The organism is Solibacillus sp. FSL W8-0474 (assembly GCF_038004065.1).
In the GTDB taxonomy this organism is placed as follows: domain Bacteria; phylum Bacillota; class Bacilli; order Bacillales_A; family Planococcaceae; genus Solibacillus; species Solibacillus faecavium.
In genome coordinates this window covers 458185-515855 of sequence record NZ_JBBOQJ010000001.1, presented here as the reverse complement: position 1 = coordinate 515855, position 57671 = coordinate 458185, and the positions used below count along the sequence as shown (strand labels likewise).

Sequence of the window (57671 nt, the reverse complement as noted above, 5' to 3'; positions counted from 1 at the left end):
CTGTTGCTAAATGTTCTCTACGTGTTGTGCTAACCGTTCCACTTAGTAATTCTTTCTTTAAATCCTCTTTCTCCATAAGCCATTGCTCTAATAATTTGTAATTGAAATCTTTCAAATCGCTTCTATACATACTACAGACCCCCTTTTTATTTAATAAACCCAGCCAATCTTTTCAGCAAATCGTTCTAATAAATACTTTTTCATCTTTAAAATCTGATGGCGTTTTTTTCCTAGCTCATCCGCAATATCTTCTGGATAGGCACGTTCCACAAAGTACATATCAATTAATGTTCGATAATCTTCACTTTCCGTTTCGTAAATGGCTTTCATAGCGTTCACAAGCTTTAAACGGTCATTTACATACATTTCGCCATTTTCCGCTTGTTTTGCTTCCTCTTCTAGTTCATTACGCTTGAACCAGTACCGCTCCAATATTTGAATATCGTAATCTTCTAAAAATTTCACTGTCATTTCAGCGACCACCTTTTTAATTTATTTGTAAAACCGTTTGCCGACTTTAAAAACCCAATTTAATGCTTCATGGCTTTGCGGCAAAATCCCAGCTGCTAACATGCCACCTTTAAAGGCTCCGTTTGTTATATACACACCTATTTCTCTTTCAAAATAATGCTTCAATCCATAGCTTGTTAATGAAGGATTGTAAGATTGAATTAAATATGGCTTTACTCGCTCATTGATCCATTGTTGTAATAGCTCTTTATAACGCTGCTCTAACTGTTCATATTGATCTGGCTGATTAATCGGTAATAAAGCTAGTTCTGCATTTTTCATTGGTTCACCTCACATATATTCATCGTGAAAATTCTCTACACTGTGCCTGCCTTTTAACTTGATAACAAACACATAGGATAGATTTTTCTCGAATTTTGTAACGTTTGAAGTAATGTCGATTATTTCAATATTGCGTTCATTGAAATATTGAATTGTATAGTTCAAGTGTAGGGAAGCAGATTTTTCGTTCTCGTATGTCAGTACAATTAATGTGTAATTGTTCATTTACTCGCCAACCTTTCGTATTCATCACTCAATAATTTGTAAAGAAAAATGACTTGTTTTTGTTAAAAATACAGCTGTTCTTAAACGCTCAATTTTACATCAATTTTTAGTAAGATGATGGGCATCAAACCCTTGATATTACAGGACTTCTGATGACGTTTATGGCTATTCTATGTTGTTTAAAATCTCTAAGAAACATTCGCCCCATAAACGTCATCTAATCCTCATACTTTTCAATACCGTATTTTTCAGAAATTGCCGGTAAAAATACCTTCTGTTTGTTTTCGTTTTGAGTGTATACATAGCGTATAATGGTATTTCGTATAGACTTTTCGGAAAGCTCTGTTCTCTCGTCACCATCTATTTGTGAGTGTCTAATTTTGGCTACTAGCTCAATCGAAAGCGGTCTAATCGTTGTGAGCCGTTCTATCTTTGTACGACTATGAAAAGAGTGAAACAACTTCAAAGCTTCTTTCACATCACTTTCCTGGACCTTTAACTTTTTAGGAAAGTCGTATTTCATCATTTTTTTAAAGTCTGCTGATGGATAAGTTTTACCTTCAATTTTCAGTAATTCCCGATACACTTTTTTGGTGACGCTTGTTTTTTTGCTACTTTCAAACGCTGCGATTTCCACCAATGAAACAATATCGTTATAAAACACATGCGTATCGGCTACTTTTTTAATGTTCATCCCAATCTGTCTACAAGTTTCATAGTCTGCTATCGGACATAATCGTTTCATAGCATTAAACTGTGTAGGATGGACCATCATTTTAAATAATTGAATTTCTTCTTCGTTATTTCGTACAAAACATTTGTGCATTCCTTCATCGAAATACTGACTAAAGGCTTCACGTAGCTCCGAATCATCGGCTTTTTTAAGCTCCTGTTCTTCCTTTATTTCTTCCAGCAATGTACTAAAATCTTGATTGTTCTTTTCTGCTTCATCGTTCACATTGACCATCGCACTACATTTCACACCTAATTGGCGCTCTACTTCTTTTACAAAGGCATTTCGGAAAGTGCTGTAGTATTGTTCTGAACGCTTCATACTGTTATATCTGACATACATTGGATTGAATTCAATTACTGCTTCATCATCGGTGGATCTATAAAAGATTCCGTTATGATTTTCGACTTTTGATGTTGTGAATGTTTTTAAATTTTCATCTGTAAATTCTTCATTCAAGTAATCTACATAACTTTGAACAATTCTCTTTTTCTGTTGATAATCCGTTTCGATATAAAACTTTTTATCATCGGCATAATCTTTGTTAGGCTCTCGCATGTATAAGCAAAAATAACGGTATTGCTGTCTGAAACGGTTTGATATTTGTTTAATAGTAGAAGTATTGAAAAAAGGCGAACTCTTGTCTGAAACAACCAAACAACTCCAATTGAGTGTATTGTTAATGCTTAAACCTGTTGAAAGTACACTGGTAGTCAATACAACTTGTACATCATCCGAAATCGTTTCTGTTTCTGCGATACTTCTGTACGTTTCACTCTTTTTACTGTCACTTGTTACGACTTGAACGGTTATGCCTTGCTTTCTAAGCCGTTTCGCAATGCTCTGTATGCGATCTTTGTTATTAATGAACGCTAATACCTTTGTTTGTTTTAACAAGGCATTGAACACTGGAAGAAGCATAACATCGGCTAAATTCGCATCGGTTTCGATTTGTTCAATCATTTCAGTTTTACCGTTTTTCACTAACGGAACAGATTTTGCAACTTTCCTTGTGTGATACGTGAAAACTCTAAAATCCATAGCCGGTGATTTTGTATTGCCTGTTTCAATTTTTATAAGTGCATCGTAACTATCCTTAAAAGCGAAATCGGCTGTACCTGTTAATGCAATTAATGAGGTAGCCACTTTTGTTAGTTCCTGAAGCTTGTCGATTGCTCTAAACCGATAACCATAAGAACCGATAAATTCATGTATTTCATCTATTGCTATGATGAATTCCGGTTTATTGCCGTTGTAGTCAATACCATGCGTTAGGTAAGCTATTAACTTGTCCACCTTGTCATATGTGGAAATGAATAGTCGTTCCCCTTTGACTGCTGCTGTCGTTACGCTATGAAATGCGTTAGTCGTTTCACCTGTTAAACAAGGCACATTGTACTTTTTGGCAATCTGTTCACTTAAGATGATTGTTGGCGCTGTAAAGATATAATAGGAATATTCTTCACTCGCCAACTCTTGAAATGCTGTCATGAATGAGCTTGTTTTCCTTGAACCTGTTGGACTATCTACAATAAGCTTCTGTTTACGTTGTATAAGTTCTTTCGCAATATCTGGATTAAGATACTTCTTAACCTTTATGCGCTCCTGTGGAATCGTTTCAAGCGTTTCCTGTTGAGCGTGTTTGTACTTATGTCTACGTTTATAGCCGTGGTGTTCAGCATGGCGAACAATACTCCCAATATTTACATGACCATCTGGGCGTAAACTGTTCCAGTAACGCTCATTCTCTTCTGGACCACTAATAATGCAGTAAAGTGTATAACCTTCATCCTCGGTTAACTCACCCTTGACTACTTCGTTCTTCAACGCATAAACGATTTGTATCCATTTCTTTAAGGTTTCCTCACCTTCTCCGGAAGGAATGTAGCCGATCGCTTCGCACATTTCTTTCAATTCCTCATACGTCATTGGATTGTATAAGTTATAATTCATTTGTTTAGCTCGGCTATTACGTTGCTTTTCAAGTCTTTCTAACTTCGCTTGTGCTTTTATTCGCGCCTTTGGAAGCCATTCAGATATTTTTATTTTTGTGTGAAGATTATTCAATTCGTAACCTTTTAAACCTGGCCTAACAATCTGTGTAACGTTTTTCGCTACAACATCGACTGGTAAACTTTTTGACTTTAAGTAATCCATTAAGTACTCAATCAAAATATTAAAATCTTGTTGCTGCCGAATCGGTTCATCTAATTGAAAGAGTAACCTGTACCGATTCCCCTTAATGCCATGACTGAATGTATAGAATAAACCTGTGCAAATATCGTTTAATTCTTCTAGCACTTGTAATGGTTCTGTTATTTCTAAATCATCATCAATATCAATGGCGATTAAACTACTTGACACAAAACGAAAGCGATTATCTGAATCTATTTCGTAATTTGCTAATATCGCGCAATGACCACTGGATAAAGCTTCAATTATTTCTAACGTTGTATAAAGTGTTGCATGTCCTAAACGTTTAAAATCGTTTGTAATCTTGCCCATTTCAATCTGTTTAGGCTGTTGAAAGAATTTTTTACCGTGAATAGCGGTGTAATGTTTTGGTGATTCAATCGGAACTGCTTCATATTCAATTGTTTCGATTGCAACCAATTACATCACCACCCTTCAAAGCCATTTTCTATGTTGTGTTTTTACTGCATGCCCTGCCAAGCATTTAGTTATTTTTTGTTACCATTCTGTTTTTAGAATTTCTGTAATTGCTTCCATTGTAGGTTTGTAGAAGTACCAACGTTTACGGCTCTTTTTAACTTCGTGTAATCGAACACGTGGATCTTGTAAAAATTCATCCTCTATAAATCGCTCACTCATTGATAACTTTTTAGCTAAACCTTTAACATCAATCAGAAGTAAGGAATCATCCACGATTTCATTCACTCGTTTTTCAAGTTGATCTTTGATTAACTTTTCATCAACTTCAATTTTTATTGCTGCCATTTGATTCATGATTTCAACACCTCATTATTTTGAATAGTATTTCCGTCAATCATGTTTAAATTAAAAAGCTGTAATTCTCGATTGATTTTGAGAAACAACTTAAAGCTAGGTAGGTATCTATTATTTTCTATATCTGACAGATAACTTCTAGAAATATCTAATTTTTCAGCCAAATCTTTTTGCTTCATACATTTTTCTATTCGTCTATCTTTAATCATTTTGCCTACTTCTTCGTTAAGCATATTTTCACCTCATTCTACATAAGAACTCTAACTGAATTTATTGTATGGTATTTCCGTAACTAATTCAAGCATAAATTACTTATTTATCCGTCATTTTACTATATTTACTTATTTAACCGTCATATTTCACTTAGATTACTTGTATCTCCGACATATAAAACGTATTATTTATAAAGAGGAGTGTGAACATATGGTTACTGTAGGGGAAAAAATTAAGGAATACAGAAAGAGTGTAAAAATAAACCAAACTAAGTTGGCCGAAAAAGCTGAAATTTCAAGAACATATTTAAGTGATGTTGAAAATAATCGTTATAAACCGAGTATTTCATTATTAAGAAAAATTTCCGAAGCTCTGGCTGGTGCCGGTGGTGTAATAAAAATAGGTAATACTACACATATAAATAATACTGCTTCATTAGACTCGGTTATTTATAACTCATTAATGGAAGCTGCAGGATATATAAAAGAAGCTGATTTTTTAAAAACTCAATTAAATGCTTTGGAAAATGAACACATGATTTTAAATACTGAATATCAAATGATTCAACATGAATTAAGTAGAAGCGATTTAAGCGATACGGTAAGAACCAATTTAAGCGAAAAACTTAACAAAATAGAGACCGAATTACACAAGTTATCTGTTGTAATGAATTCTCTCAAAATGAATAAGGAATTAAATAAAAATTTTAGTGGATGGGATGTTTTAGAAGATATTCCAATGGATGACGTACAGGATTACTTAAAAAAAGTTGGGTTTAAAATTACTGAAACCATCCAGCCAAAAATAGATCTAGAAACTATATTGAATTCAACTCAAGAAATAACATTCAATGGTAAAACATTGAATGATAAAGAAAAGCAAAAAGTATTGCAGGTTCTACACATTACATTAGAAAATTAATTTACATTCGTCCCTATAAACATGCCCTGCCAAGCGCTGAAGGGAATGTAAAAAGTGCAATATAAAAAATCAAACAAAGAAAAAGACGTATATTCTTATGTAACTTCAAAAGGCGAAAAATTGTGGATGTATCGTTATAAGTATTATGACAATGTAGGAAAACGTAAAGAGAAGAAAAAAAGTGGATTTAAAACAGAAAAAGAAGCGATAAAAGCCCTTCTGGAAGTAAAGGCTGCTACGCTTCGTGGTGAAACAAAATCTATTGAAAATGATAACATGACCGTAGGAGAATGGCTCGATATTTGGTTTGAAATGAATAAAAGAAAGTGGAAACCTGCAACTGCCACTCAAAGAGAATCGTTTATTCGACTTCAATTAAAACCACTTATTGGCCATGTAAAGTTAAATAAACTCGATAAACTAACTTATCAAAGGCTTTTTCTAGATCAAGTAGTCGATAAATATAAACCTTCTACAATACGCACTTTCCACGTCATTATGAGAACTGCCATTAATGCAGCCATTGAAGAAGAAATTCTATTAAGAAACAAACTCGCCGGGGCTGTGCTACCAACTAAAAGAGAAGGAATCAATGATAATAATTTTTTATCTCCTGACCAGTTGAATGTATTTTTAAAAACTGTGGAAGTAAATGAGGACATTACACATTCTACGCTTTTCCATTTACTGGCCTATACCGGTATGCGAAAGGGTGAAGCACTAGGTCTCCAGTGGAATAATATTGATTTCGATAATCGTACAATTGAAATTATCAAACATCGCGGATCGCATGGAATAGGTTCTACAAAGACAAAAAATAGTGAGCGAACAATTAAAGTAGATGAAATAGTCATTTCCCAATTAAAGACTTATCAAAAGGCTTTAAAACAACTTCTTTTGAAGTTTGGTCAAAAACTAACACCATCAACATTTATTTTTCTTTCATTATCATCTGGTGAGCCTTTATCGCCTACAGGATTAAACGCTAATTTTAATCGAATGGTAGCATTGGCAAAACTGCCTAAAACAACTGTGCATGGTTTACGCCATTCACACGCTACAATTCTTTTAAATAATGGTATTCCAGTAAAAGCGATTGCTGAACGTTTAGGGAACACACCGGAAATGATTCATACAGTTTATGGACATGTTTTAAAGGAACTTGAAGATAAGACTGTTAATGTATTTAGTACCTCTTTACAACAAAGTGGGGCAACAAGTGGGGCTAATTCATAGCTTCACCCCACTTCTCCCCCTGGTATTACTGACTTTCTAAGCCCTCTACTATTTCACCCAGCCTAAAATCATTTCGCGAATTAATTTTGCTGCTGTGTTTACTGTTATTTCTGAATGATCGTATATCGGTGCTACTTCCACAAGATCAAAGCCGACCACATTTACTTCAGAGTGCGCGATTTCATGAATCGATGCCAAAAGTTCTTTTGGTGTAATACCACCTGCATCTACAGTGCCTGTTCCTGGTGCATGTGCCGGGTCCAATACGTCAATATCAATTGTCACGTAAATATTGCGCCCTTTTAACGTTGGCAGGATTTGCTTTAAAGGCTCGAATACTTCGAATAATGAAATGTGCATCCCATTTTCCTTTGCCCACTGCAATTCTTCCTTTAAACCTGAACGAATCCCGAATGAATAGACATTTTCAGGTCCGATTGTATCAGCTATTTTACGAATTGGCGTTGCGTGTGAATACTGTTCACCTTCATAATCGGTACGTAAATCAGTATGCGCATCAAAATGAATAATTGCTAAATCATCATACTTTTCGTATACCGCCTCCATTACTGGCAATGATACTAAGTGTTCGCCACCCATACCAACTGGAACTTTGTTGTCTGCCAATACTTGGCGAACAAATGTCTTAATTTCCGCTAAAGATTTTTCCGGATTACCGAATGGCAATGGAATGTCTCCTGCGTCAAAAAATGGAACATCCGCTAATTCGCGATCCAAGTAAAAACTGTATTCTTCCAAACCGACTGACACTTCACGGATTCTAGCTGGCCCAAAACGTTGACCTGGACGATAGCTTACTGTCCAATCCATTGGCATGCCGTAAAGAACTGCCTTACTTTCTTCGTAATTTTGATGGCTTTTAATAAACATATTGCCAGCATAAGTTTCATCAAATCTCATTTACGATCACCTACATCCTTCTCTATTTTAAATTATCAATTATAAATCAATTTGTTCTCAATTTCGTATGCATAGCGACCGGTGATTTTGCTCATACTAAATCTAACAAATGAAACTTTTGATCGCTATTTTCGTATAATTAAGTACAACTGACAAAATTCGACATTATGAATACGTATAGTCATAGCAGTATTAATGCTTATTTCCATTTAATGTGCTACGACAAAAGTATAGTTGTTTTCATTGAAAGTGCAATAGAATTTTTATAACTTTTCCTAAATGACTGAAAATTTATTGCTTACTATAAAAAAGAAATGAGGTGGAAAAACTTGAAAAGACAGCAATATAAAAAACGAAAAAGTCGTAAAAGATTTATAAAAAAAGTAGGACTCGTTACTATTGCCCTTTTATGTTTTTTCGCTGTAACGTTCCTTTCATTGCGTATATATGCACAAGTTGCTGGAGCACCACCACTTACTGTTCCGAAAGCTTCGATCTTTTTGGATAGCAACAATAATAAAATTGGTGATTATTTTACCGAGGAGCGTCGCTATTGGACAGAATTGGATGATATTTCACCTTATTTAATTGACGCTACTGTAGCCGTGGAAGATAAAGACTTCTTTGACCATAGTGGTTTTGACTATTCCCGAATTGCCGGTGCCGTTTTAGCAGATATTAAAGCGGGAGGTAAGGTCCAAGGAGCTAGTACACTTACTCAGCAATATGCGCGTAACCTTTATTTAACACATGAAAAAACATGGACCCGAAAAATAAATGAAGCCTTATTTGCCTATCGTTTAGAGTTATTTTACTCCAAAGAAGAAATTTTAGAAGGCTATTTAAATACGGTTTACTACGGACATGGAATGTATGGTGTAGAAGCAGCGAGCCGTTATTTTTATGACAAATCAGCAAAGGATTTAACATTAGCCGAAGCTTCTATGCTTGCCGGTGTTCCAAAAGGGCCGACGTATTATTCGCCACTAAATGATTTAAAAAAGGCGACAAATCGTCAGCAAGTTATTTTACGATTAATGGCTGATCAAGGAAAGATTACAGAAGATGAAAAAACACGTGCTACGTCTGAACAAGTTGTACTAAAAAGTGATCAATGGATTGCGTCAAAGTCGATAGCACCTTACTTTTTGGATGCTGTTAGGGAAGAAGCGACTGACATATTAAAATCCAAAAACCTTAGTATTAATGAAGGTGGATGGACGATTCAAACAACATTGAACCAGGCGCATCAGCGTGCAGCCGAAAATGCAATTAAAACGAATATGCCTAATAGTGATTTACAGGTTGGTTTTGTTAGTATGGATGCACATACTGGTTATGTAACAGCGCTTGTAGGAGGACGTGATTATAGTATAAGCCCCTTTAATCGGGTCTCATTGGGAAATCGTCAACCCGGCTCCGCCATCAAGCCGATTTTATACGCAGCTGCCCTGGAAAAGGACTTTCACCCAATGTCGTTTTTAGATGTTAGTGAGACAACATTCACTTATGATAGTGGACGAGCAACTTATACACCACAAAACGTCAATAATAAATTTGCAGATCATGCCATTTCCTTAGCCCAAGCATTGGCTATTTCCGACAATATTTATGCTGTAAAAACATTGGAAGGAATCGGCTACCGTTCCTTCCGGGATATTCAAAAACGCTTTGGACTTCAATATTCTGAAAAAGATATCCCTTCCATTGCTTTGGGAACCGCTGAAAATTCGCTGTATGATTTAACAAATGCATATAACATACTTGCAGCTGGTGGAGAAAAGAGAAAACCGGTTACCGTATTATCGATTACTGATGCAAAAGGGAAAGTTGTTTATAAATATAAAAAACCGGAGAAAGAACAAGTAATTTCTGAACAGGATGCTTTTGTTCTCACACAAATGATGACAGGAATATTCGATCCTGTATTTAGTGATTACTCTCCTGCAACCGGTCTATCTTTACGCTCTAGAATGTCCCACACGTATGCAGCAAAATCGGGGACGACAAATAGTGATCAATGGATGATTGGCTTTACACCTAGCTTAACTGCCGGTGTATGGAATGGCTATGACCAAGGGAAAACACTATCTGTGCAGGCAGATATGGCAGCTTCCAAACAAGTGTGGATCGATTTTATGGAAACCGCCCTTGATGGAAAAGCAAACGAAACTTTTAAAATGCCAAGTGGCGTCGAGCCTGTTACGGTTGATATTCTAAGTGGTAATTTAGCCGATGCCTCCTGTCCGAACCAACGTGTCGTTTATATGAAAACAGCAGATATCCCAACGGAATCATGTGGAACATTCGATTTCTTCGATACCGATACATGGGGTAATTTCTTTGAAACATTACCATTTGAAGCATTCAAAGGTTTTTGGGACTAAAAATTAAAAAAGCTCTTTCGTTTCCGGTTCTAGTCCGTAAAACGAAAGAGCTTTTCTATTGTGGTTAACGAAAGGATGAGAATCATGGGGCATTCGGCTTGGGAAAGTTCAAATGCCGCTTAATACTCATCACTATTCATTTTCCACGTGTCCTAGCCTACTACTTTGCAAGCTTTAAAATCAGTTTACTTTCTTTTGGAAGCAGTTTCAACCACCGATTAGGATGTTCTTGAAATGTCACATATTGTTCACCGGATGAATTCATTTTCCCAAAAAAATAATTGACTGATTATCAATTTATTTGTGTCTTATATTTACCCTATAAGTCATTTTACGCTAAATCATTTGCTAATTTTTCATCGCTATTGTTCCACATTTCTTCATTGTGGCTTTTCAGGAAGTCTGCCAATATTTTTTTTGATGGTGCATCCATATGATCAACGATTATATGGCGCTTCATAGATTTATCCATTCTGTTTACATGATCCGCCAATATTTTATAGCCGCGGCGTTTTTCACGGTTTACAACCATTTCACATGCAGTTACGCCTGCAAAGTAGGCACCGGATTCCTTATGGTCAATCGTCACCCATACTAACCAGTAATTTTTACCACCTGCTGAGTCTTCACGGTTCGTTGTAAATTTAATACCACGCTCTACTTCACTTTTTGCATGCATTGCACCTATATCAACAATCGCCGTTCCTTCTGCGACATCGACAATGACTGGCGACACATTTTCTAGAGAAAGTGAGCCAATGCCAAAACCTTTATGTCCATCGGTTGGATCATTTTTAATAATCGTAAAACCCATTTTTGGTTTAGAATTTTCTTCATTTGCCATTGTAAATACCTCCAAATACGCTAATATAAATACTATACACTATATTTTAACTAGGAGGCGACTATATGCCAATCGTTACAATTAAAATGGTTGAGGGGCGTACAGAAGAACAAAAGCGAGCGCTTGTAGAAGAAGTGACACAAGCTGTTTCAAAAACAGTTGACGCACCAGTAGAAAATGTATCCATTATCATCGAAGAAATGTCTAAAAACCACTTTGCAAAAGGTGGCGTGCGATACAGCGACAATTAATTTGTCCTATATTTCAGCTGACTACGCAGTACACAATGAAAATTGCAGTGCAAATGGGACTGGGTCATAATCTAAAAATGATGGGCCTGGGACAAAACCCGCCTCAAAATCAAAAGCAGTTCAAATTTTACGATTAGTAAAATTTGAACTGCTTTCTTATTGTGTCTACTTCGTAGCCGTTGTTCTCCGTTACGGCGGACGCTTTCCTGGGGGCACGGCTCGAGCCTGTAGTCTCTCCCACGTACTTGTCCCCTGGGAGTCGCCGCCTTCACTCCGAACAACTAATTTCCCTTCTATATCAAGTAAATCTCTGCATAATTTCTGGCATGAAAAAAGGACACTCTCTGTTAAAATTTAAGTATCCTACCACCAAATTTCAAACGAAAGAAGTGTCCCTATATTTAAAGATTAAAACATGAATCAACTTATTTTACCGCTAGATTTAGAAGTAAAGTTACATAAGCCGTCAGCTACACTCGCCCTCCATTCCAATCAATATAAGACCCTTTTCCTTATCCACTTCTGCCTTAGTCTCTTTTTTATATATGCTCAATTAGTTTCTGTATTTCCTGACGTAATGTTTCCGGAATGTTCTCGTCATCGAATAACTCTTCCGGATAGTAAACTTTATGGTCCACTTTTATGCGGCCGGCAATTGCTTCAACTATTTGACTTTCCTCTGATAGCTCACACTGTTCACCGTCTCGCATAAGTAAATATATTGGCTTTTTTGTCCCTTCAATTCCTGGTCGATAAAAGTCATATGGCAAATCGGATGTGGAATCATGGACTAAATAATAATCCGGGTCCATACCCGCCTCTAAAAATAGACGGCGCAGCTCTGCATATACTTCAGGTTGCTTAAAAGGGTTGAGATTTGTATATTGGAACAGTTTCCGATTCACGAATCTTCTACATAAATCCCGTAAAATTGGATCTTCTTCTTTCATCCAAAATTGGAAGTATGCGAGCATAATACTTTCATCTAATGCTATATAATCTTCCAGCGTGACATCACCTTTGAAAAAAGCAATAAAAGGCGTTGGCTCATATTTAAAGACATAATTACTCGCACATAACACTTTTACCCGCTTTAAAATATTATTGAGTACAACTTCTGCACTGCGTGATACAGGGTGGAAGTAAATTTGCAAATACATTTGGTAACGGCTCATAATATAATGTTCTACTGCATGCATTCCACTTTCTTTTATAACTACGCCATTTTCACGGGGGCGCATAACACGCATAATACGTTCCATATCAAAATGACCGTAGCTAACGCCTGTATAATAGGCATCACGCTGTAAATAATCCATTCGATCGGCGTCAATTTGACTTGAAATTAAGCTGACAACCAATTCGTTCGGATATGTTTTTTCTATTACTTGGGCGACTTTCTCAGGGAAGTCCTCTGAAACCCTGCGCAGTACCGCATTTACTTCTGTCTCCCCTAGTAAAATTTGACGCGTAAAATATTCATGATCTGTCTCAAACACATTTTCAAAGGCATGGGAAAACGGGCCGTGCCCTAAATCATGCAAGAGCGCTGCACATAATACGAGTAATCTCTCAGATTCGTCCCATTCTTTTCTTCCTCTGAATACGTCATCTACAATACGGCGTACAATTTCGTACACTCCTAATGAGTGATTAAAACGGCTATGCTCCGCTCCGTGGAATACTAAATATGTGGTACCTAGCTGTTTAATACGGCGCAGTCTTTGAAATTCTCTTGTTTTTATTAAATCCCAAATCACTTGATCCCTAACATGAATATAACGATGGACAGGGTCTTTAAAAACTTTTTCCTCTTGCAGTTTTATTTTTGCATATGTCGTCAACATAGCCGACCTCCTTATCCCTTTTCCTTATTATAAGTGAGTTCTCAGTGAAAAAGAAATGAATCCATTAGGCAAAAGCATTATTGTCTTTAATTAAATTCTTTATAGATCATTTTCATCTGCAAAACCCTTATAAACGCGAAAAGGACCTATTCTGAAAATTATTTCAGGACAGGTCCCCTACGTCGTTACTTTTTTAGTTTGTCTAGTACCTTTACCATTAACTCCTCTTCAGTTAATGCGGCAACTGGACGATTATTTACAAATGTAAATGTTTTTTTGCGGCCTGGACCACAGTATGAATGACAGCCAATTTCAATCGTTGCTTCTGGATCAATTTCTTTTAATTTTGGAATTAACGTCTTTAAATTAACGGCCTGACATTCATCGCAAACGTGAAATAAGTTTGCCATAGTGTCAACACCTTTCTATTAGCTATTTTAACCTATTCTTTATTGTATCGCATATTGCTTATTCCATTCAAGTATATACTAGCAATTCCGTCAAAGGTCTGATAGGAATATATTTCTCATTATTCTATCAACAATTTACGATATATTGAATAAATGTTTTCCCCTTTGGACATGATAGATTTACAACAACAAAACTATGAAATGATTAGGGGGAGTTTTAAATGACAAAAACAAGACAAGATGCGTGGGTAAAAGAGAATGATGAGTTATTGGCAGAAGCTGTTTTGCGCCATGTTAAAGAAGGAAGCACACAGCTTAATGCTTTTGAAGAGGCTGGTGATCTATTGAACAGAACAGCTGCAGCGTGTGGTTTCCGCTGGAATGCAGTAGTAAGACGTATTTACGAGGAAGATTTGGCACAGGCGAAAAAGGAACGAAAAGAGCGTATGCGTATGATGAATACGGCAACAAAGCGCAGAACAACGCCTTTATACTTAATGCCTTCAAATGAAAATCAGCCGACTTCCATTCCACTATCGGCATTATCATTGGATATCGTTATTGCATATTTAGTAAAGTTGCAACATACGAATTCAAATGAGCAAGATTTAGTAAAGTGGCGTAAATTAACATCACTGTTAACAGAACAAAAGACTCAGCTTGAACAGCAATTGGCTGCACTTCAAAAAGAAAATAAAGCGATTAAAGAAGATTACGAGCAATTTGTATCTATTATGAATCGCGCTAGAAGACTTGTGGCACTAGAAGATTCAGAGCCGAATGCACCGACATTCAAAATGGAGCGAAACGGCAACTTAATTTCACAGTCATCATTAAATGATTCAGGCGAAGCGCTATATTAGCACCTCGCCTTTTTTTATTTATTTAACATTGATTCATTGCGCTTTAATACGCGCTGTAAATAATATTCATATAGTTCTATTTCAGTTTGCTGCAATGGTTGTTCATTTAACTGTCCATTCCATTGGGCTAATAATTTACGGAGGCGCTCATTCACTTGGGATACAGTGATGTCTTGTCCTGTCAGTTGCTGTAATGAAGCCATAACGTCCGGTTTAATGTCCGGATATTGAAATTTCGTTTCCTCACCTTTTAGACCTGCCTCATAAAATTGCTTAATCAGCTCTGCCCGCTCACTTCCGCTACCTTCTACACATAAGTAGATTTGTACAGCAATTCCGTTTTTCATACGGCGCTGTGATATTCCGGCAAACTTTTTACCATCGATACTTAAATCATATGAACCTGGACAATACGAGCCGACAATTTCATATGCTTCTATTTTAGTTGCTATTTCTGGAAAAAGCTGTCGAATCAAATCAACCATCATTTCAAAGGCATTGTTAATACTAAGCGGTTTGTCCTCCCCTATGACAATGGAAATGTTCAACACTCCCCCGTCTAGTACAACAGCTAACCCTCCTGAATTCCGGACAATCGGTTCATGACCGTGAAAATTTAATGTTTGCATGCCTTCTTCTATATACGGTAATCGGTGATCCTGAATGCCTAACACTACTGAATCATAATGCACCCATGTACGAATTGTGGCATCTGACATGTGCTGTCCAACGAGATGGCAAAGTGTGTCATCCATCGCAAATGACTCTAAAGGTGAGCGTTTATTTGCACTAATCGATTGATCAATTAAACGCCACTTCGTTTGTTTTAAAATTTCGTTCATACATATACTCCTAGCTTAATTTCTCTTCACTTTAGCATACCTCAATTCAAAGTGATGTCAAATTGGTGAAAATATCGATTATGCGAGGTTGAAATGATTTTTTTTTATTGATTTATGCTACACTAACTGTGAATCATTTTCATTTACAAGGAGTGTTTAAGCACATGAATGAAGCAGCAATTACTTTAGATGGCTGGTATGCATTACATGATTTCCGTTCGATTGATTGGGCATCATGGAAATTAGTTTCAGCTGAAGAACGCGAAGCCGCTACGAAAGAATTTATCGCATTTTTAGAAGAATTAAATAAAGATACAGGTTCGAATGCTTTCTACTCTATTATTGGTCAAAAAGCAGATTTCATGATGATGACATTACGCGAAACACCGGAAGAATTAAACGAAATCGAAACAAAATTTGCTAAATTAGCAATTGCGGATTTCACTATTCCAACCTATTCTTATGTTTCGGTTGTAGAATTATCAAATTATCTAGCTGGGAAGTCGGATGAAGATCCATACCAAAACCCACATGTACGTGCGCGTTTATATCCTGAATTGCCGAAGTCAAAATACGTTTGCTTCTATCCAATGGATAAAAAGCGCGATGGTAATGACAATTGGTACATGCTTTCTATGGAAGATCGTAAAAAACTGATGTATGACCACGGGATGATCGGCCGCAGCTATGCAGGTAAAATCAAACAAATCATTACAGGTTCTGTCGGTTTAGACGATCATGAGTGGGGCGTTACATTATTCTCTGATGACATGCTTCAATTTAAAAAAATCGTTTACGAAATGCGCTTTGATGAAGTATCAGCCCGCTATGGCGAGTTCGGTGAGTTCCTAGTAGGTAACTTATTAGACAACGAAAAACTAGAAAAATTATTAGCGATTTAATACTCATATACCCGTTCAACCTCTTGATATTTGGTTTATCCATTCATTCAAGTTGCTGGACGGGCTTTATTTATGAATCAAGTTAACGAAGAAAATTTTTATTAAACACTTTTCTCTCGTTATTCGTCAATCGTCCACACTTATTCTCCACTCCCCTATATATAATCGACACTTTTATGATACACATTCGCCACCTTCTCCCAAAAAAGGAAAAAGGCGAGTCGATTAATTCGACTCACCTTCAGTAGGATCATCCTGTAATTTTAAAATAATAATAATGGTATTAATGAACAAACCCGTTACGATGAGAAGGATTAGTAAATACCAATGAATCGGTTGTTCATAGAATATCGCAACTGCATAGGACAAAAATGCACTAATTATTATCCCTAACCATATTCCTATTTTCATGAGGTTCCACTCCCGCGATTTTCATTAACAATGGGCAACAATCTTCTATTTATGTAATTTATAGTACCCATTTCATTAAAATTTATTACATCTCCCTAAATAAATTACTCTATAGTATGTCAGGTATTCAAAAAATAACACTGTATCGGTGTTCAACTTTTTTTTTATGCATATACTAAAACGAAAAAGGAGGTTACTTAGAACGCCTATAGTTCAAACAAAAGATAATCTTCCTGTTCGATTAAGATGCTACAAAAGGTTATTCGGTTGACCTGCCTAGTAGTATGGACAATAGCGTAGTAGTCACATATTGAAGTTGAGTGTTATGTGTATCGGCAACTGCCAATTGTCTAGCGGTAAACTAAATTTATTTAATGAAAGGATGCAAAATTGACTTATTACTGGACGTCTCCAATGCAACAAATGAACCCTTCGGCGGTTACAATGCCTTCGACTATGCAGGGGGTAGGCTTTCCACGAGAGGAATCCTATATTGAGAATATTCTTCGGTTAAATCGTGGGAAACCAGGTACATTTTATTTTTCATTTGATAATGCGGTAGCTGGCAGCAATACGCGTGCTGTTCGCGGTGTGGTCGAAGCAGCAGGACGCGACCATGTTATTTTACGTGATTTAAAGAATAACCATCGCTTCTTGTTCCCGATGATTTACTTTGATTATGCGGAATTTGATGAGGAATTAAGCTACTTTACTCAAACACCTTAATAGGCGGTAAGTCTTTTAAAGTGCATAAAAAAGCAAGGTGCCTTCACAAAGCACCTTGCTTTTTATATTTACACTTTAAATTGCTGTATTTCCTGCTGTAGGTTTTGGGCATTGTCACTTAATGTAGCTGCTACTGCATTGACTTGCTGCATCGTTGCCGTTTGTTCTTCCACGGCAGCTGCTATCATTTCAAGGTGGCTGCTCGATTCGTTTGAGCCATTGGCAATTTCATTTACCGAAGCAGTTACTTGTTCTGCACTTGCCGAAAGCTGTTCCGATGTAGCTGAAATTTCTTCTATTTGCATAGACATTTCGGTTACTGCTTCCACAATCGATGTAAAGGATTGACCTGCATTTGTAATGATATTCACTCCGTCGTTTACAGATATTAAAGAGTCCGATACAGCACGCTCGACATTTTCTGTATCTGCTTTAATTTCAAGTGTTAAGTTGACGATTGAATTAGCTGAGTTTTTCGATTGCTCTGCCAGCTTACGTACTTCATCTGCTACAACTGCAAATCCTTTTCCATGTTCCCCTGCCCGCGCCGCTTCAATTGCAGCATTTAATGCAAGCAGATTCGTTTGATCTGTAATTGCCGTAATAATTTGCGAGATATTATTGATTTCCTCTGTTTGTTGTGCAAGCTTTTGCACTAAATCATTAACTGAATTTGTGGATGAACTAATAATTTTCATTTGCTGTTGTGCATCATGAATAATTTGACCACCATTTCTCGCTGTTTGTGTCGCTTCAACAGAATTGCCATGTAATTTTTGAGTCGCTTCTGCAATTCGCTGTACTCCGGCTGCTGTCTCTTCCATTGCACGAGCACTTTCGTTCGAAGCATGTGCAGAAATTTGAGATCTTTCTGCTGTATGACTAACACGTGTCGTCACATCTTCTGTTGTTGCCGTGATTTCCTCTGTACTCGCTGAAAGTTCTTGTGCAGCAGCACTTACTTGCTCTGAATTCATTTGCATATTTTTAATAAGGTTGGCTAGATTGCTTTTCATCAAATTAAAGGATTTGCCTAGCTCACCAATTTCGTCAGTTGTTTTCACAACAAAATCCTGCTGTGATAAGTCTCCTGAAGCAATAATATTCGCTTCTTTTACGATATTCTTTAATGGTGATGTAATTGTTTTACGAATAAATAACATCACGAGTACAGCTATAAATATACTAATTGCCAAGGCAATGCTTGCAACCGTTTGAGAAAAGGCAATTGAATTGTCGGCCTTTGTAGTAATCTCATCAAGCTGCTGTTCCTGATATTCGACAATCTGATTTGTTACATCAAACATGCCATTACTTGCCACATGAAGCTTCGTATTAATAAATCCATTTGCCAGTGTTTGATCCCCGCGATTATATGCATCAACCATATCAAGGTAACCATTGTTAAAATCATCGCGGAACTTCTTTACTTGCTCCATATATTCCGTCATCGCACCACCTACAACCATTGATTCCAAATAATCAATTTCCGTGTCCAATAATTCATTGTATTGCTTAAAGTTATCGAAAGATTCCTCTTTGCCGTCCAACACGATGGCACGTGCATACATCCCTTGCATCCCTATATTCAGGCGGATTTGATCGACCGTACGGATTTGCTCAACACGATGATCAAGTGCTTCATCCATATCGTCCTGAATTTTATTTAAACTAATAAAGTTAAGAACTACAGTAATCGTAATTAAGACAATCATTAAAATGAAAGCAGAATTCAACTTTTTCCCAACACTCATTTTCATATCCCTTCCTTCTGTCAATCATTCTCTAGAAAGTCCAATGCAGCCTGTCCTAATACTTTCGCGGCAATCAGCATGGCTCTTTCATCAAAATTAAATTTGGCATGATGATGTGGGTAAACGGCTTCCCACTGCGGATCTTTGGCTCCTGTAAAGAAAAATGTGCCTGGAATATGCTGCATATAATAGCCATAATCCTCCCCAATCATAAATGGTGGACACTCAGTAACCTTTTCCACTCCACTCGTTTGCTCCGCTACTTTCGCTATAAACTTTGTCTGTTCTTCATGGTTAACAACAGGTGGATACCCATCGAAATATTCATAACTATAGGTAGCGTGCATCCCTAAACATGTTGCTTTTAACAATAATTCAATTTCTTCTTTTATTTGCCTGCGGACCTGTTCATCTAGAGCACGTACAGTCCCTTGTATTTTCACTGTATCGGCGATGACATTAAACGGATTGATAGCTTCAAACTGACCAATTGTCACAACCCCCGATTGAAGCGGTGCGATCCGGCGGGAAGTAATGGTCTGTACTTGCGTAACAAAGTGGGCTCCGACGACTATTGCATCCACTGAATGCTGTGGCTCTGCGCCATGTCCACCCTTACCTTGAATCACAATTTCAAATCGGTCTGCTGCCGCCATAATTGCCCCATCTTTTACAAGTACTTCGCCTAATGGGGTTGGTGCCCATAAATGTGTCCCAAAAATAACGTCCACACCGTCTAGGCAGCCATCTTCAATCATGGCCAATGCACCACCAGGAGCTAACTCCTCTGCATGCTGATGAATAAAAACAATATTACCGGACAATTGTTCCCGCATGCCCACCAGTACTTTTGCTAAAACGAGCAATGTTGCAGTATGACCGTCGTGACCACACGCATGCATTACCCCATCGTTTCTAGATTTATAAGGCACATCATTTAATTCCTGAATAGCCAATGCATCAAAATCCGCACGTAAAGCGACCGTTTTTCCTGGCTTGGCACCTCTTAGTGTGGCTACAACTCCACGTCCTCCTACATATTCGCGTACTTCTAATCCAAGCTCACGATGAAAATTCGCAATGTATGCAGGTGTATGTACTTCCTCATGCGATACTTCCGGATGCTCATGTAAATAGCGACGTATAATCACCATTTCTTCAAAATGATCTTCCAGCTTTAATAATAATTGGTTCATTTTCCTTACCCCTTTACTAACCTACTTTATAACTATACAATAAATTCAAACAATTTAGATAAAAGATTTATTTTTCCTAGTAAAATAATAAAAAAAGCATATACTACCATTTTTAGGAGTATACGCCTTCTATCTATCTATGACTTTTTTACTATTGAAATTATAACCATTATCCAACCAATTAAAAATAAGACGCCACCGATTGGAGTAATTGCCCCCAATATTCCGATTCCTGTTAAAGCTAATACCATTAGACTTCCTGCAAAAATGACGATTCCTGCATTAAAACAAATCATTGCTATTTTTAGTTGCTTTACTTCACCTAAAATAGCCTTTGACATTAATATACCTACTAATATAAGTGCTGTTGCATGGAACATTTGATATTGTATGGCTGTATCCCATATTCCCGTACTGTAGTCATCTAGCATATCTTCCAATGCATGTGCTGCGAATGCGCCTAATGCAACTGCTAAAAAGCCATGAATCGCTCCTGATATAATTGAACCTTTCATTATCTTACCTCTTTCTTTTATATGTTCAACGCCCTATTTAGTAATAACAATTAAAAATCAAAAAGTGAATCCCCATTTGCATCCTCTTCCTCGAGCTTTTGCGATGGAATTGCAACAGGCTGTGTATATACCGGTGAGGAAACAGTCGTACTGACAAGATTTGTAGCCGGGAGCTTTGTAGAGTTTATTTTTTCATCCAATACGACATCACATAATGCACGAATAGCCGTGAGCTTTTCACGAGCCAGTTGCTCCGTTGTCGCATGAGTAGCTTCTGCGGTCAACTTTTCAATTTGTTTGATGATTGTTTCATACGTGATCATCTCCCATTTTTCCCTCCTCTATTTTTCGGCACAAACTTTAAGCAATCCATTCCCGATGACTGTTTTACAACAAGAGATGGTAGCTGCTTCGTTTTAAAACCGTAAGCCGTGCACCCGCGCGGATTATTTTGATCCCATGTCACACGGAAAAAATGACATTTAAAGCAATCAACTTTCATTTGCCGCTCCCTCTCTTTCTATCATTACTTTACCATGCTTCACAGTAAAAGTTTAGATTGTTTAGAACCATTCTCATTTAAACACCAATTTATAGGCTTTTCACCTATCGACTGAAGCGCTTCATTTGTTTTTGAGTAGGGTCTGCTTCCAAAAAATCCACGATGGGCACTTAATGGACTTGGATGAGGTGCTTGGAGAATAATATGCTTATCGGAAATTCGTTCAATTAAAATCCGTTTACTTTGAGCCGGCTTTCCCCATAATAAAAAGACGATTGGTTGAACACGCTCTGCAAGTTTTTCGATAACTGTATCAGTAAACTGTTCCCATCCTTGTCCTTTATGAGAATTCGCTTTTCCTGCCTGGACAGTTAATACAGTATTCAACAATAAAACACCTTGCTTTGCCCAGGATGTTAAGTCTCCATGATCAGGTATTTCGCAGCCCATATCCTGCTGTAACTCTTTCATCATATTTCTTAAGCTTGGTGGCAATTTTTGCCCTTGTTCGACTGAAAAGCTAAGTCCATGCGCCTGATTGGGACCATGATATGGATCTTGTCCTAAAATGACTACTTTAACCGCATCATAATCTGTCAGCCTAAAGGCATTTAAAATATGTTCTTTTTTTGGATAAACAGTTTCCAACTCATACTGCGTGGATAAAAAACTTTGCAAGTTTTTATAATAAGATTGCTGTTCTTGTGCGGCCAATATTTCCTTCCAACTATTTGTTAATTGTTCAATCATAGTTTCACCTCATCTCAAACGGTATTGAAATTCATAAAGAAGTTCAAGTAATTTCTTCTGACCTTAAAGTTTTTTCTTTTTCTGACTATTTTTATATAGTCAGATAAGCGCTATACTAAGCATAATTATTATTCGAATATTCACTTTAAGGAGATATATTTTATGACACTTAAAAAAACTTTAACAATTGCAGGTTCTGATACTTCCGCAGGTGCAGGGATGCAAGCAGATTTAAAAGCTTTCCAGGAACATGGCACTTACGGAATGGTCGCATTAACAGTAGTCGTGACAATGGATCCTAAAACTTGGAGCCATACTGTGACACCATTGCCGACAGACCTTTTGCAAAAACAAATCGATACAGCCCTTTCTACAGGAGTAGATGCAATTAAAACAGGGATGCTTTCTACAGAAGAGATTATACAAATGGCTTCACAGGCTATTCAATCTTCAGGAACGAATAAAGTAGTTATCGATCCAGTAATGGTATGTAAAGGCGATGACGAAGTTTTAAATCCTGGCAATACAACAGCTATGGTTAACTATCTATTACCTCATGCTACAGTTGTTACACCTAACCTCTTTGAAGCAGGTCAACTGGCTGGAACAGGTACACCAAAATCAATTGAGGAAATGCAGGCTGCCGCAGTAAAAATACATGAGCTTGGGGCAAAAAATGTTGTCATTAAAGGCGGAAAAGCATTAGTTCATGATAAAGCGGTTGATTTATTTTATAATGGACAGGAATTCAAGTTACTTGAATCTGAAAAAGTCACTTCAACTTACAATCACGGGGCAGGCTGTACATTTGCAGCAAGTATTTGTGCCAACTTAGCAAATGGTCTCTCTGTTGAAGAATCGGTAATAGAAGCGAAGGAATTCGTTTCGGCTGCAATTAAACATGGGTGGGCTTTAAACGACCATGTCGGTCCAGTTATGCATGGTGCTAAACCCCGTTTTGGTGCACCGGTAGTAACGGTTACAACGATCCCAAACTACATTAACGCATAAAATATACTGAGTCACACAGGAATTCGCTTCTTGTGTGACTTTTTCTTTTCATACTCCACAAAATTTGACTATACTATTAACAGATAGATTCGAAAGGAGTTAATAAGAGTGATGAAGGAAGTAAATACTAACGAGCTCCAGGAATTACTTAATTCTTTTGCGAACAAAGACGTTTTTATTCATCTAGAAACTACGAATGGCTCTTATGCAACACACTATAATGAAAGCTTTTTCAATGCAGGAGCATTTATCCGCAATGTACAATTACGTTATGAATTAGGGAAAGTTGTAGGAGACGCTCCACACCGTGTTGGCTTGAAAATGCCACATGGTTGGGTATATGCACAAGGAATTACACATTTTGAATTAGATGATCAAGGTCGCTTATTAATGGCTGGAATTGATAATACAGGAAAGCTTGCGATTGCGTTGGAAATTAGCGAATCGCCATTTGCTTATTAAGGAGGTTGCTTACATGACATTACAAGAAGAACGCCATGTTTTGGTCGTTTACCCTCACCCCGATGATGAAGCCTTTTCGGTTGCAGGTACATTACGCTTATATCACAATATGGGAGTTCCTGTTACATATGCTTGTTTAACATTAGGGGAAATGGGCCGGAATCTAGGAAATCCTCCGTTCGCCACTCGTGAATCATTACCGGAAATACGTAGAAAAGAACTGATGGCTGCTTGTGAGGCGATGGGTATAGAAGATTTACGTATGATGGGTTTACGTGATAAAACGGTGGAATTTGAAGATGATGAAAAGATGATCAAACTCGTAACCGATTTAATTGTGGAACTTAATCCTTCTTTAATCTTCACATTTTTACCTGGTTTTGCAGTGCACCCTGACCATGAAGCAACTGGTCGTGCAGTAGTAGAGGCCGTTCGTCGGATTGATAAGCAATATCGTCCCCGTATTTTAGCATGTGCTTTTGCCAACGATACAGTCGAGAAAAATGGAGAGCCCCATGTAACAATTGATATCCAATCTGTTAAAGAAGACAAATTAAAGGCGCTAAAAGCCCATATTTCTCAAACTGGCTGGATGTTGCAGGAAACAGCAAAACGTGTCGACGAAGGTGAAGTTTTATCGGACAGCTGGTTAAATACTGAAAAATTTTATAATGTTACATTTAACGATTAAAAGTCTTATTCTTCGTATGTCCAATTGGAAAGAAGCTGAGACAAACATCGAAATGAAAAGCGCTGCAAGTTTGGAATTCAACCAAAATTTGCAAGCGCTTATTTTTTTCTCTCTATTAAAGCCAGCTTTTTCCTACATATAAAACTTCTTGGGTGTCATACTAAAATATGCATTTTTTTATAAGCTCCGCCATTCCATAACTGGCTGGGATAAAAATAATGAATCAATTCAATTTGGTTTTCAAATCTTTTACATAGGGTAAAGATAAAGCCTTCCTACTCAACATATATTTCTGAAAATTTAATCTTTACGCAAAACAGTAGACAAATGAATATTCAAGATTTATAGTGTATAAATATTCAACTAACAAATTAAAGAGGTTATATATATGACAAAGAAATTTTCTTTTTATACGTGGTTTCTTTTTATAGCATTTTCTGTGCTTGGTGTGTTTATCTTTATTACTCCGATTGGAACAGACGATGGCATAAAAGTACCGATTGCTATTCTTGCTAATTTTTTGGCAGGTAAAGTTGAACCTTTTATTCATTGGTTCGCATTCATAGTGTTTATAATTGCTGCTGCGGGTTCTGTAGCAATGCAATTCATTCCACAAAAAGGTTCTCGTACATTAGCGGATTCTTTATTCCGTGTTAACTGGTTCTGGACAATTATGCGTGTACTTGCAGTTATTTTCGCAAGTATGTATGTTTTCCAAATTGGGCCAGAGAGTCTGAAAAGTGATGTAACAACAGGTGTGCTGCTCGATCCTGCTGCTGGTCTTGTAACATTCATGTTTGTATTATTCCTATTTGCCGGATTATTACTACCATTATTGACTGACTTCGGTTTACTTGAATTTTTCGGGTCAATGATGGTGAAGATTATGCGTCCCCTATTCAAAATTCCTGGCCGCTCTGCAATTGACTGCTTAGCTTCTTGGGTTGGTGACGGGACAATTGGTGTCTTACTGACGAGCAAGCAATATGAAGATAAAAATTATACGGGGCGTGAAGCTGCAACAATCGCCACAACATTTTCTGTCGTTTCGATTACATTCTGCTTAGTAGTTGTTGAAACAATTGGCATTGGGGATTACTTCCTTGAGTTTTATGCTTCTGTAATTATTTGTGGATTAATTTTAGCATTTATTATGCCACGTATTTACCCGCTTAAGCAAAAAGCGGATACGTTAATTGACGGTAGTGAAGTACCTGCCAATCGTGAAGATGTACAAGAGGGCTTTAATGTATTTTCATACGGCTTACACAATGCATTAAATAAAGCGAATTCAAACCGCAACTTAGGTAAAATGGTGAAGAACGGGTTTGTGAATGTATTGGAAATGTGGTTTGCGGTAACACCTATTATTATGGCATTTGCAACAATTGCATTAGTTTTAGCTGAATTTACAAGCTTCTTCCGTATTTTAGGAATGCCGTTTGAGCCTATTTTAGCACTTCTTCAAATTCCAGAAGCAAGTGAAGCCGCACAAACAATGATTGTCGGTTTTGCTGATATGCTATTACCTTCAATTTTAGGCGCAGGCATTGAATCGGAAATGACACGTTTCTTCATTGCAACGGTATCTGTTACGCAATTGATTTACATGTCGGAAGTCGGTGGATTAATCTTAGGTACGAAGCTTCCATTAAAGATTTGGGATTTATTCGTTATCTTCCTAATCCGTACAATTATTTCGATTCCGATTATTGCGGCAATCGCACATTTACTATTCTAAATCGAACAAAAAATAAAGGGCTGCCGAAAGATCAGATTTTCCTCTGACATTTCGAGCAGCCCTTTTCATATTTTATTTTGTGCTAGTGAATCCACCATCAATACGGATAACTTCCCCATTAATATATTCTGCTTTTGATGTTAATAGGAAAGTTACGAGCTCTGCCACTTCCTCAGGTGTCCCTAAGCGTTTTTGTGGAATTCCACTTGTTGCATTTTCCTTCATTTGCGGATTTGCTTCAAAAAATGTTTTTACCATTGGTGTTTCAGTTGGCCCCGGTGCAATGGCATTGACACGTAAACCGTCCTTTGCATACTCTGCTACCATACTCTTCGTTAAACCAATGATTCCATGTTTCGTTGCTGAATATGTGACAACGGAGTCCTGTCCAATGACACCAGCACTTGAGGCTGTATTCACAATTGAACCTCCACCATTTTTCAGCATCACTTCTGCTACATAACGTACCCCGTATAATGCACCTAACAAATTGATGCCAACAATCTGTTCAATTTCTTCGATTGTTGTATCTAAATAATATTTCCCGCTTCCCGAAATCCCCGCATTATTGAAGAAGTAATCGATAGAACCGAATTTCTGCATTGTTTCGTCTACATATTTTTTTACTTCCTCTGCTTTTGAAACATCTGCTTTTATAAAAATAGCATCAACGCCAAGTGCTTTTACTTTTTCGACGGTTTCATTTCCGCCTTTTTCGCTTACATCCACTACTGCAATATTTATACCTTCTTGGGCCATACGGATAGCTGTCGATTGACCTAATCCGCTTCCCCCACCTGTAATAATAGCTGTTTTAGTCATATTTAATTCCTCCTAGATATGTTCTTGGAACTTGTAAAAAATTGATTTACTATAAAACAAAATTCCACTGCCATAGCATTGTATTTTTTACCCCTTCACTTCTTTACATAAACAATAAAACGGTAAATACGGGTTCTGACAATTCTTCATAAGGCTATCCGATTTGCTAAACAGATATGCAACTTTCTTTATTAAGGTAGTATGAAATAAATTATTTTCTTCAATAAAACGCTTTCATTATGAATAATTTAAGAACTTTCTAAATTTACTGACTTTTTAGGTCTCATAAGCACAAATTTATGATAGAATGATGTAATCTTTAAACTGATTACGGAGGTCACATGAAAATGGAAGTTGCTCAACCTAAAACAATTGCAGTTGAAAATGTATTGATTGCCCATCATTTTTTAAAAGATGTAGTCGTGCATACCCCGCTGCAATTAAATGAATATTTATCCGAAAAGTATGGTGCAAAAATTTATTTTAAGCGTGAAGACCTACAGCATGTTCGGTCCTTTAAATTACGCGGTGCCTATTATAAAATTAAGAAAATCGAAAATGAGGCCCGTGCTTCTGGTGTCGTATGTGCAAGCGCTGGGAATCATGCACAAGGTGTTGCTTATGCCTGTGCAAAGCTTGAAATTCAAGCAACCATTTTCATGCCAAAAACAACACCAAAACAAAAGATCGATCAGGTTCGTATGTTTGGCCGGAACTTTGTTGAAATTGTGTTAGCCGGTGATACATTCGATGACTCAGCGGAAAGCGCAGTAGCTTATTGTGAAGAAGAGAACCGTATTTTCATCCACCCATTTGATGATGTTGACGTCATGGCGGGTCAAGGAACTGTAGCCGTCGAAATTATGAATGATATCGAGGAACCGATTGACTATATTTTCGGCAGCATAGGTGGCGGCGGTTTAATGTCCGGCGTATCCGCCTACATTAAAAACTTATCACCTACAAGTAAAATCATTGGCGTAGAGCCTGCCGGTGCAGCAAGTATGAAGTCTGCCTTTGAAAATAAGGAGCCTATTGCTCTCGACTGGATTGATAAATTTGTCGATGGTGCTGCTGTTAAATGTGTCGGGCAGGAAACGTATGAAGTATGTAAGCATTATTTGGACGATATTATTACTGTTCCAGAAGGAAAAGTGTGTACTACGATTTTAGACTTATATAATAAGCATGCAATTATAGCCGAACCAGCTGGAGCTTTGTCAGTTGCAGCTCTTGATTTTTATGCGGAACAAATCCGGGGGAAATCCGTTGTTATCATTATTTCAGGTGGAAATAACGACATCGGACGGATGCAGGAAATTAAAGAACGCTCGCTTATTTACGAAGGACTATTACATTACTTCATCGTTAGCTTCCCACAACGTTCCGGGGCGCTAAGACAATTTTTGGCCGAAGTGCTTGGGCCGAATGATGATATTACAACTTTTGAATATACGAAGAAAAACAATAAAGAGAGTGGTCCGGCATTAGTAGGGATTGAACTTGCCCACCCTGATGACCGCGCCGGTTTAATCGAGCGCATGTTGGCCAATGGTTTTGAATATAAAGAGGTCAATAAGGACAGTACATTGTTTGCACTGCTTGTGTAGCTCCTGGCTAAAACCTTTTTCATTCCATCTATATAAAAAATCCCGACAGTCATTACCACAATGATTGTCGGGATTTTAATTTAGCCTAATAGCGCGCGATCTGAATTCATTTTTTCTCCGCGGATATGCTCGAATTCGGTCATTAAATCCGGAATCGTTAGTGCCGGTTTTCGATCTTCCCCTACTTCCAGGATAATCTGCCCTTTGTCCATCATAATTAAGCGATTGCCTAAGTCCAACGCCTGCTGCATATTATGCGTAACCATAAGCGTTGTCAGCTTACTTTCTTCCACCAACTCTTTTGTCAGCTTTGTAATAAGCTCTGCACGTGATGGGTCCAGTGCTGCTGTATGTTCATCGAGTAGCAAAATGGAAGGCTTCGTAAAGGTAGCCATTAATAGACTTAATGCTTGGCGTTCACCACCAGATAATAGACCTACCTTTGCATTTAGACGGTTTTCTAAATTCAGGTGCAATTTTTCTAATGAGGATTTGAAAAATTCACGGCGTTTTTTATCTACACCGAACCGAAGTGTGCGTTTGGCATTGCGTGAATAGGCAATCGCCAAATTTTCTTCAATCGTCATTGTAGGTGCTGTACCAGCCATTGGATCCTGGAACACACGGCCAATATGTACCGCCCGCTTATGTTCAGGTAAACGTGTTAAATCATTGCCATTAATAATGACGGATCCAAAGTCGGGTGTTAGGGCCCCGGAAATCATATTCATCATTGTCGATTTTCCTGCACCATTACTTCCAATTATTGTGACAAAATCGCCAGGTGCTAAGTGCAAATTAATATTATCCAATGCCATTTTCTCATCGGGTGTTCCTTCGTTAAACACTTTATTGATACTATCCAATTTAAGCAAGGCCATTCCCTCCCTGCTCAACTTTTAATTTTGCCTTTTGTAGTGCCATTCGTTCTTCCAAACGTTTTGCCTTACGTTTCTTTTCTTTATACTTATTAACGATTTGCGGAATTACTAATGCCAAAATAACGATAAATGCTGTTATTAATTTCATATCACCTGAATCCAGCCATTTTACACGCAACGCTAAAGCGTAAATCATACGGTAAATTATTGCCCCGGCAATAACAGCGAAGGTTACGCGTACAATCGATTTAGCACCAAAAATAGCTTCCCCTATAATAACAGAGGCCAAACCGACAACAATCATCCCGATACCTAATCCAACATCCGCAAATTTTGTATATTGCGCAATTAATGCCCCGGACAGTGCAACCATACCGTTTGAAATACCTAACCCTAAAATAACTAATGAATCAGTATTTGCCGAAAAACTGCGAATCATCCGTTTGTTGTCCCCTGTTGCACGAATCGCCAAACCGACTTCCGTTTTTAAGAACCAGTCAACGATAAGCTTAATAATAATCGTCACAACAAGCATAACGGCTAAAATACCCCAAGTTGTTGGCACCGTTGTCATACCCATTGACTTTAAAGCATTTGAGATGACTGAATCAATGCCTAAACTTGCCCAAAAATTATTAAATACTGTAAAAATTGTTTCTGAATTTAAGAGTGGAATATTTGGTCTTGTTACACCCGTATCGGAGCTTAATCCCATAATGCGAAGATTAATAGAATAAAGCGCGATCATCATTAAAATCCCTGCAAGCAGCGGATTGATTTTCCCTTTAGTGTGTAAAATTCCTGTCATACATCCAGCAATAAATCCAGCAACTGTTGCGACCAATGTTGCGAGTATCGGATTATAGCCAAGTACAATCATCATTGCGGCCGTACCTGCACCCGTTACAAAGCTTCCATCAACCGTTAAATCCGGAAAATCCAGCACCCGGAATGTTAAATAAACACCCAGTGCCATAATTGCATAGATGATTCCTTGCTCTACCGACCCAAACAAAGCTGTAAACATCTCGAATCATCTCCTATAATTTTTATCCACTGCACCTTGCGAGCTTATGAGTATCCATTAAAAAGTAGTTAAACGTTAATTCGCGCTAGGACCCTCTAGAATATTAGCCTTGGATTTCATTACGATGACTTTAGGCAGACCTTCTTTGAGGGCACAAGCGCGAATATTTATTCCTGGCTATTTACCAGCATTCAAATTATTGTACTTCTGCTTCCCACTCAGGTTTAACTTCTAAGCCTAAATTTTCTGCAGCCGCTTTATTGATGACTAATTTTAAGTTTGCTGGGTATGCTGCCGGAATTTCAGAAGGAGATTTCCCTTCCAATAAAATTTGAGCTGCCATTTGCCCTGCTTCATAACCGATATCGTAGTAATTAAAACCGTATGCTGCTAACCCGCCACGTGCTACAGAGTCCAATTCACCAACGATTAATGGTAATTTGTTTGCATTTGCTACATCGATAACTGATTCTAATGCATTTACAACTGTGTTATCTGTAATGATGTAATACGCTTCTACTTTACCTAATAATGATTCAGTTGCTTGTTTTACTTCCGCTGATGTTGAAGCAGATGCTTCTACAATTGTAATACCTTCTTTTGCTGCTAATTCTTTAGCAGTTGAAATTTGGGCTACTGAATTTTGCTCTCCAGCGTTATAAACCATCCCGACATTTTTTACACCGAGTTCTTTTAAAAACGCCATTGTTTTTGGCATTGTTTCCGGATGTAAATCAATTGTTCCAGTAACGTTTGCCCCTGGAGTTGCCATTGATTCGATTAATTCCGCACCTACCGCATCGGTTACCGATGTGAAGATAATTGGAATATCAGCAGTTGCACCTTTTGCCGCTTGTGCAGATGGTGTTGAGTTTGCAAAAATCAGGTCTACATTATCGCTTACTAATTGTTGTGCAATTGTCATGTTTGTACTGTTATCTCCATTAGCTGAGTTATCCACATATTCCGCTTTAATTCCTGCATCTTCAATCGCCTTTTTGAATCCTTCTTTTGCAGCATCTAATGATGGGTGCTCTACGATTTGAGTTGTTCCGATTTTAAATGTTTTTGCTTCATCAGTTTGTGCAGACTCTGTTCCTCCGTCACTAGCTGTAGCATTAGTAGCAGTATCTTGCTCTTCTCCACCGCATGCTGCTAAAAGTAAAAGAAGCCCAAATACTAAAAAGGAAAGCTTCGTTAATTTACGTGTCATATAATTTATCCCCCTATTATTCTCTGACGCTTTAAAGCGACGAACTTCATTTGGATGAAGTGTGAATTAAAATTATATTACCTCTTCATTTTCAGATAGTCAATAAGATTTAGAATGTTCAGATATTAAATTGAATTACTCATTATCCCTACATGTTAATTTCGCGCTTTAAACCACTGAATTATATATGTATTATTCAAAATTTTATCATTTGTCAATTTATTGAACTTTGAAGGGAAATTAGTTCTATAATTCTTTACTTTCTTTTTTAATATTGCTATGATTGCAGTTGCTTTGCGTGGTTCGTAACCATCCCACGTTAAAAAACTAGGAGGAATTAATATGAAAGTAAAGTTTCTTGCAACTAGTGCAATTATTGCAGCATTATATATTGCAATAACAATGCTAGTTGCCCCGATTAGTTTTGGACAAGTACAGTTCCGTATTGCCGAAATATTTAATCATCTGATCGCCTTCAACCCCCGTTTTATGCTGGGTGTTGTATTGGGTGTATTTTTTTCCAATTTCCTTATGTCATCTGTCGGTCCAATTGACCTAATTTTTGGCGTAGGACATACTATTCTTACACTTGGTATTTTTATTTTCATCTGTAAGTTTGTAAAAAACATTTGGGCACGTTTAGTTATTAATACGACACTCTTTACGTTTACAATGTTTATCATTGCGGCACAGCTTAACCTAGTGTTGGACTTTCCGTTTTGGGAGACATGGTTATTTGTAGCATTTGGGGAGTTTGTTGTTTTAGCAGTTGGCGCACCTATCATGTACACTTTAAATAAACGACTTGATTTCAAAAAATTGATCTAACATATATCGTTTCACCCACTGGCATTTAGTCGGTGGGTTTTTTGGTTAAGTTTTTTTAGAATTGTTTGACATTTTTATTTTCAGTGTTAGAATAAGCATATTCAAAATATTACATTACGGTAGCAGGTTGCGGGAGCGCGACCACCGTTTCAGTTGAGAAGAGTTTAGTTGAGTAAATTGTTGAATAAGAAGAGTAGCATTTCCCGTTTTGTATAGAGAGCGTATGGCTGGTGAAAATACGTCAAAAGGTAAATGTGAATGGGCCTTATGAAAGCTGCCGGCATTAGTCGGCGGACGGTACCCTGCCGTTATCAGGTTTAAGTGGAGGCTATTTTATAGCTTCAATCGAGGTGGCAACGCGGTGCAGATCGTCCTCAGCAAAAGTTTATTCTTTTGCTGGGGACTTTTTTTATTCCCAAAATTAAAAGGAGTGTGTCGAATGGCAATTCAACAACGTTTTCGTACATCAATGAAAAAAGTGAACGGTGATCTACTGACACCAATCTCCATTTTCCAACGTTTAAAGGGCGAACGAAAATTTCTTTTAGAAAGCTCATCCAAATATGAAGGTAATGGACGCTATTCCTTCATCGGCGTCAATCCAAGAAAAACCTATAGCGGCAACGGACAGCAACTTATTGATAAATCTCATCTATCCAATAGAGAGTACACATATGACGGTGAGCTTATTCAATTGATTAAACAAGTAATGCCGCGCATATCATCACATACCGAATATCCTTTTACAGGCGGGGGGATCGGCTATATTCATGCATTGCAAAAACCATCGCCTGAACTGCAGTTTCATGTTTACGATACACTCGTTATTTTCGATCATTTAACAGACGAGATTGCTGTTTTCCATACGAATATTGAAGCCGAGCAGGAGGAGCCAAATATTGATGTACTGATTGAGCAGTTGTTTACAAGTACAACACCAGAAGAAACATCGTATACCCTAAACCATGTCGAAAATGAACGAAACGGTTATTATGCCGCACAATTTGACGGGGATGCCCTTTCGCTTTATCGAAAAATGCGGATTGATTATGCTGCACCATATATGTATTATGTCGAATTTGACGATTGCACTGTACTTGGAACATCACAGGCAAACTTTATGCAAGTGCAGGACGGATCTATTTCAGTTACAAACAAAGCATTGCCGATTGAACCATTTAGTGTGGAAAATTCAGTGCAGAAATTGGCCACAACTACACAAGGCTCACTGAACCCAACGTTGCATGCGATTGATGTTGTAAAGGAGCTTCTGCCGGCACAAGGATTAATCGGCTATATCGGGTTTAACGGACAAGTCGATTTCACGACACCCGATAATACGATAACGATTCAGGGAAATGTTGCACATCTTCACACAGAAACGAGTGAGGATGCCCCATTCCACTCACTATTGAAAGGATGATTATGTATGTCTTTACTTCCGTTTATTGAACAAATCGAGCGAAAAGAGCATTTAGTGTTCGAAGAGATGCAGCAGGCTGCACAACTCATTTTTAATGAGCAGACACCGAAAGAACAGATAGCTGCCTTTTTAACAGCAATGAGTATCAAAGGCGAAACAGCACATGAAGTTGCCGGACTCGCTTCTGTCATGAAATCACATGCCGTCTCTGTCGATGCACCAGAAGGTATTTATATCGATAATTGTGGTACAGGTGGCGACGGCCTCCAAAGTTTCAATATTAGTACGACCGCCGCTTTCGTGTTAGCTGGCGGGGGCATTCTAGTCGCGAAGCATGGTAACCGGAAAGTGTCGAGCGCTTCAGGCAGCTCCGATGTTTTAGAAGCACTTGGCGTTACCCTACTCCCGGACACGGCACAGACGATAGATTTATTGAAACAGCACGGAATCGCCTTTTTACATGCACCAAACATGCATCCAAAGCTAAAGCGAATCGGCGAAGTTCGACAATCACTTGGAAAGCCGACAATCTTTAATTTAGTTGGACCTTTAACAAATCCTGTACCTTTAAAAACTCAATTCGTTGGTATTAACCGCCCTAACTTTACTACGGATTATGCTGAAGTGCTGCACATGCTCGGCCGTGAGCGTGCGATTGTCGTATCCGGGGCACAAGGAATGGATGAGGCATCATTGGACGGTGAGAATACATTCGTCCTTTTAGACCACGGTGATATTATTCCGTTTAAGCTTCGTGCGGAAGATGTAGGCTTAACTGCACAGCCATTATCGGCTATCCGTGGTGGTACCCCTGCTGATAACGCAGTAATAATGCGCGATTTATTAAAAGGAAAGCAAAGTGTATATTTCGACACAGTCGTGTTAAATGCCGGCATTGGTTTTTTTGCATATGGCTTAGCGAGCACGATGAAAGAAGGGATCGACATGGCAAAGGACAGCATCCTGTCGGGTCGTGCATATGAAAAGCTAGAAAGTGTTGTTGCCTATAACAAAAAAGTGATGCAGGAGGAAACGATTAGATGACTATTTTAGACCGAATTATAGCGCAAAAAGAGCTTGAATTACCTGATTTACTTGCATCAGCACCAAACTTCCCAGCAATTAATAAGGTACGTCCCTCTTTGTATGAAACATTGATTACCGCCAATACGTTGCAAGTCATTTCTGAAATGAAGCGCGCCTCACCATCAAAAGGTGATATTGCGACACATATCGACCCTGTTGAACAGGCAAGACAGTATGAGGAAGCCGGGGCTGCCTGCATTTCCGTATTAACAGAACAGGCATTTTTTAAAGGCAGCTTCGAAGATTTACATGCGGTAGCAAATTCGGTGAATATTCCAGTTTTATGCAAAGACTTCATGATTCATGAAGTGCAAATTGACTATGCAAAGGCTGCAGGCGCCTCAGTCATTTTATTGATCGTGGCAGCATTAACGGATGAACAATTAAAGGCACTTTACACATATGCAACGGAAAAACAGCTGGAAGTTCTTGTAGAAGTACATGATACAGAGGAATTACAACGTGCACTGAATATTAGTGCGAAAATTGTCGGAGTTAATAATCGTAACTTAAAGACATTTGAAGTTTCCTTAACAACTACCGCTGAAATTGCCCAGCATCTTCCCCCTTCTTCCATTGCATTTATTAGCGAAAGTGGCATTTGGAACGCTGAAGATGCACAGTTTGTGGCGAATGCAGGCGCAAAAGGAGTTTTAGTTGGCGAATCATTAATGGTGAGCGGAAACGTCAAGAATTCCCTTAAAGCACTACAAATCGACATCATAGCGAAGGTTGGCGAAAATAGATGACTAAAGTAAAAATTTGCGGATTGAAAGAAATTGAACATGTCGAAGCTGCGGTAAAAGCTGGAGCGGATTTTATCGGATTTATGTTTGCGCCCAGTAAACGACGCATTACAGTAGAGGAAGCAACCGAACTGGCGAAGAGTATTCCAAGTACGGTAAAAAAGGTAGGCGTTTTTGTAAATGAAGAGAACGATGTCATTCGACAAATTGCCGATCAAGTCGGACTCGACTATATCCAGTATCACGGTGATGAAACGCAGGAGCAAATACAGGAAATCGGCCTGCCAGCTATTAAGGCATTTTCAATTCGTGGGGAAGAAGATGTTAAGCGAGCGGCAGCATATGATGTCGACTACTATTTATTTGATGCACCAGGTACAAACTTCCGCGGAGGTAGTGGAGAATCATTTGACTGGATGCTTTTGGATAAAGTAAATATTCCGATGGATAAGGTCATTTTAGCAGGTGGTTTAAATGAAGAAAATGTAGGACTGGCGATCATGCTGGTCGAGCCATTTGCTGTAGATGTTTCAAGTGGTGTAGAGGTAGATGGTCGAAAAAGTTCGACAGCAATTACGAATTTTATTGAAATAGCAAAAGGAGAGTTGATTTTATGACGACAGTAAAAGGACGCTTTGGACGATTTGGTGGTCAATTCGTGCCCGAGACATTGATGACTTCACTTGAAGAATTGGAGGTTGCATATGAGGAAGCAAAAAAAGACTCCTCTTTCCAAGAAGAACTTGACTACTATTTAAAGCAATATGTCGGACGTGAAACTCCCCTTTATTTTGCGGAGCGTTTAACGAAAAAAGTTGGCGGTGCGAAAATCTATTTAAAGCGTGAAGATTTAAATCATACGGGCGCTCATAAAATAAATAATGCGATCGGCCAAGCACTTTTAGCAAAACGTATGGGGAAGAAGAAAATTGTTGCTGAAACAGGTGCAGGTCAGCATGGTGTTGCAACGGCAACTGCGTGTGCATTGCTTGATATGGAATGTATCGTTTATATGGGAGCAGAAGATGTACGCCGTCAGCAACTGAACGTTTTCCGTATGGAGCTACTCGGGACAAAAGTTGTTGCGGTAGAAAAAGGTTCTGCCACATTAAAAGATGCGGTGAATGAAGCATTGCGTCACTGGGTTACTCATATTGAAGATACGCATTACATTTTAGGTTCGGCACTTGGCCCGCACCCCTTCCCTACAATTGTCCGTGATTTCCAACGCGTTATTGGGGATGAAACACGTGCCCAAATTTTACAGCAGGAAGGACGTCTTCCGGATACAGTTATTGCTTGTATTGGTGGCGGCAGTAATGCGATTGGAATGTTCTATCCGTTTGTGGAAGATCAAAATGTTGCATTATACGGGGTAGAAGCTGCAGGTTCGGGTGTAGATACAGATAAACATGCCGCAGCAATTCATGTCGGGAAAACAGGAGTCCTACATGGTGCCTTCATGTATTTACTGCAAGACGAAGATGGTTTTGTACAAGAAGCACATTCCATTTCGGCAGGGCTCGATTATCCTGGTGTTGGTCCTGAGCATTGTCATTTACATGAAACGGGTCGTGCATCCTACCCTTCTGTTACAGACGAACAAGCACTTGAAGGTGTGAAGCTGTTATGTGAAACGGAAGGAATCTTGCCTGCATTGGAAAGTGCCCATGCCGTTTACTATGCAGCACAATTTGCCAAAGACCGTCCTGCAGATGAAATTATTGTCGTGTGCTTATCAGGACGTGGGGACAAAGATGTTCACACATTAATGGATAAACTTGGAGGTGACGTGAAATGACATTGCAAAAACAGCTTGAGAACGTATTAGCAAATGGGGACAAAGCATTTGTTCCTTATATTATGGCAGGCGATGGCGGGATCGAAACGTTAAAACCTACTATATTAAAGCTTCAGCAAATCGGAGTTTCCGCAATTGAAGTCGGAATTCCATTTACAGATCCTGTAGCAGATGGACCAACAATTGAACAAGCCGGTGAACGTGCACTTGCACACGGTGTGACATTGAAAAAAGTACTGGTTGAACTGCAAAGCTTTGCACAGGAAATCCATATCCCCCTTGTTATCATGACTTACTTAAACCCGATTTTAGCTTATGGAATTGAAGCATTTGCAGAGGATGCAAAACGTGGTGGTGTTCAAGGACTGATTGTACCGGATATGCCTTACGAAGAAAGTGCTTTATTGCATGACGCTTTAAAAGAAAACGGCATTGCGCTTGTTCAGCTCGTGTCATTAATGAGCCCTCCTGAACGTATTAAGAAATTAGCCACTGCAAGTGAAGGCTTCGTTTATGCCGTTACGGTAAATGGTATTACCGGTGAACGTGCAAGCTTTGCTACAGAACTTGCCGGGCACTTTGCAAACTTGAAAGCAGCAAGCAACATTCCGGTGTTAGCAGGATTCGGGATTTCAACAACCGAACATGTGAAGAGTTTTGGTGAAATTGCAGATGGCGTAATTGTTGGCAGTAAAATTGTTACTGCACTAGTTGAGCAGGACTGGGCAACGATTGAAACACTCGTACAGGCGACGAAAAAAGCTACGATAAATTAGTCTACTTTCTCTTTCCCTCCTGTGGTATCGTTTACTTATTAAGTAGTAGCGGATGGAGGCCAAAGAATGAATGTTAAGGATTTTTTTGCTGGGATATTTTTCATCGCACTTGCAGGTTATTTTACGTATGTTTTAGTCGACAATATGTCATTACTCTTTATTGAGAGTACGACCGTTTGGCAATATTTTGTTGCATTCTTTCGTGTAGCGCTTATTATTTTCCTTTTCAACTTAGGACTTTCCTTAATGAAACGTTTTTTCACAGCTGGAAAAACAACAAAAAATGGGGACGCTCGGTAATTCGATGCGTTCCCATTTTTTTCGGCAATTCTTTATTACACTTGGAGCTGCGGATAAATTTCGTTTACATTTTCACGCAGTTTCGCCTTTAAAAACTTCCCTACAGAGGTTTTCGGAATTTCGGTTAAGAAGACGATATCATCTGGTAGCCACCATTTGGCAAATTGCCCTTCCAAAAATGAAATTAATTCCTCTTTTGTAGTGGTTGCTTCCTCTTTTAATACGACACATGCCAGTGGCCGCTCCTGCCATTTCGCGTGTGGGATAGCAATTACTGCCGCTTCAAATACAGCTTCATGCGACATAAGCGCATTTTCCAAATCAACTGATGAAATCCATTCACCTCCTGATTTGATTAAATCTTTTGTGCGGTCTGTTATTTTAATGAAGCCTTCCTTTGAGCGGACTGCTATATCACCCGTGTAAAGCCATCCGTCTGAAAATGCTTCCGCTGTGCGCTCATCTTTATAATACTCCGCTGCAATCCAAGGTCCACGTAAACGTAGCTCCCCCATCGTTTCGTTGTCCCAAGGTACTTCACCGTTTTCGTTTACGATGCTCGATTCAATTCCGGGAACTGTTAGCCCCTGCATTGCGCGTGTTTCAATTTTTTTATCTAACGGCCAGTCATCCATATGCGACATATCACGTGACATCGAAACAATCGGTGAAGTTTCCGTCATACCGTACACCACAATATAATTGACACCCATTTCTTCATATTTCTTAATTAGCCCTTTTGGCGAAGCCGATCCCCCGCAGAAAATGGCCTGTAATGACGATAAATCACGCGCCTTCTTTTCTAGCTCCTGTATTGCGCCAAGCCAGATTGTCGGTACTCCTGCTGTTTTCGTCACACTATATTGCTCGATGAAATCTAAAATTAAAGCTGGTGTAAATTGTGGGCCGATTAACACTTGCGTCGCTCCTACATTCACTGCAGCAAATGGCATACCCCATGCATTTACATGGAACATCGGGACAATCGGCAAAATCGTGTCACGCTCCGAAATCCCCATCGTATCCACCATTGAGATGGACATACTATGCAGCACGAGCGAACGATGTGTATAGACAACTCCTTTTGGATTGCCTGTTGTCGCACTTGTATAACACATACTTGCCGGTTCATTTTCATCCAAATCTTCCGGGAACGCAAATTCTTCATCTGCTTCTTCCAGCAATGTTTCATACGATAAGACGTTTGGCAAAGTTGTGTTTGGCAAATCTCCATCTGCCATAATAATGTAGTGCTGCACCGTTTTTAATTCGTGTTGCACTTCTTCAATTAACGGCACTAAATCTTCGTCTATTAAAATAATTTTATCCTCTGCATGGTTAATAATATAAGCAATATGTTCCGGTGATAGGCGAATATTGACCATATGCAATATTGCACCTGAACATGGAACTGCAAAGTACGCTTCTAAATGGCGGTGTTGATTCCAGGCAAATGACGCAATTTTATCGCCGCGTTCCATGCCTAACTTTGTTAATGCATGCGCCAGTTTTCTCGTGCGCTTTCCCCATTGCCCGTATGTAAGGCGGTGAACCTTATTCTCACTTGTACGTGATATTATTTCTTTGTGTGCATAATACGTTTCTGCACGCTTGATCATATCTGTTAGAACGAGTGGTGTTTGCATCATCATAGTTTGTTTCCCCCTTGTATTAGGCGTTTCTTTTATCGGCAAATCCCCATCCCCAACAAAAGTCTACCAATTTATCCCACAACATCATTCTAATATAATATACTGAAAAATGAAAATATTTTGTTAATAATGGCACTTTTTGCTTATTAAGGTTTGTTGATTTCAGTTGAGATTAGGCGATTGTGAGGGAACTGAGAAGTGAAGTGAGGGGTTTGTAAAAACTAGATAATTGTCCCAACCTAAGGAATCCAAGTTTTCCCTTTAGGAAAATAACTGGCTTCTTAATCTAAGAAACTCATCTACGATAAAAAAACGAGTGAAACTGCTTTTCAACAGGTTCACTCGCTCTATAAATTAAATTGCGTTTTGTGCTAATCGTACTTTTAGTTTTTCTAGCATATCGACCGTCATTTTTTCCAAATCGTAGCTTGCTTTAAAGCCCCATTCTTCAATAGCAGCCGATGAATCAATAGCATTTGGCCAGCTGTCTGCAATTGCCTGACGTATCGGATCTACATCATAATCCATTGAGAAGCTTGGAATATGCTTTTGAATTTCCGCTGCAATCTGCGACGGCTCGAAGCTCATGGCTGATATATTAAACGCATTACGATGTATAAGCTTTGCCGGGTCTGCTTCCATTAAATCAACAATTGCCTGCAGTGCATCCGGCATATACATCATATCCATATAAGTACCTTCTGCAATATAAGATGTGTAGCGACCTTCTGCAATCGCCTTATAATAAATATCTACTGCATAATCCGTCGTTCCCCCACCTGGTGGCGTTACATAAGAAATTAATCCTGGGAATCGGACTCCGCGCGTATCCAGTCTATAGCGTGTATAGTAATAATCACATAATAATTCGCCCGCTACCTTGTTTACTCCGTACATTGTAGTTGGACGCTGTAATGTATCTTGTGGTGTATTGTCCTTTGGCGTAGAAGGACCGAATGCGCCGATTGAGCTTGGCGTGAAAAACTGCATATCGAGCTCACGTGCTACTTCAAGTGCATTCATTAAACCGCCCATATTTAAATTCCATGCAAAAACTGGATTTTTTTCTGCTGTTGCTGATAGTAGTGCAGCCATATGAATCATCGTATCTGCGCCAAAATCATGTGCGAGCGCATGCATGCGTTTCCCATCTGTTACATCCAATACTTCAAATGGACCTTCATGCTGATCAATTTTTCGAATATCTGTTGCCAATACATTGTCAACGCCATACGTATGACGCAATTTCTCTACTAATTCCGAACCAATTTGACCTAAAGCACCGGTCACCATAATTTTTTTCACGATGAAGCCTCCCTATCCTTTAAAAGATGAATCCACCCCTAAATATTGCTGAACTCTATCTATTATTTTTTATTCACTAAAAACAATTGTCCTTCAGGAAAGCACAATCATCTACAATGAAAACTTGATGTTCAAAGATTTCCATGAAATTGATTATAGGGTGTTCTTTTGTAAAAAACAATATTTTTTGAATATTCTTTTTCAGCGATACATTTGTACGTGTACAAAATCCGAATGGGTAATGCCCGCTAGATAAGTATAGTTGGAATTTTATTCATCCAATATGGCTTCATAAATATTGTGAAATAGAATTTTTCGGTTGTCTGTTAGCTTCACATATTGTTCGTGTACATTTACTTTTTGAATAATACCTGTAATTGTGTAAATGCCTGTTTGCTCCCACACCTTCAATTGGATGGGGCTAGCTTCTGAATAGGCTCTCTGTAAATTTATATTAATTTGTTCCAATTGGGCTTCATCCAATTCAGGCTGTATCACCAATGCATCCTCTTCCTGCCATTCACGCAATAACTTTACATGCTCGGGTAACATCATCGCGGTCCATTTAATCACACCTCTATCTTTGTTCATCGCGTTCACTCCCTTATTGTTTATGTCCGCCTACTAATGTCGACCGTGCAAGTGCTGTACCCGCTTCTGTATAGGAAACTGCACGTAATAAGGCAGTCGTTCCGTATTTTGTACGTAAACGGTCCATTGTTTCCCCGAGCTTACGGTTGCGCCACCTCTTCTCATCAAATAAGCTTAGCTGCATTGAATATTCACTTTCGATATTACTTAATGTAATTGTAATTTTGCGTGCTGGGCGTTCTGCGTAAAATTCGTCGAGTAATTGTTTACATACTTCAAAAATCTTCAATGTATCATTTGTCGGCTCATCAATTGTACGCGAACGATGAAATCCACCTCCGAAAGCATCTTTACTATAGCTAAGTCCCAATGATATCGTTCGTCCGGTTTTCTTTGCTTCCCTTGCACGCCTTGCTACGTCTTCACACATTTCAAGCAGTACGACTAAAATTTCCTTTCGGCTGCGGTAATCACGCATGAGCATTTGCCCTTTTCCGAAGCTGATTTGCCCCTGCATGATTGGGGCACCAACAGTCGAGTGATCGATTCCCCATGCATGATAATAGAGCTGATTACCCAACACTCCAAAGCGTTTTTCCAGTAGGGATAAATCGGTATGCGCTAAATCATAAACAGAGTAAATACCCATATGATTCAGCGTTTTTTCTGTACGACGACCAATTCCCCACATTGTAGATAGCGGCATTATCGGCCATAATTTTTCCGCTACATCATTATATGTCCATTTCGCAAATCCCGTTTTCTTTGCTTCAATATCCAGCGCCAGCTTTGCCATGAGCATATTTGGTCCAAAACCGACTGCACATGGAATGTCAAATTGGTTGTAAATAAGTTGTTGAATATACTGCGCCGTTTCTTCAGGATTTCCCCATAATTTTTCTGTCCCTGTTAAATCGATAAAGCTTTCATCTACGCTATATACATGAATGGCCTCTTTTGGAACGAAATTATTGAACAAACGTGTAATTTCCATCGACATACGAATAAAGAGTGACATTCGCGGCTCAAATAGGCGAATGTCCGGATGTGGCGGGATTTCAAACAAACGTGATCCGGTACGAATATTAAAGCGCTTTTTCATTGGAGGCGATGCAGCAAGTACGACGCTTCCCTTTTGCTGAAAATTCCCGACAATGGCAATTGGCACTTCCATTACATTTAAGTTTTCTAACGATGCGATACAGCTCGCATAAAAGCTGCGCATATCAATACATATAATCGAGCGTTCTGGTGCATTTTCATACATGAAGCTCATCTCCTTAAAGAGAACATTTGTTCTTATATTAAAATGAGACATGTGAGATGGCAAGTGGTAAGTAATGGGGAACTTTGCTCAAAGGATAATTTTTTTCATCAGATATTTTGCGTTATTTATCTAATTTAGGCTCTTTTTAGACAATCTATTGAATATTATTTTAAGGTCAGGGAATTTTATTCGTCTCTTCTTTGTTCATATTCGTCAACTGTAGTTACTTAATCGTCAATTTCATAAACTTAATCGTCAATCGGTATTACATATTCGTCACTTAAGCACCGATAATCGTCGCTTGAAATTTTAATAGACAATTAAACTTTTTATTCGCCACTTGATGCAACTTAATCTCCACTCTCTATTTTCTAGTTGAATCCATATCTATCTAACAGGTTCGGTTAATGGAGAGAAAAATCAATTAGCAACACAAATAACAGGTTAATCAGCACACGTTTCAGCAGTGAAATGGGTTATATAAATAACAAGAAAAACGCTCACTCTGAGCGTTTTTTTGTCGAAATATTTTACTATCTTTATTGAACTAAAATCTCCTTCTATTTATCATTTTTACGCTGAATCTCTGCTAAAATAAATCCTCCCATAATTGCAAGCGGAATGCTGTTTGCAAAGATTGGTGGTTCTAAAAAGCTTTCTAAAAAACTTCCGAAAATTCCACCCAAAATTGTTAATATAATTGCAATTATAATTCTCCCCATATAATTAAATCCTCCTCTTCAACTTTGCATAATTACATAATATTCAGTATATTTTAACTATTCATTAACTTCCTTCTAAAAAATGACATTCAAATAAATATAATTAGCAATGGTTTTGACAATGGAATTAACAAAGGAACATAAATTTATGCGCTGATGCTAATTCTTAAGCCAAATGGTGTGTCAATTTGACCATATAAAGCATCTAAATGTTGTTATAATAACAAAAACAGGGACACCAATTAATATGCGAATTGTGTCCCCAAATGTTATGTTTTTACTGTTCTCTCCCTATCAACCGAACCCGTTAATAGCTACCTGGTACGCTTCAAAAATTTATTCTTTTATTACTTTCTCATAAAGACCCGGGCGGCGATCCTCGTAAACCGGGATTCGTCCGCGCACCTCATCGACATTCGAAAAATCAACATCAATAATTGCCAGCTCCTCATCTTCTGCACCTGTCCAAAGAACCTCGCCCCATGGACCGATAATCATCGATTGCCCGTTGAAATTTTCCACTTTACGTGCGATGCGATTTACCGCCACGACGAAGCACTGATTTTCAATAGCACGGGCCTGTAATAAAACTTTCCAATGATCGATACGCGGCGTTGGCCATTGTGCCGGTACAAACAATACCTTTGCACCATCCAATGCATGAGAGCGTAACCATTCCGGGAAACGAATGTCATAACAAATGACACCACCAGCTTCCAGCTCATCTAATGCAAAGCGGTTCATCTCATTCCCTGACTCCAAATACAAATGCTCATCCATTAAACGGAATAAATGTGCTTTACTATACTCGCCGACCAATTCTCCATCACGATTATATGTGTACATTGTATTATAAAACTTGTCGTCACGTTTTACCGATACGGAACCACCGACAATATGTACTGCCAATTCCTTTGCTAGCCCGCTTAAAAATGCTTTTGTACGTTCTCCGTTAGTATCAGAAAGCGCATCTAATTTTTCAAGCGCATAACCAGTATTCCACATTTCAGGTAATACGATAATTTCTGCGCCACCTGCTGCCGCTTCACGAATGAATTTTTCTGCACGCTCATAGTTTTCATCTACTTTTCCAAAACCTACATTTAATTGAATACAGCCGATTTTCATAAATAGACACCGCCTTTAAATAATTTTCCTACGTATAGTTTTCGCATACTTGCCTTCTATTGTAACATTCTACTTTAAGTTATCAAAATCTTCACTTTACTTAAACCTAGAAAAGTACTAAGATTAATTTTAATATTTTTAAAGGATGATGAATAATGGAATTCTCAAAAAAACTACAACAGCTTCCTCCACAATTTTTTGCAGCGCTTGTGAATAAGGTGAATGCAGCAATGGAAGAAGGGCGCGATGTCATTAATTTAGGTCAAGGAAATCCAGACCAGCCAACACCGGCACATATTGTTGAAGCATTGCAGATGGCGGCAACTGATCCGCAAACACATAAGTATTCTCCATTTCGCGGCATTGCGGAATTAAAACAAGCAGCAGCCGACTTTTATAAACGTGAATATAATGTGGATATTGATCCGCATACAGAGGTTGCGATACTTGGTGGGACAAAGGTTGGTTTAGTCGAACTTCCGCTTGCGCTATTAAACCCTGGAGACTATATGCTTCTTCCAGACCCGGGTTATCCTGATTATTTGTCGGGAGTAGCACTTGCAGATGTTAAATTCGATACAATGCCACTAAAAACAGAAAATCAGTTTTTGCCGGACTATAGTGCCCTGGCAGATGAAGTAAAGCAGCGCGCCAAGCTTATGTATTTAAACTATCCGAACAACCCTACTGGCGGTATCGCCACAAAGCAATTTTTCGAGCAAACCGTTCAGATGGCGAAGGAAAACCGTATCGCTGTTGCACATGACTTTGCATATGGTGCCATTGGTTTTGATGGAGAGCGTCCGCCTAGCTTTTTACAGGCTCCTGGTGCAAAGGAGGTTGGCATTGAGCTTTATACTTTGTCGAAGTCCTATAATATGGCGGGTTGGCGTATTGGATTTGCTGTAGGAAATGCAGAAATAGTAGAAGCAATTAATATTATTCAAGACCATCTCTTTTGCAGTCAGTTCCCTGCAATTCAGCATGCCGCAGCCCTGGCACTGAATGAAGAACAAACTTGCGTGGAAGAACTGCGGGATTTATATGAACGACGACGAAATATCCTTGTGGAAGAAGCTCAAAAAATCGGCTGGCATATTACTGCACCTAAAGGCTCGTTTTTTGCCTGGCTTCCTGTCCCTGCATCGTATACGAGCGAGCAATTTGCCGACCTTTTACTAGAAAAAGCGGATATTGCTGTTGCTGCGGGAAATGGATTTGGTGAGTATGGTGAAGGCTATATTCGTGTCGGGCTACTCGTAGATGAAGAGCGTTTGCGCGAAGCCATACAGCGTATTGCGAAGCTTGGACTTTTTGCGAAAGTCACTTTAGAATAAAGTGACTCAGAGACTAGGACATAAATAAATATTTTAGAGGCGCGTGACTCGCATTTTGTTGTGCTACAGCATCTAACATATGTAAATCCGCGTAACTTCGGAAGGACCGAGAAAAGTACGCGCCATTAACAATTTAAACACGCCTGTTTACAGTTTATAAATAAAAGTAATAGTAGACTTCTAATTGGTTACGTTATAAAAATAATAGTTATCTACCTAGCCAACCACCGTCAACTGGAATGGTAATACCATTCACGTAATCTGATGCAGGCGATGAAAGGAATACGATTGCACCAATCAAATCAGCAGGGTTTCCCCATCTTTTTGCCGGTAAACGATCCAAGATTTGTTTATTTCTAATTTCATCGGCGATAAGTGCCTCATTCATATCTGTTGCAATATAACCAGGCGCTACACAGTTTACAGTAATTCCTCTACTGGCCCATTCATTTGAAAGGGTTTTTGTAAAATTCATTACGCCCGCTTTACTTGCTGAATATGCCGGAATATAAATGCCGCCTTGATAAGAGATAACCGAAGCTAAATTTACTATCTTTCCATATCCTTCACCAAGCATTTTTTTACCAAATAACTTACATAAATGAAAGACGGCTGTCATATTCACTTCAACCACTTCGTCCCATGCTTCCAGAGGGAAATCTTCCGATGGATAGCGTTGTTGAATACCGGCATTATTTACTAAAATATTGATGGTACCCATTTCATCAAGAATCTTTTGAACCACTTCTTCCCGACTTGCTCTTGACTTTAAATCACAAGGATAATGGTGCGCCTGCCCACCGCTTTGTTTAATTTCTTCTATTACCTCTTCCGCCGAAGAACGCGAAACAATAACAACTTCTGCTCCTGCTTGCGCTAAGCCAATTGAAATTGCCTTTCCAATACCACGGTTTCCACCGGTTACAAGGGCCTTTTTCCCATTTAAATTGAATAATTCCATAACTTTTCCTCCCTCAATTTACGAAATTAAAAATTCATATTGTTCATCAGTAATGTCAATTCCATTTTCCTGCACATCTTTTTCTCTTAAATTTGCTCTTTCTCCCGGAATATACACTTTTTCAAACCCTTCCTGTGGAGGGCAGCCTTGTATAGAAGACACCATCGATGTCATACTGTTTATAAAACTTTCAGAAGCCCCAAAAAAGCTTGGATTAATAACTAAAAAAAACTGTCCTAAATCTCTAGGCTTTGTTAAATCTTTATACATCGGTTCTATATCCCGTCCTGTATTTGTGCCGGCTAACACTCCGGAAAGAATATCTACCAAAATTGCCAATCCATACCCCTTTGCTCTCTCCATAGGTTGTAATGCCACCACATCGGCCGGGTTATCTGTCGCAACACCTTGGTCATCCAGTCCCCAATCTTTCGGAATTTTATTTCCCTTTTCCTTTTCAATCATCACCTTACCGAATGATACCTTGCTCGTTGAAATATCCAGTACCATCGGAAAATCTTTGCCGGTTGGAGCTCCAAATGCAATCGGATTCGCCCCTAAATAGGCTTCTTTACCTCCATAAGGGGCAACTAAAGCATCCGCTTGTGTAAAAATTAAACCGATCATATTCTTTTCAGCTGCCATTTTCGCATAATAGCCAACCGCACCTGAATGGGATGTTTTATTGACACTCACAACCCCAATCCCTTTTTTATAGGCAATCGAAATCGCCTCATCCATTGCGTATTTCGCCACGACATGACCAAGCCCATCATCACCGTTCAATTGAGTGATGACGTCATTTATTCTGTTATATTTAAGGGACGGGTTACTTTTTATGCTTTGATGTTTTAAACGCTCAATATAATGAGGAAGTCTTAAAATTCCGTGTGAAGGAATGCCTCTGCTATCTGCATATAATAGAATTTCCGTTACGATAGCGGCATGCTCCTCTGTTACACCATTGTCCAGAAATTTATTCGTTACAAATTTTTTATAATCATCAACCGATATTTTCATAAAATCCTCCTATTTACACAATTTGGGTATAAAAAAGAGACTGCATAGCCGATACGACCGCGCAGTCTCTACACATTAAACAACTACATACACTGGTTTTTGCCCTGCTAGTACATCGACCACATTTTTGGTTGTCTTCGTTCTTAATTCTTCTATTGCTTCCACAGAATAAAACGCACTATGTGGTGTAATATAAACATTATTAAATGTTAGTAATTCATGATCAGCCTGAACAGGCTCATGTTCAACCACATCTAATGCTGCACCAGCAATTTTTTTAGTTTTTAAGCCTTCGATTAACGCTGCCGTTTCAATAATTGGACCGCGGGCGGTATTAATAATGAAGACGCCATCCTTCAATGACTTTAATGTTTCTTTATTGATCAGGTGTCTCGTCTCTTCTACTAATGGAACGTGGAACGAAAGAATATCTCCGATTTTTAAAGCCTCCTCCAATTCCACTTTCCTCACACCGTAGTTGGCCATTACTTCTTCTGATACAAAAGGATCATAGCCTACTAATGTAAAGCCTAATGGCTTTACCTTTTCAATTACTCTTCTCGGGATACGACCAAATCCGAATATTGCAAAAACTCTGTTTTCAAAACGGTAAATCGGTTTACCGACACTGAAATCCCATACGCCATTTTTAACCGCATTATTGAGTTCTACAATTTTACGAGACCAAGCCATAAGAAGCGCTAATGTATGGTTAGAAACTTCCTCGATTCCATAATCAGGAACATTGCATACTTTAATCCCTAATTCTTTTGCTGCGGCAAGGTCGATTGTATCGACACCTACCCCATAGCGAGAAATCACTTTACAACTTGTTAACGATCTTAAAACACGTTCTGATAGCGGTGCATACTGATTAATGATAGCGTCCGCATCCTTCGCAGCTTCAATCACTTCATCCTCTGTTCTGCATTGTGCTTTGATAAATGAAATTTCTAAACCACTCTCAGTAAAGACACGCTCTTCATACTCTAAAGTATCAAATTCGTAATCCGTCAGCACTACTTTAAACATGTTTTGGCTCCTTTCGTACAGATGCGACACCAAGACCTTCTGCTCCTAGCTCTGACATCTTTGCTTCCGGACAGTAACGTTTAATCATATCCATCCCGATCGCTGCACGACGAACACGTTCACGAGCCAGTGACAGGTTAGTTGCTTCCCATTGTTTTCCAGACGGATAGACATCAGGATGATTACGTAACCCGAACTTAATGTATACCGGAGAAAGCACTCGAATAATTTCCGGAATTTCATAATATCTTAAAAAGCCACCAAAATTATCCGGTACTTCTATATAGATATCAATCGGAATATCAATTGCCTGACGAATTGCAGCAAGCTTTGCTAATGTTAAAGAGGAAGGGACGTTGTAAGTATCTGCACCTAAATCCTCCATAATTTTCACTGAAACAGGATTACATGCGCCCATCTGAACTGAAACTTTAATAACAAAATCTTCAGGCAGCAAACCTTCCTCTTTCATTTTCTTACTAATATAAAGAAGCCCTTCATCAGCCACAAGTGCTCCACGTAACCCTAAATCCGCACCGCGCTTCAAATCTTCCATTGCATATACTAACTGATCGGCACCTTCATGACGTAACGCCTGCGATTTCCCTGCAGCTGTTAGCGGTCCCGCACTAATATCCCATGTCCCTCTTGGCCCGACAAACAGGCTTAGTTCTATTCCGCGCTCTGAAGTTAATTGACACATTTCTTCAATTTCCTCATCCGTCTGAAGCATAATTCCACTACCTTGTGAAATCCGGTGAATAGTTAAACCGTATTCATCAATTGCTTTTAATGTTTCCTTCAATGCTACAGGTCCTTCAACACTCGGCAGCTCGATACGGTATTGTGCCCCATCAGGAAAACGCTTCGATGAAGTAGGTAAGTCCTGATAATCTCGTGCTGGGTAACCTAACTTTTCTAGAAATTCAACGGACTGATTCATTTCGTTCCTCCTAAAACTAAGCTTTTCGTTAACATTGCTTGCGCTAAACTTCTCAAATCCTGTTCATTATTAACAAACGGTGTTTTCAAATTTACCCGTTCTGTTGGATACCACCTTGCATAAACGGCTTCCTTCATTGAAATATAAAATGATGGGTGCCAAGAGTAGAGATCCATTAACTCGCTAATTTGCTGATGCAACTTCTTAATCTGTTGAAAGTCATTATTTTGAATGGCGTTATACAGGCTGACTGATAACTCAGGCAGAAATACGGATGTACCATTAATACTGCCGGATGCCCCCAGAATTTGTGCGTCCAATAAATGCTCATCAAATGCACTGTACACATGGAAATCCGGCTTTACAGACTTCACTGCATTGATGACATTTCGTATTCTTGCCATACTTCCTACCGTTTCTTTGATCCCTTTAATATGAGGAAACTCACTCGCAAGTTTTACAATGATATTAACCGGAATTTCCTGCCCTGTTAATTGTGGAATATTATATAAATAAATATCGATTATTACACGTTTTGCTAATTCGGCATAATAGGTATAGATTTGTTCTTCACTCATCGTCCAATAATAAGGATGTACAACAAGTATACCCTCTCCACCTAATTGCCCTACAAAATCCGATAATTCAACTGTTTCTTCTAAGACGGTACTACCAGTTCCGACAAGTACAGGAACCCGATTATTTAAATAAGGGATTATCTTACTTAAATATTCCTTTTTCTCATTTAATGTGAAATGAGGAAACTCTCCTGAACTGCCTAACAATACGATGCCATGTACCCCGCCATCGATTATTTTATCAAGCATATCCTTGTTTTTTTCTATATCTATTTTGCCGTTTTCATCTAATAGTGTAACAACTGGTGAAATAATCCCCTTCATGATTTATTCCCCCTTATTTCGCTTTAATATAGACTGTTTTGGAAACTGTATAAAACTCCTTGGCCGCTTGTCCTTGTTCACGACTACCTGAACTAGAGTTTTTCATTCCACCAAATGGGGCTTGGTACTCTACTCCGGCACTTTCAGCATTCACTCGAATTAAACCGGCTTCCATATCATCAATAAATGCTAAAGCGTTACCGATGTTTGTTGTAAAGATCGAAGCACTTAACCCAAACTCAACATCATTAGCCAATTCAATAGCCTCTTCAGTTGTATCTGCTTTAATTAATGCAATAACCGGGCCAAACACTTCTTCCTGTGCAATACGCATATTTGTTGTAACACCGTCAAAAATAGTCGGCTCCACAAAATACCCCTGAAGATTATCTGACTGCACCGCATTTCCGCCTGCAATAAGTGTTGCTCCTTCATTTTTTGCAATTTCGATATATTCTAATACCGTATTATATTGGCCTTCACTTGCACAAGGTCCCATCCATGTCGAAGATTCCAATCCCGGTCCAATCGTAATTTTCTCCGTTTCTTCGACTAGGCGATTTTTAAATTGCTCATAAATACCTGACTGAACAATCACGCGGCTTGTCGCCGTACACTTTTGACCTGTCGACTTAAAGGCACCGCTTAACACTGCCTGCACAGCATTTTCAAGATCTGCATCTTCCAGAACAATTACCGGGTTTTTGCCGCCCATTTCCAGCTGGTACTTCACCTGATTTTTAGAAGCAACCTCTGCAATCATTTTTCCGGTATTCGAAGAACCCGTAAACGTAATCGCATTAATTAATTTACTGTTAATAATTTCGTTTCCGACTGTTGAACCGCTTCCAGTAACGAAGTTAAATACGCCATCCGGTAAACCGGCGTCAGCAAAACATTTTGCTACTTTTGCTGCTGTTACAGCAGCTTCAGAAGCCGGTTTAAATACCACAGTATTCCCGTAAATTAAGGCAGGCGCAATTTTCCAGATAGGAATCGCAACAGGGAAATTCCATGGAGTAATAATACCTACAACACCTAATGAAGTACGTTTAGTAAACATTAACGCGTCTTTTTCAGAAGCCGGAATTACTTCACCATTACTTCTCGCACCTTCCGCAGCATAATATTTTAAAATCGCAATACCGCGCTGTGTTTCTCCTAAAGCTTCCGGATACGTTTTACCCATCTCGTCCGTTAAAGTTTTCGCGATATCTTCCATATTCTCTTCTAAAAGTGAAGCTACCTTATAAAGTAACTGTCCACGCTGGAAATCACCTAATTTTCTCCACTCTTTAACAGCCTTGCTTGCTGCTTCCAGCGCTTCGTTAGCTTCTTCAACAGTAGATGCCTGTACACTTCCCATCACCTGGCGATTTACAGGGTTAATACTATCTATAAATTTACCACTCTTTGATTCCTGCCATTTTCCGTTAATAAAATTCTCAAACACTTTTGTCGTTATCATTATATTCCCTCCTAGTTTTCTGTAATACTATTTACTAACACACCAATTTTTGTACTAGATATTTCGATACGGTCACCTTTTTGTAATGTAAACTCATTTGGCGGTACGATACAAGTTCCAGTCATCAAGGCTGTACCTGGTTCGATGTCATTTTCGAATACTAAGTAATGAACTAATTCATCCAACTTTCGTTTCAACTGACTAATATAGGCAGTTCCTTCAAATTGAATTACATTGTCTCTTAAAATTTTACAAGTAATATCAATATCATATGGATTTTCAATACCTTCAGGCATTAAAATTGCCGGTCCGATTGAGCAAGAGTTTTTCCAGATTTTCGCTTGTGGTAAATAAAGCGGATTTTCCCCTTCAATATCACGACAGCTCATATCATTCCCCAATGTAAAACCAATAATATCTTCATTTTTACCAATGATTAATGTAAGCTCTGGTTCAGGTATCTGCCAATTTGAATCACTTCGAATCGTTAAGTCATCGAGAGGTCCTGCAATACGTCGTGCTGTTGATTTAAAGAAGATTTCCGGACGCTCTGCATCATATACTTTGTCATAGAATGTTTCTTGAATTTCAACATTTGCCTTAGTCGCCTCATAATTGCGAGCCTCTTTACTTTTTAAATAAGTTACACCGGATGCCCAAATTTCTTCAGGAACAATCGGCAATGTATACTGCAGTTCATCTACATTGACTGCTAAGGGTTGAATATTTTCTTTCTGGATATAGTCGGAAGCTGTTAAATTATTTTCAGTTAGATAATAGTAAAATTCAACATAGTCATTAAATTTAATAGGAAAAACTGAGTTTTCTCCATTTACTAAAGCTGTTTGAACCTGGTTTTCAAAAATAAATCGAATAAATTTCATAAGTACCCCTCATTTATATTATTTTAAATAACCTAACTCACTTGATAATTCTAATGTGCACTGCTTTAAATAGGTTAAAATCTCTTGTTTTTTCTCTTCTGTAAAATTCACGAGAGGTGACGATATACTAATTGCCGCCACTACTTTTTGAGTGTAATCGTAAACAGGCATAGCCATACAGTATATCCCAGCTTCATTTTCTTCGTTATCTATGGCGTAGCCCTGCTCACGTACTTTCTCCATTTCCGATAAAAACGCTTCATACGTTAAAATGGTGTTTGCTGTCGCTGGTTTAAATTCATAATACTTAAATATATTTTCAAATTGATCTTGCTCTAAGTATGCAGTTAAAACTTTACCTACCGCACTACAATGTAGCGGAACTTTTTTACCAATTCTGGAGTAAATAACCAAAGTATTATTCCCATTAATTTTATCAATATATATAGCTTCTCGATCAACACGCGTAACTAAATGGACCGTCTCATTCGTTAAATGGTTTAACTTCATTAAATATTTATGAGCAATCGGTTTCATTTCAACCTGATTCATTAGTAAATTTCCTCGTTCGTATAATCTCCAGCCTAATGCATATTCCGCAGTATCCTGAACCTGCACGATGTAGCCGTAATGCTTCAGCGTTTTTAAAATGGAATGTATAGTACTTTTGTTTAAATCAAGCTTTGTACTGATTTCCTTAATACTAAACGAACGATGATTTTCATCAAATAATTCTAAAATTTCAAGTGCTCTTGATATAGACTGGATTAATGTCATTGAATTCACCTCTTAATTAGTTAAGAGATCGAAATTAGTTTAATGAATGTTCTTTTTGAAACTTCTTTGTCGCCTCTTCATAAACCTGGATCGGAACAACACCTTTTGAAGCATCCGTATGACCCACCATCCTGTTTACAGCAGCTACAAGCTTTTGTCTCGTTTTCATCTTTTGTTTTCTCTCATCAAATAACTGGATTCGATCTGTTTTTTCTTTAATAGTATCGTCATATGAAATTTCATTATCATAATGACCTACTAAATCAATTCGCTGTTCGCGTAATCTTAAATGTAAAATATCTCCGGTTTTTAAATAACCGATTCCTCCGTCTTCAAAAGCTTCAGGTGTCATATGTCCTATGGCTGCACCATAAGTTACACCGGAATATCTTCCGTCGCTAATAATTGTACAAATTCTTTTCAAAGTACGGTTTGCATTAATATGCTGCATTGGAGTAAACATTTCCGGCATACCAAACGCGACCGGTCCTTGTCCTGCAATAATAACCGCAATTTTTAATATACCTAACTTTACAATTTCATCGAAAAGTTCGTCATAGGATAAATTGTTTAACTCGGCAAATCTTTCAGGTGCATTATATTTTACAATCGTTTTCAATACATGTTCTTTAAAAACTTTTGATTGTTTATAACGTTCCATTAATGTAGAATCCAACAATTGTGCATTTGCCTCATCTTCATTATCAAAGTAGACAACTGCAGCTAATTTGTTGTCGAACTGGTCTAATTGAGGTGTTGGCATCCCGCTTATCTTTACTACGGCACTTTCAAAGAAATTTCCGCGTAATACATCTACCCCGCTGAATGCTCTTCTCGGGCTACTTAAAATAACCTGATTGTCCTTAACATTTGATGCAGGTAAATTATCTGAATACACTAACCGTGCTTTCCAAGATGTTCCGGTTACTGTTAAAGCATCTACATCCATATCGATACCATTCGTCAATAGTTCATGGAACAATGATTCCATACCTCTACTTTCACCGTTACAGCATTGCATTGCTAAAGCAAAAATATCTCTTCCTTCCGTTAACGAATAGTTAAATAAATCCGGAATCGGCTGTTCTTTTAATATACTTTCAATATCAAATAAGCTAAATTCATAGCCTGCGTACACCATTGCAGATACCATATGCATCATTAAGTTCGTCGAGCCGCCTGATGCACTGTGGATGCGTACGCCATTCCGAATATTCTGACTAACCAATGCAGCAACACCAAACTCCGGCTTATTAAGCATATATTCAAAGGCATCGACTGCCGCATTCACTTGCTGCTGATCTGGCGGACTTGTCAATAATTCAACTGATGGATGGACAAGCCCTAATCCCGCCACTAAATGACGTGAACTGTTTCCTGTTCCGTTGAAAGCACACACACCGCCTTGGCTATCACACGTTGCAGCCGCCAAACGCATTTCCAAATATTTATGCTCGTCTTTTGAGATAACCTTTTTTTCAACTGCTCGTTCAAATACGCCTTGGAATGAAGTATTCGATGAACATTGTAAAATATAATTCATTGTATCTTTTAGATCATCACCAATATCCTCATGTCCGCTTGCAACAGCTCTGTCATACACTTCGTTAAGCTTTAACACTACGTCCTCAGGAATTGTTCCTCCAACTAATACATGCGCCGGTGCGAATGTAGCGAAGAAAGGTGCATCTCCTCTTGATTTTCTTAATGTATCCAAATGAGCCAACCCACTTACAACACCTAATGGCTGTTTATCGCAGCCTTGAATGACAAAGGCGCCATGATAACTGTGCGCTTCCAACTGATTGACAATCATTTGAGCGACGGCATTTCTACTTTGAAGCGAGTAGCTCATTCCCTGGTTTGATTGAGCTGTACCATCACACATAACAGGTGTAGAGAAGTAAAATGGAACTCCTCCATTTTGCCAAATTCGAATTGCTGCTCTGGAAGATGTTAAATAATCCATAATATGAGCCGGATGATCAGCAGATCCTCCAATAATTGCAATTCGCGGTGCATCCTTTTCCAGACGATGAATAATTTCTTCGAGTGTCCAATCAGGTGTCCCCCCCTCGTAGAGTGGTCCTAATATTTTTTTTGAATTGTCTAATAAACCAGCTACTGTAATTGGCTCATTAGCCTTCCCTTGTACGTGGTCACTATAAGGGTTGACCCTACTTTGCATTAATGGAAATACCATAATTATCCTCCTTTATTGTTTATAGGAATACCAGTGATAAAATAGGAATAAACGTGACAATTAAAAGTACAATTATCATCACAATAATGAATGGAATAATGGCCTTTGATAATGCTTCGAGACTTATTCCTGAAATACTTGAACCGACAAATAGATTGACTCCAACTGGTGGCGTAATAAATCCGATTGCTAAAGCAACAATCATAATAATACCGAAATGGATTGGATCATACCCAACTTGAATTGCGATTGGTAATAGTATCGGTGTTAAAATAATGATGGCAGCGATTGTATCCATAAAACACCCAACAATTAAAAGTAAAACAATGATTAGTAACATAATAATTATTTTGTCATCTGATAGTGATAGCAATCCGTTTGCAATTTTAAGAGGAATTTGTTCCATTGCCAAAAGTTTACCGAACCCTGTTGCACTCCCTACAATGATTAAAATTGTTGCTGACATGAGAGCCGAATCAACAAAAACAGATGTAAGGTCTTTGAGCTTTAGTTCACGATATACAAAGGCCCCGATAACAAATCCTACAGCAACCGCAATTGCTGCTGCTTCAGTAGGAGTAAAAATACCACCGTATATTCCACCTAAGATGATAAAAGGAATTAATAATGACCATTTTGCGTTCCAAATTTGTTTACCGATATTGGAAAGCGAAGTTTTTTCCGTGCTCCCTTTATATCCGGCTTTTTTTGCATAATAGTATGCATAAGCCATTAAACCGAGGCCAACTAAAATCCCTGGAATAATACCGGCCATAAACATATCGCCAATAGAAACACTCCCTGATACACCATACATAACCATAGGAATAGAAGGAGGAATAATTACACCGAT

Annotated in this window: 60 protein-coding genes, 1 riboswitch and 1 other annotated feature (2 of these 62 only partly in view); of the genes, 21 read left to right on the top strand and 39 right to left on the bottom strand. The window is 38.5% G+C overall.

What is annotated here, in order from left to right; all coding sequences use genetic code 11:
• The 7 genes from NYE67_RS02615 to NYE67_RS02585 all read right to left on the bottom strand — a co-directional run.
• A protein-coding gene (locus NYE67_RS02615) for a hypothetical protein (RefSeq protein ID WP_340729039.1) crosses the window boundary here: on the bottom strand, positions 1-130 show its beginning. The gene continues 197 nt to the left of window position 1, outside the view; 130 of the gene's 327 nt are visible here — the first part of the coding sequence; it begins with the start codon at positions 128-130; its stop codon lies off the left edge, out of view.
• Between the two features lie 20 nt (positions 131-150).
• On the bottom strand, positions 151-471 hold the full coding sequence (locus tag NYE67_RS02610) for a hypothetical protein (RefSeq protein WP_340729038.1): 321 nt from the start codon (positions 469-471) through the stop codon (positions 151-153).
• Between the two features lie 21 nt (positions 472-492).
• Positions 493-792 (bottom strand): hypothetical protein, encoded by a 300-nt coding sequence (locus tag NYE67_RS02605; protein ID WP_340729037.1) that lies wholly within the window; start codon positions 790-792, stop codon positions 493-495.
• A 9-nt stretch (positions 793-801) separates the two neighbouring features.
• Positions 802-1017, bottom strand: a complete 216-nt coding sequence (locus tag NYE67_RS02600; RefSeq protein ID WP_340729036.1) for a hypothetical protein — start codon at positions 1015-1017, stop codon at positions 802-804.
• 217 nt (positions 1018-1234) lie between these two features.
• Positions 1235-4363 carry a DEAD/DEAH box helicase gene (locus NYE67_RS02595; RefSeq protein ID WP_340729035.1) on the bottom strand — a complete coding sequence of 1043 codons (3129 nt, stop codon included), beginning with the start codon at positions 4361-4363 and terminating at the stop codon, positions 1235-1237.
• 78 nt (positions 4364-4441) lie between these two features.
• Positions 4442-4717 carry a hypothetical protein gene (locus NYE67_RS02590; RefSeq protein ID WP_340729034.1) on the bottom strand — a complete coding sequence of 92 codons (276 nt, stop codon included), beginning with the start codon at positions 4715-4717 and terminating at the stop codon, positions 4442-4444.
• A complete protein-coding gene (locus tag NYE67_RS02585; protein ID WP_340729033.1) occupies positions 4714-4950 on the bottom strand; it encodes a helix-turn-helix transcriptional regulator in 237 nt (78 codons plus the stop codon). The genes NYE67_RS02590 and NYE67_RS02585 overlap by 4 nt, the downstream gene beginning before the upstream one ends.
• Positions 4951-5140: 190 nt before the next feature.
• Between NYE67_RS02585 and NYE67_RS02580 the strand changes: the two genes are divergently transcribed.
• Together NYE67_RS02580 and NYE67_RS02575 are read left to right on the top strand one after the other, a co-directional pair.
• Positions 5141-5851: a helix-turn-helix domain-containing protein gene (locus tag NYE67_RS02580; protein WP_340729032.1), complete on the top strand. Its 711-nt coding sequence runs from the start codon at positions 5141-5143 to the stop codon at positions 5849-5851.
• 54 nt (positions 5852-5905) lie between these two features.
• Complete coding sequence (locus NYE67_RS02575) at positions 5906-7087, top strand: site-specific integrase (RefSeq protein ID WP_340729031.1); 1182 nt, start codon at positions 5906-5908, stop codon at positions 7085-7087.
• A gap of 48 nt (positions 7088-7135) precedes the next feature.
• Here NYE67_RS02575 and speB read toward each other — a convergent pair whose 3' ends face one another.
• On the bottom strand, positions 7136-8008 hold the full coding sequence (gene speB / locus NYE67_RS02570; RefSeq protein ID WP_340729030.1) for an agmatinase: 873 nt from the start codon (positions 8006-8008) through the stop codon (positions 7136-7138).
• 329 nt (positions 8009-8337) lie between these two features.
• On the opposite strand from speB, the gene NYE67_RS02565 reads away from it, so the two are divergent.
• The gene (locus tag NYE67_RS02565; protein ID WP_340726905.1) at positions 8338-10395 is read left to right on the top strand and encodes a transglycosylase domain-containing protein; all 2058 of its coding nucleotides are present in this window, start codon (positions 8338-8340) and stop codon (positions 10393-10395) included.
• 331 nt (positions 10396-10726) lie between these two features.
• Here the strand turns inward: NYE67_RS02565 and NYE67_RS02560 are convergent, their stop codons facing one another.
• Positions 10727-11239, bottom strand: a complete 513-nt coding sequence (locus tag NYE67_RS02560; protein ID WP_340726904.1) for a YwhD family protein — start codon at positions 11237-11239, stop codon at positions 10727-10729.
• Between the two features lie 65 nt (positions 11240-11304).
• Here NYE67_RS02560 and NYE67_RS02555 point away from each other — a divergent pair, with 65 nt between their 5' ends.
• Positions 11305-11490 (top strand): 2-hydroxymuconate tautomerase, encoded by a 186-nt coding sequence (locus NYE67_RS02555; protein WP_191700766.1) that lies wholly within the window; start codon positions 11305-11307, stop codon positions 11488-11490.
• Positions 11491-12029: 539 nt separating this feature from the next.
• On the opposite strand, the gene NYE67_RS02550 is transcribed toward NYE67_RS02555, so the two are convergent.
• Together NYE67_RS02550 and NYE67_RS02545 are read right to left on the bottom strand one after the other, a co-directional pair.
• Positions 12030-13337 carry an HD domain-containing protein gene (locus NYE67_RS02550; protein WP_340729029.1) on the bottom strand — a complete coding sequence of 436 codons (1308 nt, stop codon included), beginning with the start codon at positions 13335-13337 and terminating at the stop codon, positions 12030-12032.
• Between the two features lie 185 nt (positions 13338-13522).
• A complete protein-coding gene (locus tag NYE67_RS02545; RefSeq protein WP_008404549.1) occupies positions 13523-13747 on the bottom strand; it encodes a DUF1450 domain-containing protein in 225 nt (74 codons plus the stop codon).
• Positions 13748-13968: 221 nt separating this feature from the next.
• On the opposite strand from NYE67_RS02545, the gene NYE67_RS02540 reads away from it, so the two are divergent.
• Positions 13969-14610: an RsfA family transcriptional regulator gene (locus NYE67_RS02540; protein ID WP_340726902.1), complete on the top strand. Its 642-nt coding sequence runs from the start codon at positions 13969-13971 to the stop codon at positions 14608-14610.
• A gap of 14 nt (positions 14611-14624) precedes the next feature.
• On the opposite strand, the gene NYE67_RS02535 is transcribed toward NYE67_RS02540, so the two are convergent.
• Positions 14625-15452: a lipoate--protein ligase family protein gene (locus NYE67_RS02535; protein ID WP_340729028.1), complete on the bottom strand. Its 828-nt coding sequence runs from the start codon at positions 15450-15452 to the stop codon at positions 14625-14627.
• 164 nt (positions 15453-15616) lie between these two features.
• On the opposite strand from NYE67_RS02535, the gene hemQ reads away from it, so the two are divergent.
• On the top strand, positions 15617-16354 hold the full coding sequence (gene hemQ, locus NYE67_RS02530) for a hydrogen peroxide-dependent heme synthase (protein ID WP_340729027.1): 738 nt from the start codon (positions 15617-15619) through the stop codon (positions 16352-16354).
• Between the two features lie 225 nt (positions 16355-16579).
• Here hemQ and NYE67_RS02525 read toward each other — a convergent pair whose 3' ends face one another.
• Positions 16580-16765 (bottom strand): hypothetical protein, encoded by a 186-nt coding sequence (locus NYE67_RS02525; protein WP_340729026.1) that lies wholly within the window; start codon positions 16763-16765, stop codon positions 16580-16582.
• A 414-nt stretch (positions 16766-17179) separates the two neighbouring features.
• Between NYE67_RS02525 and gerQ the strand changes: the two genes are divergently transcribed.
• Entirely contained in the window at positions 17180-17491 is a 312-nt protein-coding gene (gerQ, locus tag NYE67_RS02520) for a spore coat protein GerQ (RefSeq protein WP_191700760.1), read from the top strand.
• Between the two features lie 68 nt (positions 17492-17559).
• Here gerQ and NYE67_RS02515 read toward each other — a convergent pair whose 3' ends face one another.
• From NYE67_RS02515 to NYE67_RS02490, 6 genes are all read right to left on the bottom strand, one after another.
• Positions 17560-19245, bottom strand: coding sequence for a methyl-accepting chemotaxis protein (locus tag NYE67_RS02515; protein ID WP_445683003.1), 1686 nt, complete (start codon positions 19243-19245; stop codon positions 17560-17562).
• A gap of 20 nt (positions 19246-19265) precedes the next feature.
• Positions 19266-20441: an amidohydrolase gene (locus NYE67_RS02510; protein ID WP_340729025.1), complete on the bottom strand. Its 1176-nt coding sequence runs from the start codon at positions 20439-20441 to the stop codon at positions 19266-19268.
• A gap of 137 nt (positions 20442-20578) precedes the next feature.
• Positions 20579-20956 (bottom strand): DUF423 domain-containing protein, encoded by a 378-nt coding sequence (locus NYE67_RS02505; RefSeq protein ID WP_340726897.1) that lies wholly within the window; start codon positions 20954-20956, stop codon positions 20579-20581.
• Positions 20957-21006: 50 nt separating this feature from the next.
• Positions 21007-21279, bottom strand: a complete 273-nt coding sequence (locus tag NYE67_RS02500; RefSeq protein ID WP_340726896.1) for a YwdI family protein — start codon at positions 21277-21279, stop codon at positions 21007-21009.
• Positions 21276-21458 (bottom strand): uracil-DNA glycosylase, encoded by a 183-nt coding sequence (locus NYE67_RS02495; protein ID WP_340726895.1) that lies wholly within the window; start codon positions 21456-21458, stop codon positions 21276-21278. Before NYE67_RS02495 ends, NYE67_RS02500 begins: the two co-directional genes overlap by 4 nt.
• Before the next feature lie 39 nt (positions 21459-21497).
• Positions 21498-22208 carry a uracil-DNA glycosylase gene (locus NYE67_RS02490; RefSeq protein WP_340726894.1) on the bottom strand — a complete coding sequence of 237 codons (711 nt, stop codon included), beginning with the start codon at positions 22206-22208 and terminating at the stop codon, positions 21498-21500.
• Between the two features lie 162 nt (positions 22209-22370).
• On the opposite strand from NYE67_RS02490, the gene thiD reads away from it, so the two are divergent.
• The 4 genes from thiD (at position 22371) to NYE67_RS02470 (ending at position 26113) form a co-directional block, all read left to right on the top strand.
• The gene (gene thiD, locus NYE67_RS02485) at positions 22371-23219 is read left to right on the top strand and encodes a bifunctional hydroxymethylpyrimidine kinase/phosphomethylpyrimidine kinase (protein ID WP_340726893.1); all 849 of its coding nucleotides are present in this window, start codon (positions 22371-22373) and stop codon (positions 23217-23219) included.
• A gap of 111 nt (positions 23220-23330) precedes the next feature.
• Positions 23331-23681, top strand: a complete 351-nt coding sequence (locus tag NYE67_RS02480; RefSeq protein ID WP_340727313.1) for a YojF family protein — start codon at positions 23331-23333, stop codon at positions 23679-23681.
• A gap of 13 nt (positions 23682-23694) precedes the next feature.
• On the top strand, positions 23695-24372 hold the full coding sequence (gene bshB2 / locus NYE67_RS02475) for a bacillithiol biosynthesis deacetylase BshB2 (protein WP_340726892.1): 678 nt from the start codon (positions 23695-23697) through the stop codon (positions 24370-24372).
• Between the two features lie 388 nt (positions 24373-24760).
• Positions 24761-26113 carry a YjiH family protein gene (locus NYE67_RS02470; RefSeq protein WP_340726891.1) on the top strand — a complete coding sequence of 451 codons (1353 nt, stop codon included), beginning with the start codon at positions 24761-24763 and terminating at the stop codon, positions 26111-26113.
• Positions 26114-26185: 72 nt separating this feature from the next.
• On the opposite strand, the gene NYE67_RS02465 is transcribed toward NYE67_RS02470, so the two are convergent.
• Entirely contained in the window at positions 26186-26935 is a 750-nt protein-coding gene (locus tag NYE67_RS02465) for an SDR family NAD(P)-dependent oxidoreductase (RefSeq protein WP_340726890.1), read from the bottom strand.
• A 347-nt stretch (positions 26936-27282) separates the two neighbouring features.
• Here NYE67_RS02465 and ilvA point away from each other — a divergent pair, with 347 nt between their 5' ends.
• The gene (ilvA, locus tag NYE67_RS02460) at positions 27283-28545 is read left to right on the top strand and encodes a threonine ammonia-lyase IlvA (protein WP_191700744.1); all 1263 of its coding nucleotides are present in this window, start codon (positions 27283-27285) and stop codon (positions 28543-28545) included.
• A gap of 80 nt (positions 28546-28625) precedes the next feature.
• Here the strand turns inward: ilvA and NYE67_RS02455 are convergent, their stop codons facing one another.
• From NYE67_RS02455 to NYE67_RS02445, 3 genes are all read right to left on the bottom strand, one after another.
• The gene (locus tag NYE67_RS02455) at positions 28626-29420 is read right to left on the bottom strand and encodes an ABC transporter ATP-binding protein (RefSeq protein ID WP_191700743.1); all 795 of its coding nucleotides are present in this window, start codon (positions 29418-29420) and stop codon (positions 28626-28628) included.
• On the bottom strand, positions 29413-30453 hold the full coding sequence (locus NYE67_RS02450; protein ID WP_191700742.1) for an ABC transporter permease: 1041 nt from the start codon (positions 30451-30453) through the stop codon (positions 29413-29415). Before NYE67_RS02450 ends, NYE67_RS02455 begins: the two co-directional genes overlap by 8 nt.
• Before the next feature lie 196 nt (positions 30454-30649).
• On the bottom strand, positions 30650-31666 hold the full coding sequence (locus NYE67_RS02445) for an ABC transporter substrate-binding protein (protein WP_191700741.1): 1017 nt from the start codon (positions 31664-31666) through the stop codon (positions 30650-30652).
• A 292-nt stretch (positions 31667-31958) separates the two neighbouring features.
• A riboswitch (PreQ1 riboswitch) is annotated at positions 31959-32003 on the top strand.
• Positions 32004-32008: 5 nt separating this feature from the next.
• Here NYE67_RS02445 and NYE67_RS02440 point away from each other — a divergent pair.
• The 8 genes from NYE67_RS02440 (at position 32009) to NYE67_RS02405 (ending at position 38626) form a co-directional block, all read left to right on the top strand.
• Entirely contained in the window at positions 32009-32494 is a 486-nt protein-coding gene (locus NYE67_RS02440; protein ID WP_191700740.1) for a QueT transporter family protein, read from the top strand.
• Positions 32495-32665: 171 nt separating this feature from the next.
• Positions 32666-32873: a binding site (T-box leader), on the top strand.
• A 60-nt stretch (positions 32874-32933) separates the two neighbouring features.
• On the top strand, positions 32934-33917 hold the full coding sequence (locus tag NYE67_RS02435; protein ID WP_191700739.1) for a metal ABC transporter ATP-binding protein: 984 nt from the start codon (positions 32934-32936) through the stop codon (positions 33915-33917).
• Between the two features lie 6 nt (positions 33918-33923).
• Positions 33924-34961 (top strand): anthranilate phosphoribosyltransferase, encoded by a 1038-nt coding sequence (trpD, locus tag NYE67_RS02430; RefSeq protein ID WP_340729024.1) that lies wholly within the window; start codon positions 33924-33926, stop codon positions 34959-34961.
• Positions 34958-35752, top strand: a complete 795-nt coding sequence (gene trpC / locus NYE67_RS02425) for an indole-3-glycerol phosphate synthase TrpC (protein ID WP_340729023.1) — start codon at positions 34958-34960, stop codon at positions 35750-35752. Before trpD ends, trpC begins: the two co-directional genes overlap by 4 nt.
• Positions 35749-36366 carry a phosphoribosylanthranilate isomerase gene (locus NYE67_RS02420; protein WP_340729022.1) on the top strand — a complete coding sequence of 206 codons (618 nt, stop codon included), beginning with the start codon at positions 35749-35751 and terminating at the stop codon, positions 36364-36366. Before trpC ends, NYE67_RS02420 begins: the two co-directional genes overlap by 4 nt.
• A complete protein-coding gene (gene trpB, locus NYE67_RS02415; protein WP_340729021.1) occupies positions 36363-37550 on the top strand; it encodes a tryptophan synthase subunit beta in 1188 nt (395 codons plus the stop codon). The genes NYE67_RS02420 and trpB overlap by 4 nt, the downstream gene beginning before the upstream one ends.
• Positions 37547-38326 carry a tryptophan synthase subunit alpha gene (gene trpA / locus NYE67_RS02410; protein ID WP_340729020.1) on the top strand — a complete coding sequence of 260 codons (780 nt, stop codon included), beginning with the start codon at positions 37547-37549 and terminating at the stop codon, positions 38324-38326. Before trpB ends, trpA begins: the two co-directional genes overlap by 4 nt.
• A 66-nt stretch (positions 38327-38392) precedes the next feature.
• The gene (locus NYE67_RS02405) at positions 38393-38626 is read left to right on the top strand and encodes a sulfate permease (RefSeq protein WP_340729019.1); all 234 of its coding nucleotides are present in this window, start codon (positions 38393-38395) and stop codon (positions 38624-38626) included.
• Between the two features lie 35 nt (positions 38627-38661).
• Here the strand turns inward: NYE67_RS02405 and NYE67_RS02400 are convergent, their stop codons facing one another.
• From NYE67_RS02400 to NYE67_RS02375, 6 genes are all read right to left on the bottom strand, one after another.
• Positions 38662-40275 carry a long-chain fatty acid--CoA ligase gene (locus tag NYE67_RS02400; protein WP_340730874.1) on the bottom strand — a complete coding sequence of 538 codons (1614 nt, stop codon included), beginning with the start codon at positions 40273-40275 and terminating at the stop codon, positions 38662-38664.
• 357 nt (positions 40276-40632) lie between these two features.
• Positions 40633-41583, bottom strand: coding sequence for an L-threonine 3-dehydrogenase (locus NYE67_RS02395; protein ID WP_340726881.1), 951 nt, complete (start codon positions 41581-41583; stop codon positions 40633-40635).
• Positions 41584-41853: 270 nt separating this feature from the next.
• Positions 41854-42174: a YolD-like family protein gene (locus NYE67_RS02390; RefSeq protein WP_340726879.1), complete on the bottom strand. Its 321-nt coding sequence runs from the start codon at positions 42172-42174 to the stop codon at positions 41854-41856.
• A 13-nt stretch (positions 42175-42187) separates the two neighbouring features.
• On the bottom strand, positions 42188-43441 hold the full coding sequence (locus tag NYE67_RS02385; RefSeq protein WP_340729018.1) for a Y-family DNA polymerase: 1254 nt from the start codon (positions 43439-43441) through the stop codon (positions 42188-42190).
• 560 nt (positions 43442-44001) lie between these two features.
• The gene (locus NYE67_RS02380) at positions 44002-44163 is read right to left on the bottom strand and encodes a hypothetical protein (protein WP_340726877.1); all 162 of its coding nucleotides are present in this window, start codon (positions 44161-44163) and stop codon (positions 44002-44004) included.
• A 336-nt stretch (positions 44164-44499) separates the two neighbouring features.
• Positions 44500-45291 (bottom strand): carbon-nitrogen family hydrolase, encoded by a 792-nt coding sequence (locus NYE67_RS02375; RefSeq protein WP_340726876.1) that lies wholly within the window; start codon positions 45289-45291, stop codon positions 44500-44502.
• 155 nt (positions 45292-45446) lie between these two features.
• Between NYE67_RS02375 and NYE67_RS02370 the strand changes: the two genes are divergently transcribed.
• Positions 45447-46628, top strand: coding sequence for a pyridoxal phosphate-dependent aminotransferase (locus NYE67_RS02370; RefSeq protein WP_340726875.1), 1182 nt, complete (start codon positions 45447-45449; stop codon positions 46626-46628).
• 208 nt (positions 46629-46836) lie between these two features.
• Here NYE67_RS02370 and fabG read toward each other — a convergent pair whose 3' ends face one another.
• The 10 genes from fabG to NYE67_RS02320 all read right to left on the bottom strand — a co-directional run.
• Positions 46837-47589 carry a 3-oxoacyl-ACP reductase FabG gene (gene fabG / locus NYE67_RS02365; protein WP_340726874.1) on the bottom strand — a complete coding sequence of 251 codons (753 nt, stop codon included), beginning with the start codon at positions 47587-47589 and terminating at the stop codon, positions 46837-46839.
• 18 nt (positions 47590-47607) lie between these two features.
• Positions 47608-48609: an Ldh family oxidoreductase gene (locus NYE67_RS02360; RefSeq protein WP_340726873.1), complete on the bottom strand. Its 1002-nt coding sequence runs from the start codon at positions 48607-48609 to the stop codon at positions 47608-47610.
• A 75-nt stretch (positions 48610-48684) separates the two neighbouring features.
• A complete protein-coding gene (locus tag NYE67_RS02355; RefSeq protein ID WP_340726872.1) occupies positions 48685-49641 on the bottom strand; it encodes a C-terminal binding protein in 957 nt (318 codons plus the stop codon).
• Positions 49634-50584, bottom strand: coding sequence for a U32 family peptidase (locus NYE67_RS02350; RefSeq protein WP_340726871.1), 951 nt, complete (start codon positions 50582-50584; stop codon positions 49634-49636). The genes NYE67_RS02355 and NYE67_RS02350 overlap by 8 nt, the downstream gene beginning before the upstream one ends.
• Positions 50581-51486 carry a dihydrodipicolinate synthase family protein gene (locus NYE67_RS02345; RefSeq protein ID WP_340726870.1) on the bottom strand — a complete coding sequence of 302 codons (906 nt, stop codon included), beginning with the start codon at positions 51484-51486 and terminating at the stop codon, positions 50581-50583. The genes NYE67_RS02350 and NYE67_RS02345 overlap by 4 nt, the downstream gene beginning before the upstream one ends.
• 13 nt (positions 51487-51499) lie before the next feature.
• Positions 51500-52954: an alpha-ketoglutaric semialdehyde dehydrogenase GucD gene (gucD, locus tag NYE67_RS02340; RefSeq protein WP_340726869.1), complete on the bottom strand. Its 1455-nt coding sequence runs from the start codon at positions 52952-52954 to the stop codon at positions 51500-51502.
• Between the two features lie 11 nt (positions 52955-52965).
• Positions 52966-53838 (bottom strand): fumarylacetoacetate hydrolase family protein, encoded by an 873-nt coding sequence (locus NYE67_RS02335; protein ID WP_340726868.1) that lies wholly within the window; start codon positions 53836-53838, stop codon positions 52966-52968.
• Positions 53839-53856: 18 nt separating this feature from the next.
• Complete coding sequence (locus tag NYE67_RS02330) at positions 53857-54615, bottom strand: IclR family transcriptional regulator (RefSeq protein WP_340726867.1); 759 nt, start codon at positions 54613-54615, stop codon at positions 53857-53859.
• Positions 54616-54649: 34 nt separating this feature from the next.
• Positions 54650-56818 carry a dihydroxy-acid dehydratase domain-containing protein gene (locus NYE67_RS02325; RefSeq protein WP_340729017.1) on the bottom strand — a complete coding sequence of 723 codons (2169 nt, stop codon included), beginning with the start codon at positions 56816-56818 and terminating at the stop codon, positions 54650-54652.
• A gap of 19 nt (positions 56819-56837) precedes the next feature.
• Positions 56838-57671: the 3' portion of a TRAP transporter large permease gene (locus NYE67_RS02320; RefSeq protein ID WP_445683002.1), read on the bottom strand. It continues 435 nt past the right edge of the window; the window shows 834 of its 1269 coding nt (coding positions 436-1269); its start codon lies beyond the right edge, outside the window — the gene reads right to left on this strand; its stop codon occupies positions 56838-56840.

Coding starts and splice junctions, on each gene's coding strand:
- NYE67_RS02545 (WP_008404549.1), bottom strand. CDS start 13,747: ATGGCAAACTTATTTCACGTTTGCGATGAATGTCAGGCCGTTAATTTA.
- gucD (WP_340726869.1), bottom strand. CDS start 52,954: ATGATAACGACAAAAGTGTTTGAGAATTTTATTAACGGAAAATGGCAG.
- NYE67_RS02535 (WP_340729028.1), bottom strand. CDS start 15,452: ATGAACGAAATTTTAAAACAAACGAAGTGGCGTTTAATTGATCAATCG.
- NYE67_RS02360 (WP_340726873.1), bottom strand. CDS start 48,609: ATGAAAATATCGGTTGATGATTATAAAAAATTTGTAACGAATAAATTT.
- NYE67_RS02505 (WP_340726897.1), bottom strand. CDS start 20,956: ATGAAAGGTTCAATTATATCAGGAGCGATTCATGGCTTTTTAGCAGTT.
- trpB (WP_340729021.1), top strand. CDS start 36,363: ATGACGACAGTAAAAGGACGCTTTGGACGATTTGGTGGTCAATTCGTG.
- NYE67_RS02605 (WP_340729037.1), bottom strand. CDS start 792: ATGAAAAATGCAGAACTAGCTTTATTACCGATTAATCAGCCAGATCAA.
- trpA (WP_340729020.1), top strand. CDS start 37,547: ATGACATTGCAAAAACAGCTTGAGAACGTATTAGCAAATGGGGACAAA.
- NYE67_RS02370 (WP_340726875.1), top strand. CDS start 45,447: ATGGAATTCTCAAAAAAACTACAACAGCTTCCTCCACAATTTTTTGCA.
- NYE67_RS02510 (WP_340729025.1), bottom strand. CDS start 20,441: ATGAACCAATTATTATTAAAGCTGGAAGATCATTTTGAAGAAATGGTG.
- NYE67_RS02525 (WP_340729026.1), bottom strand. CDS start 16,765: ATGAAAATAGGAATATGGTTAGGGATAATAATTAGTGCATTTTTGTCC.
- NYE67_RS02490 (WP_340726894.1), bottom strand. CDS start 22,208: ATGATTGAACAATTAACAAATAGTTGGAAGGAAATATTGGCCGCACAA.
- NYE67_RS02355 (WP_340726872.1), bottom strand. CDS start 49,641: ATGTTTAAAGTAGTGCTGACGGATTACGAATTTGATACTTTAGAGTAT.
- hemQ (WP_340729027.1), top strand. CDS start 15,617: ATGAATGAAGCAGCAATTACTTTAGATGGCTGGTATGCATTACATGAT.
- NYE67_RS02380 (WP_340726877.1), bottom strand. CDS start 44,163: ATGGGGAGAATTATAATTGCAATTATATTAACAATTTTGGGTGGAATT.
- NYE67_RS02515 (WP_445683003.1), bottom strand. CDS start 19,245: ATGAGTGTTGGGAAAAAGTTGAATTCTGCTTTCATTTTAATGATTGTC.
- NYE67_RS02550 (WP_340729029.1), bottom strand. CDS start 13,337: ATGTTGACGACATATGCAAAAATAAAACTGCAAGAGGAAAAAGTTTTT.
- NYE67_RS02350 (WP_340726871.1), bottom strand. CDS start 50,584: ATGAATCAGTCCGTTGAATTTCTAGAAAAGTTAGGTTACCCAGCACGA.
- NYE67_RS02560 (WP_340726904.1), bottom strand. CDS start 11,239: ATGGCAAATGAAGAAAATTCTAAACCAAAAATGGGTTTTACGATTATT.
- NYE67_RS02580 (WP_340729032.1), top strand. CDS start 5,141: ATGGTTACTGTAGGGGAAAAAATTAAGGAATACAGAAAGAGTGTAAAA.
- NYE67_RS02390 (WP_340726879.1), bottom strand. CDS start 42,174: ATGAACAAAGATAGAGGTGTGATTAAATGGACCGCGATGATGTTACCC.
- NYE67_RS02420 (WP_340729022.1), top strand. CDS start 35,749: ATGACTAAAGTAAAAATTTGCGGATTGAAAGAAATTGAACATGTCGAA.
- bshB2 (WP_340726892.1), top strand. CDS start 23,695: ATGACATTACAAGAAGAACGCCATGTTTTGGTCGTTTACCCTCACCCC.
- NYE67_RS02345 (WP_340726870.1), bottom strand. CDS start 51,486: ATGAAGGGGATTATTTCACCAGTTGTTACACTATTAGATGAAAACGGC.
- NYE67_RS02610 (WP_340729038.1), bottom strand. CDS start 471: ATGACAGTGAAATTTTTAGAAGATTACGATATTCAAATATTGGAGCGG.
- NYE67_RS02375 (WP_340726876.1), bottom strand. CDS start 45,291: ATGAAAATCGGCTGTATTCAATTAAATGTAGGTTTTGGAAAAGTAGAT.
- fabG (WP_340726874.1), bottom strand. CDS start 47,589: ATGGAATTATTCAATTTAAATGGGAAAAAGGCCCTTGTAACCGGTGGA.
- thiD (WP_340726893.1), top strand. CDS start 22,371: ATGACACTTAAAAAAACTTTAACAATTGCAGGTTCTGATACTTCCGCA.
- speB (WP_340729030.1), bottom strand. CDS start 8,008: ATGAGATTTGATGAAACTTATGCTGGCAATATGTTTATTAAAAGCCAT.
- NYE67_RS02450 (WP_191700742.1), bottom strand. CDS start 30,453: ATGTTTACAGCTTTGTTTGGGTCGGTAGAGCAAGGAATCATCTATGCA.
- NYE67_RS02495 (WP_340726895.1), bottom strand. CDS start 21,458: ATGAAAGTTGATTGCTTTAAATGTCATTTTTTCCGTGTGACATGGGAT.
- NYE67_RS02540 (WP_340726902.1), top strand. CDS start 13,969: ATGACAAAAACAAGACAAGATGCGTGGGTAAAAGAGAATGATGAGTTA.
- NYE67_RS02330 (WP_340726867.1), bottom strand. CDS start 54,615: ATGACATTAATCCAGTCTATATCAAGAGCACTTGAAATTTTAGAATTA.
- NYE67_RS02405 (WP_340729019.1), top strand. CDS start 38,393: ATGAATGTTAAGGATTTTTTTGCTGGGATATTTTTCATCGCACTTGCA.
- NYE67_RS02555 (WP_191700766.1), top strand. CDS start 11,305: ATGCCAATCGTTACAATTAAAATGGTTGAGGGGCGTACAGAAGAACAA.
- NYE67_RS02585 (WP_340729033.1), bottom strand. CDS start 4,950: ATGCTTAACGAAGAAGTAGGCAAAATGATTAAAGATAGACGAATAGAA.
- ilvA (WP_191700744.1), top strand. CDS start 27,283: ATGGAAGTTGCTCAACCTAAAACAATTGCAGTTGAAAATGTATTGATT.
- NYE67_RS02435 (WP_191700739.1), top strand. CDS start 32,934: ATGGCAATTCAACAACGTTTTCGTACATCAATGAAAAAAGTGAACGGT.
- NYE67_RS02480 (WP_340727313.1), top strand. CDS start 23,331: ATGAAGGAAGTAAATACTAACGAGCTCCAGGAATTACTTAATTCTTTT.
- NYE67_RS02385 (WP_340729018.1), bottom strand. CDS start 43,441: ATGTATGAAAATGCACCAGAACGCTCGATTATATGTATTGATATGCGC.
- NYE67_RS02600 (WP_340729036.1), bottom strand. CDS start 1,017: ATGAACAATTACACATTAATTGTACTGACATACGAGAACGAAAAATCT.
- gerQ (WP_191700760.1), top strand. CDS start 17,180: ATGCAACAAATGAACCCTTCGGCGGTTACAATGCCTTCGACTATGCAG.
- NYE67_RS02590 (WP_340729034.1), bottom strand. CDS start 4,717: ATGAATCAAATGGCAGCAATAAAAATTGAAGTTGATGAAAAGTTAATC.
- NYE67_RS02465 (WP_340726890.1), bottom strand. CDS start 26,935: ATGACTAAAACAGCTATTATTACAGGTGGGGGAAGCGGATTAGGTCAA.
- NYE67_RS02445 (WP_191700741.1), bottom strand. CDS start 31,666: ATGACACGTAAATTAACGAAGCTTTCCTTTTTAGTATTTGGGCTTCTT.
- trpD (WP_340729024.1), top strand. CDS start 33,924: ATGTCTTTACTTCCGTTTATTGAACAAATCGAGCGAAAAGAGCATTTA.
- trpC (WP_340729023.1), top strand. CDS start 34,958: ATGACTATTTTAGACCGAATTATAGCGCAAAAAGAGCTTGAATTACCT.
- NYE67_RS02440 (WP_191700740.1), top strand. CDS start 32,009: ATGAAAGTAAAGTTTCTTGCAACTAGTGCAATTATTGCAGCATTATAT.
- NYE67_RS02500 (WP_340726896.1), bottom strand. CDS start 21,279: ATGATCACGTATGAAACAATCATCAAACAAATTGAAAAGTTGACCGCA.
- NYE67_RS02335 (WP_340726868.1), bottom strand. CDS start 53,838: ATGAAATTTATTCGATTTATTTTTGAAAACCAGGTTCAAACAGCTTTA.
- NYE67_RS02470 (WP_340726891.1), top strand. CDS start 24,761: ATGACAAAGAAATTTTCTTTTTATACGTGGTTTCTTTTTATAGCATTT.
- NYE67_RS02400 (WP_340730874.1), bottom strand. CDS start 40,275: ATGATGCAAACACCACTCGTTCTAACAGATATGATCAAGCGTGCAGAA.
- NYE67_RS02325 (WP_340729017.1), bottom strand. CDS start 56,818: ATGGTATTTCCATTAATGCAAAGTAGGGTCAACCCTTATAGTGACCAC.